This is a genomic window from Streptomyces fuscichromogenes (genome assembly GCF_014645815.1).
Taxonomy (GTDB): domain Bacteria; phylum Actinomycetota; class Actinomycetes; order Streptomycetales; family Streptomycetaceae; genus Streptomyces; species Streptomyces fuscichromogenes.
Genome location: NZ_BMML01000003.1, coordinates 115,344 through 173,014, shown reverse-complemented (window position 1 = coordinate 173,014; position 57,671 = coordinate 115,344). Strand labels below are relative to the sequence as shown.

The following is a 57,671-nucleotide window of genomic DNA, read 5'->3' as shown; positions in this document are numbered from 1 at the left end:
CTGGAGGTGGCGGCCTTCCAGGGAGTAGATCGACTCGTCGGCCTTGCCGAACCGGGCGGCGAAGTGCTCCCGGGTGCGCGACCGGCCGCCGTCGCAGATCGCGAGGACCTGCTGACCGGCGAGCGCCTCCTGCTCCTTCGCCGCGTCGAACCGCGCGGGTATGAGGCGTATCCGGTCCCGCTTCTCGTTCGCCAGCTCCAGCAGCCGGTCCTCGATGTAGGCGATGCGCATGTTGCGCGGGCTGTGGTCGCCGACCGAGTCCGGGCCGGAGGGCCACATCTCCGTGTAGTGCTCCGGGTCGAAGAGGCGCGCCTGTACCTCCTCGGGCCATGCGAGGTACTGGCGGCTCTGCACGGTCACCACCTGCTGGCGCCGTACGTTGCCCTCGTCCTGGCTCTTCCAGACGACGGTACGGCCCTGCTTGCGCCACCTGCCGTCGTAGACGGTGATCTTCACCTGGGGTCCGAGGAAGTGCTCCAGGAGCAGGGCCAGGGACAGGCCGACGGGGCCGCCGCCGGCCACGGTGACCTGGAGCACGGGCCCCTTCTCGCCCTCCTGCGGACCGTGCGTGACCGAGCGGGGCAGGGAGAGCGCCATCAGCGTCTCCATCGCGTCCGCGACCTCGAAGCGGAACTCCTGGTCGCCCAGGGTGATTTCGTCGCCCGGCTGGAGCAGCCGGTTCTCCACCTCGTCCCCGTTGACCAGGGTGCCGTTGCTGCTGGCCAGGTCGTGCAGTACGTAGCCCTCGTCCTGGTCGAAGACGATCTCCGCATGGAAGCGGGAGACACTGAGGCTGGAGATGACGACCGAGTTCTCCGAGTTACGTCCGAAGGTGACGCGGGTGTCCAGGATCGGGATGCGCTCTCCCGCCAACAGACCTTCGAGCCCGACGAGCACCGGTGCCACGGCACTTCCTTCCAGGAGTGGATGATCTCGACATCACTGCGGCACCACCGGACACTGCCACGCACGTCCACGCCGGGCGGCAGTCAACCGGCGGAACAGCGACACGCTTGACATATGACCGAACCGTGAAATCGATCAGGTGCGACGGCGCCACGGCTCTCCTGACGGCGTCCGGCTTTCCTCACCAATCGCCCCCATCCGGGAGCTTATACCTGCTCAGCCAGGCCTTTCCAGTGGGCGCCACGCGGTGATCCCGACCCGGCGTGGCGGGAGTTCGCCGCTTTCGGCCAGGGATCCACACCGTGACCGGCACGGCGCGCGGGCCGGGCGGCAGCCGCCCGGCCCGCGTCGTCCGCGTCGTCCGCGTCGTCCGCGTCGTCCGATCAGCGGGCGTGGCCGTCGGAGCGCTTGCGGTGCAGGCTGAAGGTCTCGAAGACCGACAGTTCACCGTTCGGCTTGTTCACGTTGTAGTACGTGACGTGCATCCGGGTGGTGTCACCGGCGTGCCGGCCCGGGTCGACGGTGAAGGCGGCGAAGCCGTAGGGGTGTTCGACGTCCCGGACGCCCACCCACACCGCCTTCTCCTGGACGTAGGTGGAGGTGCGCTTGCCGTTGGGGCCGGCGGTGGACGAGACGGCGGTGATCACCTTGCCCGTGCCGTCGTTGAAGAACTTCTGGTTGGTGGTGCCCGAGACACCGCCGCCGCCGAGGATCATGTGCACGGTGCCCAGGTCGGCGTCGATGTCGTCGGTGGCCTGGGAGACCGGGTTGGGCGTCAGCGTCTCGCTGCCGTTCACCACGCCGCGCACGGCCAGCGAGCGCTCGTAGTTGTGCTCGTGACCGCAGAGCACCAGGTCGACGCCGTACCGGTCGAACAGCGGGCCGTACTTCTCGCGCAGGCCCAGGTCCGCGCCGTTGGCGTCCGAGGAGCTGACCATGACCTGGTGCATGGCCACGACCACCCAGTCGACGTCCTTCGAGGCGCGGGCCGCCTTCAGTTCCTTCTCCAGGAAGGCGAGCTGGCGGCCGCCCGAGTAGCCGCTGATGTAGACGTCGCCGCCGTCCTGGAGGCAGTTGTCGTCGTTCTGCAGCACGATGACCCGCACCGAACCGGCCGTGAACGCGTACCACAGGCCGGCGAGTTCGGCGTCGGTCTCGGTGGAGGGCAGCGAGAAGTACGTCTGGTAGGCGCCGAGGCCGAGCGGTCCGTTGGCCTTCTCGATCTCGTGGTTGCCGGCCGCCGGCATCCAGGGCCGGAAGCGTGCCGAACGGGTGTTGTTGGTGAAGAAGTTGTTCCAGGTGCGCACCCGGTCGACGTCCAGGTTGGCGTAGCAGAGGTCGCCGTTGAGCAGGTGGAACAGCGGGGCGACCTGCTCGATGCCGGTGACGATGTCCTTCGTCGCGGGCGTGGAGTTGGCGTCCAGGCCGACGGTGCCGTCGGCCGCCCAGGTGACCTGCGGGGCGGACTGGTCGCCGAAGCTGGTGAAGGTGACCGGCCGGCGTCCCTGCGGTGCCGTGCGGAACGTACCGCTGTCGGGGGTCGCCCCCTCGTGCGTGGCGAGGTAGAGGTAGTCCGTGTCCGGGGTGAGCCCCTTCAGCGGGGCGTGGTGGACGTAGACGGTGCGGTTGGAGGTGCCGTCTACGTAGGTGACCGTCTGGGCCTTCTTGCTGGAGCCGAAGCCGTGCTCCAGGGTGCCGTAGCGCACGACGGGCCTGGTCACCGGGCGGTCCGTGATCCAGGACACCGTCATCTGGGTCCGCGGGTCCGCCCCGAAGGTCAGGTGCAGGCCCTGGACGGGGGGTGCGCCGGAGGAGTCGGCGGTGAGGTGGAAGGCCGGAGCGGCGAGCGGCGCGGCCTGTGCCGTACCCGCTCCCAGCAGCCCGGTGGCGGCGGCCCCTGCCCCCGCGGTCCCCAGCAGGCCCAGCGCGTGACGACGGCTGAGTCCCTCCGGACCCTCCGCCGGTCTGTCCTCTGCGGACTCTGTGTGTGTGGTCATGACGCCCTCCCGACGAGCAGCTGAGCAGACAACGACCGCACCCTGGCCCAGCCCAACTGCTGCCACGTGAACGCCACATGGCCACATGGTCATCACCCGCCGGGCATCAGCCCGACCAGACCGACACCTGCCCGTGTCTTTACCGGACGCCGCCCCGCCCTTGACCTCGGGGGGGGGCGGCGACACCCCGGCGGCCGTGCGCCGGTCGGCGCCGGGCCGGCTTGTAGCATGCTGGTCCGACCCTGGAGGACATCGATGCACGCCGGTGACCATGCCGACTCCCTTGACCGGGCGACAAAGGAGTTCATCGCGGCGCGGCCGCAGCTCTTCGGCATCGCCTACCGGGTGATCGGCAGCGCCGCGGAGGCCGAGGACATCGTCCAGGAGGCGTGGCTGCGGTGGCAGAGCACCGACCGGGCCGACATCCGTGAGCCCGCCGCCTTCCTGGCCACGGTGACCGCCCGGCTGGCGATCAACTTCACCCAGTCGGCCCGGATGCGCCGGGAGTCCTACGTCGGCCCCTGGCTGCCCGAGCCCGTCGACACGAGCACGGATCCGCAGCTGGGCGCGGAGCGCGCGGAGGCGCTCGACATGGCGGTTCTCTTCCTGCTGGAGAAGCTGAACCCGGTGGAGCGGGCCGCGTACGTGCTGCGGGAGGCGTTCGACTACACGTACCGGCGGATCGCGGACATCGTGGAGACCAGCGAGGCCAACGCCCGCCAGCTGGTGAGCCGGGCCCGCAAGCGGCTGACGGCGGAGCGCAGGGAGCCGGTCGACTCCGCCGAGCACCGGCGTTTCCTGGAGGTGTTCCTGGCCGCGGCGCAGAACGGCGATCTGCCGGTGCTGGAGGAGATCCTCACCGAGGACGTGGTCAGCTACGCCGACGGTGGCGGACTGCGCGGGGCGTCGAAGATCCCGGTGTCCGGGCGGCCGCACGTCTCCCGGTACCTCGTCGCCTTCGCCCCGCGCTTCTGGCCGCAGGCCCAGGTGCGCTGGGTCGAGGCCAACGGCAGGCCGGCCGTCCTGGTCTCGGCCTCGGGCACCCCGGTGGCCCTGCTGACCGCCGACGTGTCGGCGCGCGGCATCGAGCGCCTCATGTGGGTGATGAACCCCGCCAAGCTGGCTCCGTACGTGGCCTCGCTGGACGGGTGAGGCTCCCGTTTCCCACCGCTTCTCGGACCGCGTGTCACACCTGCGGAGGCTGCGCGGTCACTTCTGGTGAAAGCACCAGAGAGAACCCGAGAGGAATTCCGTCATGAAGGTGGTAGTGATCGGTGGCACCGGGCTCATCGGCTCGAAGCTGGTCCGCCGGCTCGGCGAACACGGTCACGAGGCGGTCGTCGCCTCGCCGAGCACCGGTGTCGACACCCTCACCGGCGAGGGTCTGGCCGAGGTCCTGGCGGGCGCCCCGGTCGTGGTCGACGTGTCCAACTCCCCGTCCTTCGACGACCAGGCCGTCATGGACTTCTTCCGCACCTCCACGGCCAACGTCCTGAAGGCGGAGGCCGAGGCCGGTGTGGGGCACCATGTGGCGCTGTCCGTGGTGGGCACCGACCGGCTCCAGGGGAGCGGGTACTTCCGGGCCAAGCAGGCCCAGGAGGAGCTGATCAAGGCGTCCGGCATCCCCTATTCCATCGTCCACGCGACGCAGTTCTTCGAGTTCGCGAAGGGGCTCGCCGACGGGGTCACCGAGGGTGACACCGTGCGCCTGCCCGCCGGCCGGATCCAGCCCATGGTCTCCGACGACGTGGCCGCGGCCGTGGGCCGCGTCGCGGTCGGCGCCCCGGTGAACGGTGTCGCGGAGGCGGCTGGCCCGGAGGCGTTCGAGCTGGAGGAGTTCATCCGGATGGGACTCGCCGCGCTGGGCGACCCCCGCAAGATCGTCACGGACCCGGAGGCGACGTACTGGGGTGCCGAGCTCCAGGAGGACACGCTCCTGCCCGGCTCGGACGCGCGCCTCGGCGAGGTCCGGTTCGCCGACTGGCTGGCCCGGCAGCAGTAGGGAGTGCGGGGTCCGGCGCGCGCCGGACCCCCTCTCCTCGCTCCGGCTCCCCGGCCTACGAAGCGCCGACCAGCACCACGGTGACGCAGATCGCCATCGCCGCGGTGATCAGGAGCATCGCGGTCAGCGTTCCGCGCAGCCAGTGTCCGAAGCGGGCCTGGTGCCGGCGCTCCACCGCGCTGACGCTGGCGGCGATGTGCTCGGTCACCATGTGGGCCACATAGGTCTGTTCCTGGAGGTACCAGCGCTCGATGTCCGACTTCTGCTCCCGCGTCAGCCCCGGTTCGCGGGCGACGAAGTCCGAGACGCGCCGTCGTGCCGCTCGTAGATGGGCCTGCTGGTACAGGAACTCCTGGATGTCGGTCAGGCCGCGGGCGGCCTCCTCGCTCGTGTCCATGGTGTGCTCCACAGGTGAGGCGGCGGCTGTCCGGCCAGTCGCTGTGGTGCTCGGGCGCGGTGTACGCGCAGCAGCGCCGGGAGGGAGAGCAGCGCGCACGAACGTATCGAGCCGGGACTGGTCGGGGCCGGCGGTCTCGCGAACGCCGTGGTGGGAGCTGGCGCAAACGGTGTGAAGGACCAGCGTGACAAGTTCCGCACCCAGCCGCAAGGGTGTCGGACCACGTCGGATCCCGCACCCTGCCGCCGCCCGGCTCACGCGACACACGACTGACAGGAAGCTGTCACACCTGGACCGGAATGCGGGTTCACGCGTCCCCGTTCTGACTGGCACGGCTGTTGCCGAGTCCCGCCCGACGGAAAGAGGACGCATGACGACCGAGGCCATCACGACGGATACCCGCGCCTTCACCGAGAGCTGGCAGGACTGGCACCGCGCCCAGGAGGCCCGGATCTCCGCCCCGCACGGGTTCCTGGCCATCACCGGTCTGCACTGGCTCGACGACCGGCCGCAGCGCTTCCCCGACGCCCCCGGCGCCTGGCACACGGGCCCCGACGGGGTCGTCGTCACCCTGGACGACGGGGAGGAGCTGGTCGTCGACGGCACCCCGGTACGGGGTGAACACCGCTTCGGTGTGCTTCCCGAGCGCGGCGGCGTCGACGCGGTCTGGGGCGACGCCGTCGTCGAGGTCGCCAAGCGCGGCGGCAACGACATCGTGCGCCCCCGGCACCCGGACGCCCCGCTGCGCACCGCCTTCACCGGAACACCCGCCTACGCCCCCGACCCGCGCTGGGCCGTGACCGGCCGCTACGTCCCCTTCGCCGAGCCCCGGCCGACCACCGTGGGCGCCGCGGTGGAGGGCCTTGAGCACGTGTACGACGCCCCGGGCCGGATCGAGTTCGAGCTGGAGGGACGGCAGCTGTCCCTGACCGCGTTCCCGGGACGCGGTCCCGGCGGGCTGACGGTGCTGTTCACCGACGCGACCTCCGGGGTCACCACGTACGCGGCCAACCGGGTGCTGTCCGTCGGGCCGCCCGCCGCGGACGGCACGGTGGTCGTGGACTTCAACCGCGCCGCGAACCTGCCGTGCGCGTACACGGACCTGGCCACCTGCCCGCTGCCGCCGGCCGGGAACCGGCTGCCGGTGGCGGTCGAGGCCGGTCAGAGGATCCCGCGCGAGCGCGGCGGATCCTGACCGGGCGGCCGTGCCGAGGGGCGGCGGGCCCCGCGTCCCGCCGCGCGGCACGCACGATATCCCCGGCACCGGCGCGGGACCAGGCCGTCCCGGTCGGAACAGCGGGCCGCCGGTGGCGAGGCCTGCAGCTCCTCGGGCGGCTTCCTTCGCGGTCAGCCGTCCGGGGGTGCGCCCCGCGGTGGCCGGTCAGCTGTCGTAGTCGACCGTCAACGACTCGGAGACCGGGTACGACTGACAGGTCAGGACGTAGCCGGCGTCGACCTCTGCGGGTTCGAGGGCGTAGTTGCGGCGCATGTCGGCCTCGCCGTGCGTGATGCGCGCCCGGCAGGTCCCGCAGACGCCTCCCTTGCAGGCGAAGGGCAGGTCGGGGCGGACGCGCGCGGCGGAGTCGAGGATGCTGCTCCCGCGGGGAAGGCGGGCGGTGGTGGAGCGGCCGTCCAGGGTGACGGTGACCTCGCTGGCCGGGCCGGTCGCCACCGCCTCCTCGTGCCGGAGGGGTTCGATCGGCTCGTCGGCGAAGAAGAGCTCCCGGTGGACCCGCCCGTCGGGGACGCCCAGTTCGGCGAGCACCTGCTGTGCGTCGAGGACCATGCCGTGCGGGCCGCACAGCCACCAGTGGTCGGCGCCCGCGATGTCGACCAGGCCCGCGACGAGCGCGCCGAGCCGGTCGGCGTCCAGGCGGCCGGAGAGGAGTTCGGCCTCGCGGGGTTCGCGGGAGAGGACATGGACGAGCTGGAAGCGGGTGGGGTACTCGTCCTTGAGGTCGGCCAGTTCGTCGGCGAACATCACGGTGTCGGTGCGCCGGTTGCCGTAGAACAGCGTCACCTGCGAGCGGTCGTCGGCCGCCAGGACCGACTCGGCGATGGACATCATGGGGGTGATGCCCGAGCCGGCCGCGACGAGCACATGGTGGCCGGGCACCGTGAGGTCGGGGGTGAAGGCTCCGGTCGGGGCCATGACCTCGACGGTGTCGCCCGCCCGCACCTCGTGGACCAGCCAGGAGGAGAAGAGCCCGCCGGGCACCTCGCGGACGCCGACGCGGGGCGGGGCGCCGGCCGGCGAGCAGATCGAGTAGGAGCGCCGCTCGTCGCGCCCGTCGATCTCACGGCGGAAGGTGAGCGACTGGCCGGGGCCGAAGGCGAACTCCTCCGCCAGGGCCGCGGGGATGTCGAAGGTGACCGCCACGGCGTCCTCGCACAGGGGCCGGACCGCGGCGACCCGCAGGGGATGGAAGGCTGGGCGGCGCCGGCGTGCTGTCGTCGCGGGAGCACCGGCGGTCGGTGCCGTCAGCTCTGCCATCAGATCTCCTTGACGTACTCGAACGGCTCCCGGCAGCTGAGGCAGCGCCACAGCGCCTTGCAGGAGGTGGCCGAGAACCGGGAGGTCTCCTCGGTGGCGGCCGATCCGCAGCGGGGACACGGGACCGTGCGCCGGGTCGACGACAGATCCAGCGGGACGGGGCCCGCGGGGCGCCGCGGTGCCCGGTGGGGCGGTGCGATGCCGTGTTCGGCGAGTTTGCGGCGCCCTTCGGGGGTGATCCAGTCACTGGTCCACGGCGGGTCGAGGACCGTGCGGATCTCCACGCGGCCGAAGCCGGCGTCCCGCAGCCGGGCGGCGACCCCGGCCCGCATCTCGGCCATGGCGGGGCAGCCCGAGTACGTGGGGGTGAGGCCGGCGACCACCGTGCCGTCCGGTTCGACGGTGACGTCCCGCAGCACACCGAGGTCGGCGAGGGTGAGCATGGGGAGCTCCGGGTCGGGCACCTGTTCGGCGATGTGCCGGGCCCGCCGGGCATCGGCCAGGACGGTCACCATGTCGCCTCCGGGTGGGCGCGGGCCACACTCTGCAACTCGGCCAGCAGCGGGGCGAGATGACCGGTGTGCTCGCCGTCGCGACCCTGACCGGGCTCGAAAGGAGCACTCGGCATGGGGAGTCCGGCCGCGTCGAGGACCAGCTGGAGGTCGGCCAGCACCGCGTCGCGCACGTCGTGGGCGGCGAACAGGTCCTCCCAGTAGGGGGCCTGTGCTTCCAGGGCCGCGAGCATCCGCGCACGGGACTCGTCCGTGCCGTCGCCGAGGCGTACCACCCACTCGGCGGCGTACTGCCGGTGGTAGGCGAGCTCCTTCACTCCCTTGGCGGCGATCGCCGCGAGCACCGGGTCGGGTGCCGAGGCCAGTTCGGTGAAGTGGGCGAGCCGCCAGCCGGCGAACACCAGGAGCCGCAGGACGGAGAAGGCGAAGTCGCCGCCCGGGAGTTCGGCGAGGCGTACGTTGCGGAAGTCGTCGGGGTCGCGGAAGTAGGCGTAGGCGTCCTCGCCGCGGCCGGTGCCGTCGGTCTGGCCGGCACGGGCGTACAGCAGGCGGGCCTGGCCGAGCAGGTCGAGGCCGATGTTGGCGAGCGCCACCTCCTCCTCCAGCTCGGGGGCGCGGGTGACCCATTCGGCGAGCCGCTGGGCCAGGACCAGGGCGTCGTCGCCGAGCGCCAGGCACTGGACGGCGAGTTCGGCGGCGTCGGCGCCCTCGGGCACGGCGGTGTCCACGCCGTACAGGGGGTCCTCGAAGCCGGTGCCGAAGGCCCAGCGGGCGTCGCTGTCGTCATGGCCCTCGGCCAGGGACAGGTAGACGTGGTCGTCGCTCATCACCGGCTCCTAGATGTGCGGGACATCGTCGGGGATGTCGTAGAAGGTCGGGTGCCGGTAGACCTTGTCGGCGCTGGGGGCGAAGAAGGGGTCCTTCTCGTCGCGGGTGGAGGCCGCGATGTGCTCGGAGCGCACGGCCCAGATGCTGACGCCCTCGTTGCGCCGGGTGTACAGGTCACGGGCGTGGGTGAGGGCCATCCGGTCGTCGGCGGCGTGCAGCGAGCCGACGTGGACGTGGTTGAGGCCGCGCTTGCCCCGGATGAAGATCTCGTACAGGGGCCAGTTCTCGGAGTCGCTCATGCCACTGCCTCCTCGCGGGCTCGGGCGGCCTGCTTGGCGGCGTGGGCACTGGCGGCCGCACGCACCCAGGCACCTTCCTCGTGCGCGGCCCGGCGCCGCGCCACCCGTTCGGTGTTGCACGGGCCGTCGCCGCTGATGACCGCCTTCAGCTCGGACCAGTCGGGGGTGCCGAAGTCGTGGTGGCCGCGCTCCTCGTTCCAGCGCAGTTCGGGGTCGGGCAGGGTCACGCCGAGCCTGGCCGCCTGCGGGACGGTCATGTCCACGAACCGCTGACGGAGTTCGTCGTTGCTGTGCCGCTTGATCTTCCAGGCCATCGACTGCGCGGAGTTGGGCGAGTCGCCGTCGGGCGGACCGAACATCATCAGGGAGGGCCACCACCAGCGGTCCACCGCGTCCTGGACCATCTCCCGCTGCTCGTCGGTGCCGCGCATCATCGTCATCAGCAGCTCGTAGCCCTGCCGCTGGTGGAAGGACTCCTCCTTGCAGATCCGCACCATCGCGCGGGCGTAGGGACCGTAGGAGCTGCGGCACAGCGGCACCTGGTTGCAGATCGCCGCGCCGTCCACGAACCAGCCGATCACTCCGACATCCGCGAAACTCAGGGTGGGGTAGTTGAAGATCGACGAGTACTTCTGGCGGCCCTCGATCAGCCGTTCGGTGAGATCCGCGCGGTCGGCGCCCAGGGTCTCGGCGGCCGAGTACAGGTACAGACCGTGACCGGCCTCGTCCTGGACCTTCGCCAACAGGATGGCCTTGCGGCGCAGCGACGGCGCGCGGGTGATCCACTCACCCTCCGGCTGCATGCCGATGATCTCGGAGTGCGCGTGCTGGGCCACCTGCCGGATCAGCGTCCTGCGGTATCCCTCCGGCATCCAGTCCCGCGGCTCGATCCGCTGGTCACGCCCGATCGTGGCCTCGAACTGGGACTCCAGATCCTGCTCGGCGCCGCTGCCGGCCGCTTCAGTCATCTCCACCAACTCCCAACCGACCATTCGTTCGGTTCATCATACGGCGCGCCCTCCCCGGTCTGGCAAGGGCCTACGCCGATCAGGGCCACGGGCGGCACGGCGGCCGCGGCGCGCAGTGGGCCCACGAGGCTCGCCTCCTTCTCCGGATCCTTCTCCGGATCCTTCTTCGCGTCCCGCTCCACGTTCGTCCACGCGTTCGCCGTCGGCACGTTCTTTGACGCGTTCATTGATGCGCTCCTCCTCCCCCTCGAAGAACACGGCCCCGGCCAGGCCATCGGCGACGGGGCGAGCCGCCGGCAGGCTCACACCCGCTCCACGAGCAGCGCGACGCCCTGGCCCACGCCGACGCAGAGCGTGGCCAGGCCGCGGCGGCCGTTCTCCCGTTCCAGGCGCCCCAGCAGGGTGAGCAGGATGCGGGCGCCGGAGCAGCCCAGCGGATGACCGAGGACGATGGCGCCACCGTCGGCGTCGACCTCGCCCTCGTCCTCGTCGAGCCCGAGGCGGCCGATCACCGCCGGCGCCTGAGCCGCCCCGGCACTCGCGACCACCAGGGCGGCCGCGCCGTCGGACGGCGGCGAGGAGGAGCGCGCCGTGACGATGCCGTCCGCGCGGAAGGCGGTCCGCGGGGCGCCGAGCTTCTCCGGGGTGATCGAGGGGCGCGGGCACCTCCGCGGCCTGCGGTCCACCTCTTGACATGCAGGTGCGTTGCTGGATTACTGGACCACGCCGCACGCTAACCGAATGTTCGGTCGGTTCACAAGGTGGTGGAAATGACGCTCCAGGTACCCGGGACGACACCTGGCCCCGTCGAGACGATGTTCGCCGCGGACGAGGCCGCCCGGCGGCTGGGTATCGAGCTGCTGGAGCACGGCGAGGGGATGGCCGTGCTGCGGATGACCGTGACCGCCTCGCAGGTCAACGGGCACCGGCTCGCCCACGGCGGCCATGTCTTCCTGCTCGCCGACACGGCGTTCGCCTGTGCCTGCAACAGCCGCGGGCCGGTGACGGTCGCCGCCGGCGCCGACATCGACTTCATCGCCCCCGCGTACGAGGGCGACGTGCTGGTCGCCACCGCGCGGGAACGCGTCCGGTTCGGCCGCAGCGGGGTCTACGACGTGAGTGTCGTGCGCGGCGACGAGGTGATCGCGGAGTTCCGCGGCCGCAGTCGCACCCTCCGCACGCAGCGCGAGGAGCCGCGATGAGCAGCGAAGTGATCGCGCCCGGACCCAGGGGCACCCGCCGGGGAGAGCCGCTTCCCGAGGCGCTGCTGGACGATGCCGAGCGGATGTCCCGCGCGGAGGTCGAGGCGCTCCAGCTCACCAGGCTGCGCACGACGCTGCGGCACGCGTACGACAACGTGGAGCTGTACCACGAGAAGTTCGACGCGGCCGGGGTGCGCCCGGAGGACTGTCACACCCTCGCGGACCTCGCCCGCTTCCCCTTCACGACCAAGGCGGACCTGCGGGACACCTACCCCTTCGGCATGTTCGCCGTGCCGATGTCCGAGGTGCGGCGGGTGCACGCCTCCAGCGGCACCACCGGCCGCCCCACCGTGGTCGGTTACACGGAGAACGACCTGTCGATGTGGGCGGACGTCGTCGCCCGCTCCATCCGGGCCGCCGGCGGCCGCCCGGGCCACAAGGTCCATGTCTCCTACGGCTACGGCCTGTTCACCGGCGGTCTGGGCGCCCACTACGGCGCCGAACGCGCCGGGTGCACCGTGATCCCCGCCTCCGGCGGCATGACCGCCCGCCAGGTCCAGATCATCCAGGACTTCAGGCCCGAGATCATCATGGTCACCCCGTCCTACATGCTCACCCTGCTCGACGAGTTCGAGCGCCAGGGCGTCGATCCCCGCGCCACCTCCCTCGAGGTCGGCATCTTCGGTGCGGAGCCGTGGACGGAGGAGATGCGCCGCGAGATCGAGGAGCGCCTGGACATCCACGCGGTCGACATATACGGGCTGTCCGAGGTGATCGGCCCCGGGGTCGCGCAGGAGTGCGTGGAGACCAAGGACGGGCTGCACGTGTGGGAGGACCACTTCTTCCCGGAGGTGGTGGATCCGCTGACCGACGAGGTGCCGGCCGAGGGCGGGAGCGGCGAGCTGGTCTTCACCTCGCTCACGAAGGAGGCGCTGCCGGTCATCCGCTACCGCACCCGCGACCTGACCCGGCTGCTGCCCGGCACCGCCCGGCCCGGCTTCCGCCGTATCGAGAAGATCACCGGCCGGTGCGACGACATGATCATCCTTCGGGGGGTCAATGTGTTCCCCAGCCAGGTGGAGGAGATCGTGCTGCGCACACCGGGGATGGCCCCGCACTTCCAGATCGAGCTCAGCCGGCGCGGACGGATGGACCACATGACGGTCCGGGTCGAGGCACGGCCCGACGCCGCCCCCGCCGACCGGGAGGCCGCCACCAGGACCATCGCCCAGGGTGTCAAGGACGGCGTCGGCGTCACCGTGGAGGTCTCCGTCGTAGAACCGGGGACGCTGGAACGCTCACTCGGCAAACTCCGCCGGGTCAAGGACCTGCGCAAGCCATAATCCGCTGGCGGGCGGAAGGCCGGGTGCCTACTGTCCTGCCCATGCCCGAGCCGCAGTTGCTCCGTCCGGACCACGCCGCAGCACTCCTCGCCTTCGAGCGGGAGAACCGCGCCTACTTCGCGGCGTCGGTCCCCGACCGCGGCGACGACTTCTTCGCCCGGTTCGACGAGATGCTCCGAGCACGGCTCGCCGAACAGGACGCCGGTATCTGCTACTTCCATGTGCTCATCGGCGCCGAGGGTGAGGTGCTGGGGCGGGTCAACCTGATGGACGTGGCGGACGGGGGCGCCGATCTGGGGTACCGGATCGCGGAGCGGGCCACGGGGCGCGGGCTGGCCACCTCGGGCGTGCGGAAGGTGTGCGAACTCGCGGCCACACGCTACGGACTGACCACCCTGCGGGCCGCGGCCCGGCACGAGAACACGGCGTCCCGAGCCGTGCTGGCCCGTACGGGGTTCACCGTCACCGGCGAGACCTTGCTCTCCGGCCGGCCAGGTCTGACGTATCTCCGCCGCCTGGAGGAGTCCACCGCGGCCGACCGCCCGCCTCGCTGACGCCGGACGATCGCCGCCGGGAGACATCGCGCGGCGCGGTCACGGACGGCCGACTGCGTTTCGGAACCGAACTCGGCACCTCCCGCCCTCGGCGCAGAGGTCCGCACACCCTTGCCGACGGTCGGTTCGCGGCCGCCCAGGCCCTACCGCGCCCCGGGCTCCCCTGCTCCGGCGGTCCGGATCAGGGACGGCACCGGAACAGCACGCCCGGCCGGGCCTCGCGCCGACCGCGGGCCGCCGGGCCGCGGTACCCGTGGCGCACCGCGGCCCTCCCGGAGCAGGTCAGCCGCTCACCGGCCGGCCGCGGCCCCACGCCCAGGCGAGGCGGTCGGCGCCGGACTGGTTGGTGGTGGCCAGCCAGGGCCGGGACGCGTCGCCGATCAGCTTCTGGATCGAGTACGTGTCGTCGGTGCGCAGGCCCGGCCAGTACACCGAGCCCATGCCGAGCTTGCGGAAGGTGTCCGTGTCGGCCTGGATGAAGTTGACGGAGTTGTCGTCGGGCGTCGGCACGTTGTAGTCGAGGCCCGTGGTCATCGGGGCGCCGAACTCGTCGGCGACGGTGCGGCCCGCACAGTCGCCGAGCCGCTCCTTCAGGTCGGCCACCCACTGGTCGTAGGTGGCGTAGCTCTTCCAGAAGCCGTAGTGGTGCAGGGAGAGGTAGGTGCCCTTCAGGCGCGGGTCGGCGCAGACGGTGGTGACGTGGTCGTTGTAGCCGGCGCCGCTCACGAAGACACGGTCGTGCGGGACGGCCGGGTAGGTCGCCAGCCACTTCGCCGCCAGGTCGGCCCATTCGGCGTCGGTGTAGCCGTGCGGCTCGTTCATCGGCTCGAAGTAGACGTGCGGGTCGTGCCGGTAGGCCTTCACCACGGTGTCCCACATGGGCCAGTAGGTGGCCTCGTCGTCGATGAAGCCGTCCTTGTTGGCGCCGGTGCCCTCCCAGTAGGAGACGATCACCTTGAAGCCCTGCGCCGAGGCCGCGTCGATGACCCCGCGGTACGACTTCCAGTAGGAGCCGTTCACCGTGTACGGGTTGATGGGCAGCCGTACGGTGTTGGCGCCGAGGTTGGCGCGGAAGGCCGCGATCACCCGGGTGGCCTTGGCGTAGGTCTGGGCGTAGCTGTCGGAGAGCGACAGGCCGGACAGGACCACCGGGTCGTCGGCGTAGTTGTCGCGCGGGTCGGCCCAGTTGACGCCCTTGAACTGGCTGGTGCCGTGGCCCGGTACGGCGGCGGAGGCCGCGGCGGGGCCGCCGGTGAGGGTCGTGGCGCCGACCGCGGCGATCGCGACCGCCGCGAGGGCGGCGCGGGTGCGGGGGGCGATACGGGTTCTGGCGGGGGTCTTGCGCATCAACGTGCCCTTTCGGAAGACGGCGGCTCGACGCACGGGCTCGGGGCCCGACCGCGTGTTCACGTAAACATCAACGCGGCATGTTCACGTGAACATCGCCCCTGCGGCCGTGCCGGCGGGATCTCCGTCCGGGCTGGTCACGCGGCGATGTTTACGTAAACTCGAAAGCGTCGGAATCGTGGCATCCGCACCTGCGGCCGTCAAGGTTTCCAGCTCCGTAACATCCGTTGTGCGCAGCAGACTTGAAGGGTGGGGCGATGGACCTGAACGGACCGGAGCAGCAGGTCGCGCCGGTCGCGGGCGGTGCGCGGCGGGGCGGGTCGGGGGTGCCCGGCGGGCGCCGCAAGCAGCGGGTCTCCATGGCGGATGTCGCCAAACTCGCCGGGGTCTCCTCGCAGACGGTCTCCCGGGTCTCCAACGGGCATACCGGGGTGATCGGTTCCACCCGGGAGCAGGTGCTGGCCGCGATGCGGGAGCTCGGCTACCGTCCCAACAGCGCCGCCCGTGCCCTGCGTTACGGCCGGTTCAACACCATCGGCGTGATCCTGTTCAGCCTGTCCTCCACGGGCAGCAGCCGGACCGTGGAGGCGATCGCCACGCATGCCGCGGCCGAGGGATACGCGATCACGCTCATCCCCATCGACGTGGCCACGCAGGACAACGTGCTGGGCGCCTTCACGCGGATGGGCGAGCTGGCGGTGGACGCCGTGATCGTCATCATGGAGATCCATCTGCTCGACACGGCCACCGTGCAACTGCCGCCCGGTGTCCATGTGGTGGTCGTGGACTCGGACGCCGGGGACCGCTACGGCGTGGTCGACACCGACCAGGCGGACGGCGCGCGCGGAGCGGTACGGCATCTGCTGGAGCTGGGCCACCGGACGGTGTGGCACGTGTCCGGTCCCGGGTCCTCGTACGCGGCCCAGCGCCGTGCGCAGGCCTGGCGGACGGTGCTGGAGGCGGCGGGACGCCCGGTCCCGGTGCCGTTGGACGGCGACTGGTCGGCCGAGTCCGGTTACACGGCCGGGCTGCGGCTCGCCGAGGAGCCGGACTGTACGGCCGTGTTCGCGGCCAACGACCAGATGGCTCTGGGGCTGCTGCGGGCCTTCCACGAACGGGGCCGGTCGGTCCCGGCGGACATCAGTGTGGTCGGCTTCGACGACACCCCGGACGCGGCCTTCTTCATCCCGCCCCTGACCACCGTCCACCAGGACTTCGCCGAGGTCGGCCGCCGCTGCGTGGAGGGCGTCCTGCGCCAGATCCGGACCGGTGACGACTCCCGGCCGGGCACCGACCTGGTCCCGGCCCGTCTGGTGGTCAGGGACAGCACCGCCCCGCCACGCACGACGTGACGGCGGTCAGCGCGTCGCGCAGGGCCGGGGCGGCCGCCGGGGGTTCGTCCCAGCGGGCGGCGACATGGCCGTCGGGACGGACGAGGAGTGCGCCGCCGTGCGGGCTCAGACCGTACCGGCCGGCGTGTTCGCGGGGCAGCGGCTCGACGCGCACCGGCCAGGGCGCGGTGCTGTGTCGCCGCCAGCGGCCGGGGTCCGGGGTGAGCACGGTGAACCATTCGCCGAACGCGTCGAGTGTGGAGCGGTCGGGGGTGAGCCAGTGGTGCGGCATGCGGTGGCCCGGCTCCGCGGTGGGCACGTACTCGGTGCCGCCGGCCCCGGGCGGACCGGCGCCGTCGCCGAGCACGGCGGCGGAGGCGTACGCCGTGCCGAGCACCAGGCCCAGCTGTGCGAAGTACCTCTCCGACCAGGGCAGTTCGACCGGTGCCGACGCGCCGCTGCACAGCTGTTCCTTCCGCAGCTCCTGCACCTGGACCAGGAGATGGGTGTTGGCGACCGCCTGGCGGAGGGTCTCGCGGGCCACCGGCTGCCGCTCCGTCTCGTACGTCCCCAGCAGGGCGGGGGCGGCCCAGCCCTGGAGCACACCGGCCAGCTTCCAGGCCAGGTTGTGCGCGTCCGCGACGCCGGCGTTCATACCGAGGCCGCCGATCGGCGGGACGGCGTGTGCGGCGTCGCCGGCCAGCAGCACCCGGCCCCGGCCGAAGCGCTCGGCGACGTACGCGGTCATCGACCAGTGCTGGACCCGCAGCACGTCGGCTCGCACGGCGGCACCGGGGCCGAGCGCGTGCGAGACCCGGCCGGACCAGTCGGCCGGCCCGGTGCCGTCGGGCGTGGCGCCGAACCAGGCCCAGCCGCCCTCCGGGTAGAGCGGGGTGAAGGTGCCGTACGCGGTGAAGTAGACCCCGGCGGGCTGGTCCGCGCACCAGCGGGCCAGGTCGGCGTCGAACACGACGGTGGTGTAGTCGCCGAGTGCTCCGGGGCCGGTGGTGGCGATGCCCAGCAGCTCGCGGACGGTGGAGTTCGCTCCGTCGGCGGCGACCACGTACCGGGCCCGGACCCGGGTCCGGGCGCCGCGCTCGGCGTCGACGAGCACGGCGCGGACGCCCTCCGCGTCCGCTTCCAGCGCGACGAGCTCGGTACCGAACCGCACCTCTCCCCCGGCCGCGGCGAGCAGCGTGGGCTCCAGCCGGTCCTGCGAGGTGACCACACCGACGACCGGGCTCTCGACGACCGGGGCACGCACCCCGACCATCGCGGCACTGGCGAAGTCGGGGTCGTAGAGGGTGTCGCGGAAGCGCACCCGGCCGTACTCGGGTGCGAACGCGTCCGCCGTGATCCCGGCGGCGATCCCGAGCTGCCGGAAGATCTCCATGGACCGCACGTTGACCAGGCGGGACCGGGGGAACGGGGACAGCTCCCGGTGCTTGTCGACCAGCAGGGCCGGGACACCCCAGCGGTCCAGCAACGCCCGCAGGGTGAGCCCGACCGGCCCCCCGCCGACGATCAGCACCGGCACCTCTGCGTCCGCTCCAGGCATGACTCCATCATCCGGCCCCGACGGCGGGCCGCGATCATCACGCGCGGGCCTGCACCCGAACGGGTCCCCCCGCACGGACGCGGCCCCGGCGCACGGGCCGGCCTGGCGTCCGCGCCCGCTCCGGCCCACAGGGCGAGGAACGGCGCGGCGGGTCGCACCCGACCGAGGCCGTCGGCCGCGTGGGCCGAGGAGGCGCGGGGCGGGGGGGGCGGGGGGCGCGGCCTCGTACCCTGTTCGGTGTGCCTCCCGTCCGCCTGCATCGTGTCGCCGTCCTCGTGCTGGAGGGGGCGAAGCCCCTGGACGTCGGTATTCCGGCGCAGGTGTTCACGACCCGGGCGAGCATGCCGTACGAGGTGCGGGTGTGCGGTGCGGCGCCCGGTCTGGTCACCGGCGGGGACGGGCTGTCGTACCACGTCGCCCATGGTCTCGACGCGCTGGAGTGGGCGGAGATCGTGTTCGTGCCCGGCTACCGGTTCCCGGACCGGGACGATCCGCCGCCCGCGGTCGTCGACGCGCTGCTCGGCGCGCACCGGCGGGGCGCGCGGCTGGCCGCGATCTCGACGGGGGCGTTCGCGCTCGCCGCGACCGGGCTGCTGGACGGTCGGCGCGCCACCACGCACTGGCACTACACCCGGGCCCTCGCCGAGCGCCATCCGCTGGTCAAGGTCGACGAGAACGTGCTGTTCGTCGACGAGGGCAGTGTGCTGACGTCGGCCGGCGCGGCCTCGGGCATCGACCTGTGTCTGCACATCCTGCGCGGCGACCTCGGGGTGGCCGCCTCCAACCACGCGGCCCGGCGGCTGGTGGCGGCCCCCTACCGCAGCGGCGGCCAGGCGCAGTACGTGCCGCGCAGTGTGCCCGAGCCGCTCGGTGAACGGTTCGCCGCGACCCGCGAGTGGGCGCTGCACCGGCTCGGCGAGCCGCTCGCCCTGGACGCGCTCGCCCGGCATGCGGGGGTGTCGGCGCGCACCTTCTCGCGGCGGTTCGTGGAGGACACCGGGTACACGCCGATGCAGTGGGTGATGCGCGCCCGGATCGACCTGGCCCGGGAGCTCCTGGAGCGGTCGGAGCGCAGCGTCGAGCAGATCGCCGGCGACGTCGGTCTCGGTACCGGGTCGAACCTGCGGCTGCACTTCCAGCGGATCCTCGGCACCACGCCGAGCGACTACCGGCGCACCTTCACCAAGGGCGAGTAGGCCCGGCGCCGGGGGCCGGCCCGGGGGCTGGCGGGATCCTTTCGAACCATGGCGGTCTCGCCGCTGTCACCGGGCGGCGGGGCCCGCGAACCTGGTGGCGTAGCGAAGGGACACCTACTTATGACTCGTATCGCCGTCAACGGATTCGGCCGCATCGGACGCAATGTGCTGCGGGCCCTGCTGGAGCGGGACAGCAGCCTGGAGATCGTCGCCGTCAACGACCTCACGGAGCCGACCGCTCTCGCGCGGCTGCTCGCCTTCGACTCGACGTCCGGCCGCCTCGGGCGCCCGGTGAGCGTCGACGGGGACGTGCTCGTCGTCGACGGGCGCCGCATCAAGGTGCTGGCCGAGCGCGATCCGGCGCAGCTGCCGTGGGCCGAACTCGGCGTGGACATCGTGCTGGAGTCGACCGGCCGCTTCACCTCGGCGAAGGCCGCCCGTGCCCACCTCGACGCGGGTGCCCGGAAGGTGCTGGTCAGCGCGCCCGCGGACGGCGCGGACGTGACGCTGGCGTACGGCGTGAACACCGACGCGTACGACGCGGAGCTGCACACGATCGTCTCCAACGCCTCGTGCACCACCAACGCGCTCGCGCCGCTGGCCGCCGTCCTGGACGAACTGGCCGGTATCGAGCACGGGTTCATGACCACGGTGCACGCCTACACGCAGGAGCAGAACCTCCAGGACGGCCCGCACCGCGACCCCCGGCGGGCCCGTGCCGCCGGTGTCAACATCGTGCCGACCACGACGGGTGCCGCCAAGGCGATCGGTCTGGTGCTGCCGAACCTCGACGGCAAGCTGTCGGGCGACTCGATCCGGGTGCCGGTGCCGGTGGGCTCGATCGTCGAGCTCAACACGACCGTGTCCCGTGACGTGACGCGCGACGAGGTGCTGGCCGCCTACCGGACCGCGGCGGAGGGTCCGCTGGCGGGCGTCCTCGAATACTCGGAGGACCCGCTGGTGTCGTCGGACATCACCGGCAACCCGGCCTCGTCGATCTTCGACTCGGCCCTCACCCGCGTCGACGGCCGGCACGTCAAGGTGGTCGCCTGGTACGACAACGAGTGGGGCTTCTCGAACCGGGTGATCGACACCCTGGAACTGCTCGCGCGCTGACGGGTGCCGACGGGGGGCGGAGCGGTCGGTCACCGGACGGTGGCCGACCGCTCCGTGCCGTGCGTCAGCTCGCGGCCGAGGCGGGGTGCGCCGTGGCTTCCGGCGCCGTCTGCGGGGAGCGTGCCGGGCGGATCCCGATCAGCGCCACGGCGATCACCGCGGCCACCAGCATCCCGATACCGCCGACGAGGGCGCAGGTGTGCAGGGCGTCGGTGAAGCTCGCGCCGTAGGCGGCCTGTGCCTGTCCGGTGCTGGCCGGGGTCTTCAGGTGCAGGAAGGCGCCCGCCTGGATGCCGACGTTGGACACCAGTCCGCTCACCTGGCCCTGGTCGGCCGGGCTCAGCCCGGACGAGGCGAGGTGTCCGGGCAGGGTGGCGAGGGTGCGGTGGGTGAGGATGACGCCGAAGACGGCGGGGCCGAGGGCGCTGCCGATCTGGCGGAGCGCGCTGTTGGCCGCGGCGGCGGTGCCCCCGAGCCGGTGCGGCACGGCGTCCATGGCGATGGTGGTGATCGGTGCCATGGCGAGCGCGATGCCGATCCCGAGGACGCCGATGACGAGGGCGGCCTCGCCGGTGCTGGTGCCGGCCTGGAAGGCGTTCATGAGGAGCGCCCCGATCCCTCCGATCACCAGGCCTGTGACCAGGAGCAGGCCGGGCGTGGCCCGGTTCATCAGCCGTCCGACCAGCGGGCCGAGCACCACGGTGAAGCCGTTGATGGCGATGAGCCGGATGCCGATGTCGAGCGTCGAGGCGTGGTGGACGAGTCCGAAGTACTCGCTCAGCGCGAAGACCAGGCCGACCTGGGCGAACAGGGTGACGGCCATGACGAGCGCGGCTCCGGAGAACGCCGACGACTTGAACAGACGCATGTCCAGCATCGGGCAGGCGGAGCGGAGTTCGACGACGACGAAGCCGGCCGCGCCGAGGGCGGCGGCCACGAAGGCGATCACGACCTGGGCGGACGACCAGCCGGAGCTGCCGCCCTCGATGACGCCGTAGACCAGTCCGGTGATGGCGACGACGGCCAGGAGCTGGCCCGGGATGTCCAGGTGGCGTTCGCGTTCCGCCCGGGAGTCGGTCAGGACGACGGCGCCGAGCACGGCCGTGAGCACGGCGAGGACGAGCGAGGGCAGGAAGATCCAGCGCCAGCTCGTGTGGGCCACGATCACGCCGTTGACCACCGGGCCGAGGCTCAGTCCGAGGCCGAGCGCGGCCGTCCACAGGGCTATCGCGCGGGCGCGTTTGCGGGGGTCCGGGATGACATGGCCGATCAGCGCGAGCGTGGACGGAAGCAGCGCGGCGGTGCCGATACCGGTGAGGGCCTGGCCCACACAGACCTGTACGACGCTGCCGGCGGTCAGGCAGACCAGGCAGCCGAGGCAGAACAGCGCGAGCCCGGCCAGATAGGTCTTCTTGCGGCCGTAGAGGTCACCTACCATGCCGCAGGTCAGCAGGAGTGCCGCGGTCGGCAGGATGAAGGCGTCGGTGATCCACTGGAGGCCCTCGGTGGAGGCGTCGAGTGCCTGCTGCATGACGGGGAGCGCGACGGAGACACCGACGACCGGCAGGTAGGAGACGAACACCCCGAGGCAGGCCAGCAGGATGGTGGCCGTGATGTGCCGGGTGCCGGTGTCGGGCGGCGCGGACGGGGACGAGGCAGGAGAGGACATGGCCACAGGGCACCTCGGAGCAGTGGAGTGACAGGGCGACGTACTCAGGCGGCGCTGGGGTGACCTGTCGACTCCCGATCGACGGGTGCACCGCGGCTCTGCCGCCTGGCCGGCAGCGGGAGCCACGTCATGGCGGCGCCGGCTGCCGTCCGCGCGGCGCCTGCGCGGGCGGGTTCGACCGGAATCTCCATTGACGTGGGTCACTGCTGTCGGGGCAAGCGCTTCGGACCGTATACCGACGTGCTGCCTGCGGAGATGCCCTTGGACCTGCAACCTAAGGTGAACGGCGCTGACGCCTGCCCCTTGCCCCCGTCCGAGGGGAGTGCGGTGCGGTTCAGGAAGGCAGGGTCCAGTTCTGGTTGGCGGCTCCCGAGCAGGACCAGATCTGGAGCCGGGTGCCGTTGGCCGAGCTCGGGCCGGTGGCGTCGAGGCACTTGCCCGACTGCGGATTGACCAGCGAGCCGTTCGTGCCGGTCCGCCAGACCTGTGACCCCGTGCCGTTGCAGTCGTACAGCTGCACCTTGGTGCCGTCGGCGGTGCCGGCCCCGGTGACGTCCACGCACTTGCCGCCGTAGCCGTGGATCGGGCCGGTGGCGCTCGTGGGCGGGGTGACCGGACCGGACCGGCCGGACGCCCACTTGATCTCCTGGAGCAGGAGCTGGTTCTGCCGGTCGCTCGCGAACGTCGACGACAGGGCGGTGTCGGTCGCGTAGTCCATCGCGTTGTGGCCGAAGTTGTTGTAGACCATCCTGTAGTCGCGGTTGGACCAGACGATCGGGTAGTAGCCGCTGTACCAGCTCTGGTCGGGGTCGGTGCCGACCGGGAAGGTGGACGCGGCCATCGAGGCGAGGATGTCGATGGCCGGGTTCTGCCGCAGGTCGTTCTGCCAGCTGTACCACTCGCTCACCGAGGACGTGAGGGTGGACGGGAGGTCGGCGGTCGCGGGGTGCGAGGGGTCGTCGATCTGCAGGGTCTCCTGGGTCGGCCCCCAGGAGTTGCTCCTGAAGGTGCCGGTGCCGAGGAAGGTGTCGTGGTACCAGGGCCAGTCGCTGGAGTCGTCGTTGTACGCGGAGACGTGGAAGCCGATGAAACCGCCGCCGCCCGCCATGTAGGTCCGGAAGGCGGACTGTTGCGACGCGGTGTGCGGATAGTCGTCGAGGAACATGACGACCTGGTAGCCGGCCAGGGTCGAGGCGTTGAGCCGGCTCCAGTCCGTGGTCGCGGTGTAGGTGAAGCCGCCCGCAGCGCCGGCCTGCGGAAACCAGCTGTTGGCCTCGTGGTCGAAGCTGATGTGGGCCGCGTCGTAGGTGCCGTCGTAGAAGGCGATCACGTTGACGGTGGTGGCGGCGTGGGCGTCGTGGCCGACGGGGCCGGCCTGGATGCCGAGCACGACCGCGGCCAGGGCGAACAGTCCTGACAGGGTGCGCGGCCAGGTGAGGTGCGGGTGGGGGGTGATCATGCGAGGGCCTTCCTCATACATGACCACCGGACACATATCCGGCTGAGCCGCATTGAAGGCCCGGCTACGCGTACATGTCAATGGTGTAGACCAAGTGCGCCCGGACCGCCCCCGACCCGCGCCCGCCCGGCCGGCCCCGGGCCGCGCGCTCAGCCGTCGTACGGCACCACCCTGACGACCTTGCCCTTCGCGTCCGTCTGGAGGTACCCGCTCTGGCTGTACTTGTTGCTGAGGTAGACGGACATCCCGGCGGGATCGCCGAAGGCGTTGCCCGGCAGGTCCACGACCAGGTATCGGCTGTCCGGGTCGGGCACCTTGAGCTGTCTGCGGGCCTGGGCCAGCAGCGCGGGGACCTTGTCCCAGTCGAAGCCGTCGAGGCGGACGGGCGTCTCGTCGCCGGTCAGGCTGCTGGAGATGATGTCCTTCTGCACGCCCTGTCCCACGCGGTAGGTGTACATGTCGTACGCGGTGTCGCTGCCCTTCACCATCAGGTAGGCGATGACGTACTCGGGGTACACCGTGAGCTTGCCGAAGCGGTCCCGGCCGGTCTGCTTCTCGAAGGCCGCGACGGCGGTGCGGATGCCCTGCGGGGTCAGCAGGTCGGTGGCGGCGGCCGTCGGCGCGGCGGTGGGTGAGGCGGTGCTCCCGGCCGAGGGCGATGTCGTGGCGGGCGCGGTGGTGGAGCCCTTGGACCCGGAGGTGTGGCTGTCGGTGTCCGGCAGGTTCGTCCACACGAGCGCGCCGGCGACGGCCACCGCGGCCGTGGGCAGCAGCAGGAGGGTCCGGCGGCGCCGCGGTGCGGGCCGCAGGGACGTGGGCGTGGTGTCCTGCGGTACGACGCCGGGCGGTACGACGGGCTGCGGCGAGGCGTCCCGCGGTGGCGCGGACGGGGGTTGCAGGGGGAAGGAGGTCACGGACTCGGTCTGCCGGGCGGCCCGGACCAGCAGCCGGTCCAGTTCGGCGGCGTCGGGGCGGGCCGCCGGGTCGCGCACCAGGACGCGGGCCAGGACGTCGGTCAGCGGCCCGGCCCGGAGCGGCGGCGGGACGTCCTCGGCGAGGACCGCGGCGAGCGTGGCGAGGGTCGTGCCCCGGCGCAGCGGATGGTGGCCTTCGACGGCGACGTACAGCATCATCGCGAGCGACCACAGGTCGGCGGCCGGCCCGCCGTCCTTGCCGGAGACACGCTCCGGCGCCATGTAGTCGGGTGTGCCGATGACCGAGCCGGTGGCGGTGAGAGCGGTGGCCTCGCGGACGGCCGCGATGCCGAAGTCGGTGAGCACGGGGCGGCCGTCGGGGCGCAGCAGGACGTTGGCGGGTTTCACGTCGCGGTGTTCGATGCCGGCCGCGTGGGCGGCACCGAGCGCCGCCAGCACCTCGCGGCCGATCCGCGCGGCCTCGACCGGGTTCATCGGGCCGGCGGCGAGGCGGTCGGCCAGCGAGCCGCCGGTCACGAGTTCCATGACGATCCACGGGTAGGTCCCCGGGCCGCCGTCGACTATGTGATGGATCGTCACCACGTTCGGATGGTCGACCCGGGCCAGGGCACGGGCCTCCCGCAACACCCGCTCCCGCAGCAGCCGCGCGGCCTCCGGGTCCCACTCGGCGAGCCCGGGGTCGGACGGCCGGACCTCCTTCACGGCCACACTGCGCCGCAGCACCAGGTCGGTGGCCCGCCACACCATGCCCATGCCACCGCCACCGAGCCGTGCCTCCAGCTCGAACCGCCCGTCGACAACCCGTCTCGCGGGGTCGTCCCTGCCCTCGTCGTTCATGCGCGGGAGCTTAGTTGGCCCCGCCGACAGCCCCCCGTCCCGCTCAGTAGCTGGACCCCAGAGTCCGCGTCGTGTACGCGCACTCCGTGTAGATGTAGCCGTAGCGCAGTTTGGCGGTGTCGGAGCCCGGGGTGGCGGTGCTGTCGCTCTTCGGCTTGTGCACGAAGTACGTGGTGCCGGGCGGCAGGCTGATGGTGCGCTGCGGGTACTTCTTGCCGCTGTCGCTGCACGGCTCCCAGCCGCTGATCAGCGGGCTGGCGAACGAGTACGCCTTGCAGCTGCCGCACGCCTTCAGGGTGAAGCTGCCGGTGACCGGGCCCGTGTACAGGACGGTGATGTCGTCGGGGCTGTCGTTCTTGACGGTCACGGTGATGCCGCCGCCGGAGTCGGTGGTGGGCAGCTTCTTGCCGGCGGCCGGGAGGGTCTGGGCGACCTCGGCGCCGATGGCTATCTTCCGGGCCCGAGCGAGGTTCCTGTCGTGCGGGTTGTCGGTCGCGAACTGCTGCATGGTCTGCTGCGCCTGCTCGAAGTCACCGTCCTTGTACTGCTTGACGCCGCACTGGTACTCCCCCGAGTCACCGCTGCGGTCGGCCCGCCCGGCGACCGCGGTCAGGGCGTCGCTCTGGGCGCCCGAACCGTTCGACAGCTGGATGATCTCGGTGTTCAGCGTGTGCAGCCGCGTGACGGCGGTACAGGGGTCCTTGCCGGCGACGGCCTTGGCGGCCTTCGCCTCGGCCGCGGTCACGGCGGGTACCACCTTGGCGGCCTGGCCGGAGTCGGGGAAGGTGCTCAGCAGGTCGCCGAACTGGCCGGCCCAGCCGGTCGTGCCGCCGGCGAGGCCGTCCGCCCCGCACTCGTACAGCGAGGTGGCGAGCCGGTCGTCGGGCCAGTGGGCGAGCGTGCCGAGCTGGTCCTTCGGTATGGAGTCGGGCACCGTCCGCAGGTATTCGAGCGGTGCGACGGCCGAGCAGTAGTCGCGGTGGCTGTAGGCCGCCGCGACCGTCGTGTAGTAGGTCTGCAGACTGTCGGGTACCTGGGCGGCGGCGCGCGAGCCGGAGTGGTGGACGGCGAGGTCGCGGTAGACGGCCAGCGCCTCCCGGTAGTCGGACTTCGCGGTGGTGAAGTCCTGGCGGCCGGCCGCGGCCACCTGTTCGTCGGCGCGGTCGAGACGGCCGAGGAGGGCGCGTTCGACGGCTTCGTTCCGCGCGCTGTCGTACCAGAGCGCGCCGCCCACCGGGACGGCGAGCAGGACGACGCCCAGCACCAGCGCGACGGGGCGCTGCCCCGGCCACACCAGGCGGGTGCGCAGGCCGGCGAACCAGCCGTGGACGGCGGCCAGCAGGAGGAACACGGCGTACAGGACGAGCGCGGCTCCGGACACACCGTCGGCGTCCGCGGGCAGGGCCACGAACAGCAGGACGGCGGTGGCCGCCAGACACGCGGCCGTCGGGATCCATCTTCGCAGGAGCAGATAGCCGAGTCCGAGGCCGCTCAGGTTGAGCAGGGCGACGGCGGTGGCGCGCAGGGCGTCCGGCGGGGCGGGCGGCGGACTCGCCGGCATGGGCGGCACGAAGGAGCCCGGACCCGGGAAGGCCGGACCGGGGAAGGCCTGGTACGGATAGGCCTGGTGCGGAACACCCTGATTCGGGAAGCCCTGGCTCGGGAAGCCGTGGTCCGGCGGTCCCTGGCTCGGCGGTCCTTGGCTCGGCGGTTCCTGGTTCGGCGGTTCCTGGTTCGGGCCGTACGAGTCTCCGGACATGGCCGCTCCCCCAATTGCTGCCGAATCCTTATGAATTGACAGCGTACGACCAAACGTGCGAATTCGACAGGGCGCCAGGGCGGCCGGGCCGCCGCCGGTCACCCCCCGGGGATCTCCTGCTCGGCCCAGATGATCTTGCCTGCTCCGGTGTAGCGGGCGCCCCAGCGGTGGGCGAGCTGGGCCACCAGGAAGAGACCGCGGCCGCCCTCGTCGGTGCTGCGGGCGTGCCGCAGCCGGGGTGCGGTGCTGCTGGCGTCGGCGACCTCGCAGGTCAGCCGGGAGTCGCGCAACAGCCTTAGGCTGATGGGCGGTTCGGCGTAGCGGATGGCGTTGGTGACCAGTTCGCTGACGATGAGTTCGGTGGTCGCGGCCAGTTCGCCGTAACCCCACTCGGCCACCTGACGGACCGCCTTGGCCCGGACCTCGGCGACGGCGGCCGGGTCGACGGGCACGTCCCAGGAGACGACCTGGTCGGCGCCCAGGGCCTGGGTGCGGGCCAACAGCAGGGCGATGTCGTCGGGTTGGGGTACCGGGACCAGTTGCTGCACGGCCGCCGTGCACAGCGTGTCGAGGTCGGTACCGGGACTGGCCAGTGCGGCGCGGAGGCGGGCCATGCCCAGCTCGACGTCCTGGTCGGTGCCCTCGATGAGGCCGTCGGTGTACAGGCCGAACAGACTGCCCTCGGCGAGTTCGATCTCGGTGGCCTCGAAGGCCATGCCGCCGAGCCCCAGCGGCGGCCCGGCGGGGATCTCCGGAAAGTAGGCGTGCCCGTCGGGTGTCACGACCACCGGCGGCGGGTGTCCGGCCCGGGCCATCGTGCACCGCCGGCCCACCGGGTCGTAGACGGCGTACAGGCAGGTCGCCCCGACGAACGTGTCCGTGCTGCCCGCCACGGCCGCAGCCGCGTTCCCCTCGTCCCCCAGCCGCAGCACGAGGTCGTCCAGGTGGGCGAGGAGTTCGTCGGGGGGCATCTCCATGTCGGCGAGGGTCTGCACGGCGGTGCGCAGCCGGCCCATGCTCGCCGCCGCGGCGAGGCCGTGGCCGACCACGTCGCCGACGACCAGGCCGACCCGGGCACCGGACAGCGGGATCACGTCGAACCAGTCACCGCCCACACCGCCCGTCGCGTCCGCCGGCAGGTAGGAGGAGGCCACGTCCAGGGCCGTGCCGCCGGTCAGGACCTGGGGCAGCAGGCTCCGCTGGAGGGTGACCGCCGCCGTGTGCTCCCGGGTGTAGCGGCGGGCGTTGTCGACGCAGAGGGCGGCACGTGCGACCAGTTCCTGGGCGAGCAGGACGTCGTCGGACTGGAAGGAGGCCGGGTTGCGGGAGCGGGCGAACGTGGTGAGGCCCAGGGTGGTGTCACGCGCGCGCATCGGGACCGAGATGAGGGAGTGCAGCCCGAACTCCCGGATGCGTGCCGCCCGTTCGGGCTGGTGGGTGATCCACAGGTGGTCCTCCGGGTCGAGCTCGGGGATGAGGACGGCATCACCGCTGATGAGCAGGTCGACGCCGTGCGGCGGGGGCAGGAAGTCCACCGTGTCGCCGACCTGCGCCACGGCCTCGGGGCTGCCCTCGCGGACGGTCCGCAGCGCGGCGCGGCGCATCACCGGGCGGGCGGGGGCCGGGCCCGCGTCGGTCAGCCAGGCGCCGTGCCCCTCGGCGCTGAGGACGGGCTCCAGGAGGTCGACGATGACGAAGTCGGCGAAGCGCGGGACGGCGAAGTCGGCGAGCTCCTGGGCGGTGCGCAGCACGTCGAGGGTGGTCCCGACGCGCGTGCCGGCCTCGTTGACCATCGACAGCAGCTGCCGGGCGGTCCAGCGCTCGGTGACGTCGGAGACCAGGTAGCAGACGCCGGTCACGCTGTCGTCCGGGGCGACGAGGGGGAAGAACGACGTCGAGTAGGCGCGCTGGCGGTGCGGATCGGACCAGCTCCAGCCGAGGTACTCGTAGTCGGTGACCGGCTCCCGGGTCGCGAGCACCTTGCGCATCAGGGCTTCGATGGTGCTGCCCTGCAACCCGGGCAGCAGTTCGCTCAGCCGGCGCCCCAGGCGCTGCTCGCGCGGTACGCCGCCGAACTGCTCCAGGGTGTCGTTCAGCCAGACGTACCGCAGCTCCAGGTCCATCACGGCCATGCCGATCGGTGAGCGGGTGAGGAACCCGTCGAGGACGGACTGGCCCATCGCCCACTGCGGGCGCTGCTCCCGCGCCGAGAGCAGGAAGCACTCCGCGCCGTCGATGCGGAAGGACGCGGAGACCCGTAGGTCGACGACGACGCTGCGGCCGTCGTGGTGCCGTACCGGGACGAGCCCGCTCCATCCCATGCCGGAGCGGCAGCGCTCGGCGACACCGGCTGCTCGGGCCGGATCGACCCGCATGGCGAGCAGCCGCGCCGCCGGGCGGCCCAGCACCGCGGCGGCCGGTCGGCCCAGCAGGGCCTCGGCGCCACGGGTCCAGCCGATCACGTCGCCCTCGGCCGACAGCACCGCCGCGGCGTCGCTGGAGGCGTCCAGGAACTCGTGCGGCCCCACGGTGGTCGGCACGTCGAGATCTTCCAGGTCTTCTCGCGGAGAATCCATTGGCTACATCCTGTACGTACCCCCATGTTCCTGCTTGTCCACGCGTCGCGCACGGCCCGCCCGGTGCCGGGCCGGGTGAGGTCGTGCGCGGTCCGGGGTACCCGGTCTGGAGTTGGGGCGAGCCGCGGGCGGGGGCAGCATGGAAGGGCCGTGGCAGCGGCATCGGTCCGGCGGCCGGTGGAGGTGGTTGAGGGATGGCGATGGATTCCCTGCGGTCCGGTGACGCCGAAGGTTCCGGCAGACCGCGTCCGACCAGTCTGCTGGACGTGCTGAGCGTGGCGGCGGTGGCGCTGGACTCACAGGGCCGGATCGTGTTCTGGACCCCCCAGGCCGAGGATCTCTTCGGCTACACGTCCGAGGAGGCCCTCTGCAAGAACGCGGCGCGCCTGCTCATTGACCCGGAGCATCTGAAGGCGGCGGTGAACGTCTTCACGGAGGTGCTGGAGACCGGGCACAGCTGGGCCGGTGCCTTCCCGGTACGGCACAAGGACGGCAGCAGCCGGCTGATGGAGTTCCGCACCATGCGGCTGCTGGACGACCTCGGCGACGTCTACGCCCTGGGCATCGTCGCGGACCACAACCTGCTGCAGCGGGTGGAGACCGACCTGGCGCTGTGCGAGCGGCTGATCAACCAGTCCCCGATCGGTCTGGCCCTGCTCGATCCCGACCTGTGCTACCTCCTGGTCAACCCGGCGCTGGAGCGGATCGACGGCGTCCCCGCCGAGGAGCACATCGGCCGGCATCTGCGGGAGACGCTGCCGCTGCCCGACATCGACACCGTGGAGTCGGCGCTGCGCCAGGTGCTGACCACGGGCACGCCGCTGCTCGACCAGTACCACGTGGGCCGCCCGCCGGCCGATCCCGAGCACGAGCGCGCCTGGTCGCTGTCGTTCTACCGGCTGGAGGATCCCGGTGGCCGGGTCCTGGGCGCGGCGCTCTCGGTCGTCGACGTCACGGAACGGCACCGCGCGGCCGCCGAGGCCGACCGGGCCCGGCGCCGTCTGGCCCTCATCGCGGACGCCTCGGCCCGGGTGGGCACCTCGCTGGAGGTGGAGCGCACGGCGCACGAGCTGGCCGAGGTCGCCACCCCGGTGCTCGCGGACGTGGTCGCGGTGGACGTGCTGGACTCGGCGCTCGCCCTGCGCCGCTCGCGCCGCCCCGACAACGGCCCGGAGCTGTTCCGGGCCCTCGCCCTCAAGGCGGCCGGTCCCACGGTCGCGCTGCGGGCCGCCGACCCGCCCGGTGACCTCGCGGCCTATGACGGCGACCGGCTGGTCACGCTGTGCGTGCACACCGCCCGCCCGGTGCTGGTCCCGCGGGTCGGCAGGCACGATCTGCCGCGTATCGCCCGCAGCCCGGAGGCCGGCGCCCTGCTGGAGCAGGCGGGCGTGCACTCGTATCTCGTGGTGCCGCTGATCGCGCACGGCGAGGTACTGGGCGCCCTCGACCTCAAACGGACCAGCAATCCGCTCCCCTTCGACGAGGACGACGTCGTCCTCGCCAGCGAGCTGGCGGGCCGGGCGGCCGTGGCCATCGACAACGCCCGCTGGTTCCAGAGCGTCCGCAACACCGCCCTCACCCTCCAGCGCAGCCTCCTGCCCGACCATCCGCCCTCGCACACCGGCCTCGAACTGGCCTCCCGCTACGAACCGGCCCAGGCGACCAGCGAGGTGGGCGGCGACTGGTACGACGTGATCCCGCTGTCGCAGGACAGGACCGCCCTGGTCGTCGGCGACGTGATGGGCAACGGCATCGACGCGGCCGCCACCATGGGCCGGCTGCGCACCGCCACCTGTGCCTACGCGGACCTGGAGCTGCCCCCGGCCTCGGTGCTGCGGCACCTGGACCGGATCACCTGCGATCTGGAGCACTACATCGTCACCTGCCTGTACGCGGTGTACGACCCGCACACCAGGCGCTGCGAGATGGCCAACGCGGGGCACATGCCGCCGGCTCTGGTGCACTCCGACCGGCCGCCGGCCCTGCTGGAGCTGCCGCCGGCCGCCCCGCTCGGCGTCGGCGGCGTCCCCTTCGAGACCACGACCGTCACCCTCGACGCGGGCGACCTGCTGGTGCTGTACACCGACGGCCTGGTCGAGACCCGCCGCCACCCCATCGACGACCGCCTCGACGTCCTCCTCGGCTTCCTGGACGAACCCCACCGCCCACTGGAAGAGACCTGCGACCTCCTCCTCCACGGCCTCCGCCACCCCGACGACCACGACGACGTGGCCCTCCTGGTGGCGCGGGCACTCTGACAGCGCCCCGCAGATCAGCACCCCGTCAGGGGCGCGGGGAACTGCGCGACCAGCCACGACGGCGCCGCGGACACACGACGCCCCCTGGTCAGGTACCGCAGCACTCCGCCCGACAGAAGCACGAAGCCCTGACCGGCACATCCGCGAAAGCGCCCGCGAGCTTCAGCTGCTGCGCCACGATCCCCGCCTCGCCCTCCCGGCCGAGCCGCCGCAGGCACTCGTGGAGGCCGTGCAGCGCCCACACGTTTCCCGGATGCTGCAACGGCCGGGGCAGGGTGTCGTCCAGGCCGAGGTCGGCCCGGTACACCGCCTCGGCCTCGGCGATCCGGCCGCGTTCGAGGAGCAGGGCGCCGTAGGCGTGCCGGGTGGGCTGCATCCAGCCCCAGGGTTCGTCGTAGGGGAGGTTGTCGTCCAGCTCGACCGACCGCCGCAGCTCGCTGAAGGCCGTGTCGAAGTCGCCTCTGCGGTAGGCGAGTTCGCCGTCGAGCATGGCGGAGGCGATCGCCAGGATGTCGGCGCAGGTGTTGTTGAACAGCATGCGGCTCGCCGGGACCGCGGCGACCGCGTCCCGGAATCGGGCCCGCTCGGTCTCGGCCTCGGGGATCCGGCCGGTGGCCGCGTGCGCGACACCGCGCGCGTAGTGCAGCATCGCGGTGGTCACGCAGTACAGCAGGGGGTCGGCGGGCAGCGGCAGGCGCAGGATGTCGTCCCAGCGGCCGAAGCGGACCAGCACGTGCACCCGCATGGCCAGGAAGCCCTCCAGCCAGTCGGCCATCGGCGGGCTCTGCACGCGCAGCAGTTCCTCCGGGACGGCGGCTTCGAGCCGTCCGGCCGTGGCGAGGGCGTCCTGGAAGCGGCCCAGGAACATCGCGCCGTAGATCCCGAAGTGCAGGTTGTGGCAGCGGTAGAGGGTGTAGAAGTTCATGGCGCCGGCGCGGTCGTGGTACTTCTCGTCGGCGGCGACGGCCGCGGCGTTGTCGCAGACGACGCGCCGGTAGTCGCCACAGAGCGCTTCCAGGTGCGAGGGCATGTGCTGGAGGTGCCCGGCGTCGGGCACGAGGCCACGCAGCAGGTCGGCGACCGGCAGGGCGGTCTCGGGGGTGGGCGACATCTCCATCAGGTGGATGTAGAGGTGCAGCAGCCCGGGGTGCCGGGTGCCCGCCTCGGCGGCGAGGGCCCGTTCCAGGACGGCCGCGGCCTGCTCCGTGCGGGCGCCGTCGGCGGGCAGGCCGGTGCGGATGTCCCAGAGCTGCCAGGGGGTGAGGTTCATCAGGGCGTCGGCGTACAGGGTCGCGACGTCGAGGTCGTCGGGGGCCAGGTCGTAGGCGGCGCGCATGCTGTCGGCGTAGGCCGTGTTCCACACCGAGCAGGCCGCCGCGTCCGGGGCGGCGGCCTGGGGGTAGCGGGTCCGCAGCGCCTCGATCAGGGCGCGTTCGACGGGGGTGGCGTGCGCGGCCTTCGCATGGGCGCGTTCCACGGCGGCGTGGGTGCGCTCGGCCGTACGGGCGAGTTCCTGTTCGTCGAAGAAGTCCCAGGGCTTGTTGTAGTTGGGCCCGAGGGCGTAGGCGACGCCCCAGTCGGCCATGGCGCAGGCCGGGTCGGCCGCGCCGGCCGCCTCGAAACAGCGGACGGCCTCCTCGTGGTTGAAGGCGTAGGTCCAGTTCAGTCCCCGGTCGAACCAGGTCTGCGCTTCGGGGGACGACGTCGTGACGCGCCGGCTGTGACCGCCCAGGTCGTAGTAGTCCACGGTGCCGAACCTATCGACGGGAGGACTCCGGGAGTTCGCTGTTCATCCGAAGTCATGAGAAGGGCGCGGCGGTTGACGGACCGCCGCGCCACGGGTGCCGCCGCTTTCTCAGGGAGCGACCGCGCGGCCGGTCTGTGCGGAGATCCGCCCGGAGCAGAGCCCCTTGGCCGCGAGGGTCTGTGCGATGCGCGGGATCGCGGCCAGGGTGTTGGCCGGCCACTCATGCATGAGGATGATCTGACCGCTGCCGAGCCGTCCGACGGCCTGCACGATCGCGTCGGTGCTCGCGCCGTTCCAGTCCTGCGAGTCGACGTCCCAGATGATCTCGGTCAGCCCGTACTTGGCCTCGACCGTGCGCACGGTCGCGTTGGTCTCGCCGTAGGGCGGCCGGAACAGGACCGGTGTCCCGCCGCCGGCCGCGGCGACGGCCGACTGGGTGCGGGAGATCTCGGAGTCGATCTGCGCCTGGGTCTCCTGGGTCAGATGCGGGTGGGTGTAGCTGTGGTTGCCGACCCACATGCCGGCGCTCACCTCGGCCCGGACCTGGGCGGGGTAGGCGGCCGCGTACTGGCCCTCGTTGAACAGGGTGGCCCGCAGCCCGTTCGCCCTGAGCGCGTTGAGCAGGGCCGGGGTGTGGGCGGTGGAGGGTCCGTCGTCGAAGGTGAGGCCGACGTAGCCGGCGCAGCCGGCCGAGTGGGCCGGGGCGGCGCCGACGGCGAGGGTGCCCGCGGCGGCCAGTGCGACGGCGGCGAGGGCGGCCGTCAGCGGACGGGACGCGTGCTCGGCTGCGGCACCCATCACGCCACCGTGATGGTGGAGCTGCCGCTGCTCTGGTAGCCCTCGGTCGCGAGGATCTGGTAGTAGCTGAAGCTGCCGAGGGACATGCCGGCCCTGGCCCAGGCGTCGAAGTGGTTGCCGGTGGTGATGGTGCCGCCGGTCCGCTTCGCCTGGCGGACGCTCCAGTACTGGTTGAAGGTCCTGGTGCCCTCGACGGACGGGGCGTTGTACCGCGTCGTCAGGTAGATGTCATAGGTGCCGCCGTCGCTGGTGACGCTGCCCTTGTACGTGCCGGTGGGCCGGTAGGTGCCCCAGTTGTCGACGATGTAGTACTCGACGAGCGGGTTCGAGGTCCAGCCGTAGAGGGACAGGTAGCCGTTGCCGGACGGGCTGAAGCTGCCGGAGTAGGTCACGTTGCGGCGGGCGCCGGTGCTCCAGCCCTTGCCGCAGACGAAGTTGCCGGTGTTGCTCCAGCTGGTGCCGTAGGTGCCGGCGGAGCCGAGGGTCATGGAGACCGTGCCCTGGGCGTCGGTCCAGAACGAGTAGTAGTAGCCGTTGTTGGTGCCGGTCTGGTTCGTGGTGACGACCGTGGCGGCCCGGGCGGTGCCGGGCAGCGCCAGCCCGGCGGCGGCGCCCAGCAGCAGGGCGCCGGCACTCCTGCGGCTCAGGACATGGTCGAGCGGGTTCATGGGATGCCTCCTCGTAGGGCCTGTGCGGGTGTGGCCTGGTGGGGAGTGTTGGTCTGCGCATGTCACCTGTCAACGGTTTCGGTAATTATTTCGAAACCTTCGATGCGCCACTTCGGCCATTTCCCCAGCTGAAGTAATCGGAAGAATCCTCGAAGATCAAATCAACCGGAGATGAACCTCCAGAAGATCCAAGAATCCTCCCTCCTAACTCCGAATGTTTCGATGCTTGGCGCGAATGATTCTGTGGAGTCAGAACATGCCGCTGAGTGGAGCAATCACCGGCGTGCCGGGCGGTGGCCCTGGAGGCTGGGCCCCTTGTCCAGATGCGTATGCCAGGAGTCCCGGGTGAGGCACGACGGTCGCAACCCACCAACGCCCGCGCCGCCACCCGCGTGGATGCGCTGGCTGCCGGTCATGTACGTCGTCGGCGTGCTGCTGATCGAACCGGTCACCCCCGTCCAGTGGCCGGTGAGTTTCGTGCTGATCGCCCTGCCGCTGGTGACCGCCTTCGCACACCCGCCCGTCATCGTCGCGGTCGCCACCGTCTTCGCCGTGGGCCTCGAACTCCTACTGGCCGGAACCCCGTGCTGTGCGGGGCGCTCCGTCGGCTACATCTGGGAGCGGCACTATGTGGCCGCCTACGTGTGTACCGCCCTGGTGGGCGCCCTGGGCACCATCCTCGCGGCGCACCGGACCCGCCGGGAACGCACCCTGGCCGACGTCCGGTTCGTGGCCGAGATCGCACAGCGCGTCCTGCTCAGACCGGTCCCGCACCGGATCGGGAACCTGCTGCTGGAGAGCTTCTACCTGTCCGCCGCCGCGGAGGCGCGGATCGGCGGCGACCTCTTCGAGGCGGTGCCGACCGCCCACGGGGTACGGCTCCTCATCGGGGACGTCCGCGGCAAGGGGCTGCTCGCGGTGGAGACCGCGGCGGCGATGCTGGGCGCGTTCCGCGAGGCCGCGCACGACGAACCCGACCTGCGCGCCCTGGTGGAGCGGGTGGACATCAGCATGGCGCGGCGGGCCGACTGGCTGGGCGGGACCGAGATCGGCGAGCGGTTCGTGACGGCCGTCTTCGCCGAGGTCCCCGAGGACCGGCGGATCATCCGCATCCTCAACTGCGGCCACCCGCCGCCGCTGCTGATCCGCCCCGGCGAGGTGCGGGAGCTGGACCGGGGACAGCCGGGGCCGCCGCTGAACCTCGGCATGCTCGTCGGGGATCCCTACCGCGTCGACACCTACGCCTTCGGCCCCGGCGACCAGCTGCTGCTGTACACGGACGGCGTCACGGAGACCCGGGATCCGGCCGGCTCCTTCTACCCGCTGCTCCAGCGGCTGCGTTCCTGGGGCCCCATGCCGCCCCCGGAGCTGCTGGAACGGCTCCACCAGGACCTGCTGGAGTACAGCCACGACCAGCTCCAGGACGACACGGCCGCCCTCACCGCCTTCCTGCTGCCCGAGGGAGCGGCCGACGCGGCCGAGGCGGCCGAGGACGGCAGGGACCACCCGGTCGCCGGGGAGTCCGGCGAGCCGCCGCCGGTCAGAGGAAGCTGACGCCCTGGGCCAGGGTGAGTTCGCCGGAGTAGTTGACGGTGTTGGTGGCGGAGCGCATGTACGACTTCCAGGCGTCGGAGCCGGACTCGCGACCGCCGCCGGTGTCCTTCTCGCCGCCGAAGGCGCCGCCGATCTCGGCTCCGGAGGTGCCGATGTTGACGTTGGCGATGCCGCAGTCGGAGCCGGCGGCGGACAGGAAGACCTCGGCCTCCCGCTGGTCGCGGGTGAAGATGCTGGACGACAGGCCCTGCGGGACGTCGTTGTGGAGTGCGATCGCCTCGTCGAGGGTGTCGTAGCCGAGGACGTAGAGGATCGGTGCGAAGGTCTCCTCCCTTACGACGTCGGTCTGTTCGTCGACGCGGACCAGGGCCGGCTCGGTGTAGGCCGCCGCGGGTGCCGCCTCGGCCAGCCGCCGGTTGCCTCCGGCCAGGAGCTCGCCGCCGTCGGCCCGGACCCGGGTGAGGGCGTGCTGCATGCGGTCGAGGGCGCCGGTGGTGACGAGCGGGCCGACCAGGGTCGTGGCGTCGAACGGATCGCCCACCGGGAGCTTTCCGTAGACGGTGGTCAGGCGCTCGGCGAGGCTGTCGGCGATGTCGCGGTGGACGATCAGCCGGCGCAGTGTGGTGCAGCGCTGGCCGGCCGTGCCGGCCGCCGCGAAGACGATGCCCTGGACGGCGAGGTCGAGGTCGGCGGAGGGGGCGACGATCGCGGCGTTGTTGCCGCCGAGCTCCAGCAGGCTGCGGCCGAGGCGGGCGGCGACGCGCGGGCCGACCTCGCGGCCCATGCGGGTGGAGCCGGTGGCGCTGACGAGGGCCACCCGGGGGTCGTCGACCAGGCGCTCGCCGACCGCGCGGTCACCGAGCAGCAGGCGGTGCACGTCGCGCGGGGCGCCGGTCTCCTCGGCGGCGCGGGCCAGCAGGCGGTGGCAGGCCAGGGCGGTCAGCGGGGTGAGTTCCGAGGGTTTCCAGACCACGGTGTCGCCGCAGACCAGGGCGACGGCGGTGTTCCAGGACCAGACGGCCACGGGGAAGTTGAAGGCGGAGACGACGCCGACCACGCCGAGCGGGTGCCAGGTCTCGGCCAGACGGTGACCGGGACGTTCGGAGGCGATCGTACGGCCGTACAGCTGGCGGGACAGGCCGACCGCGAAGTCGCAGATGTCGATCATCTCCTGGACCTCGCCGAGCGCCTCGGAGCGGATCTTGCCCGCCTCGACGGTGACCAGGTCGGCCAGGTCGCTCCGGTGCTCGCGCAGCAGCTCCCCGAGCCTGCGCACCAGGTCACCGCGGCGCGGGGCCGGGGTGGTGCGCCAGGTCAGGAAGGCGGCACGGGCGGCGGTGAGGGCTTCCTCGACGTCGGTCTCGCCGGCCGCCCGCAGGCCGAAGAGGGGCTCGCCGGTGATGGGGGTCCGGGCCGGGAAGTCCTCGCCCTCGGCCACCTCCGCGCCGATGTTCCGCAGGCAGGCGCGGGCGCGGGCGCGCAGCTCGTCCGTGGTGGGCAGCGCGGTGCTGGTCATCCTGGTCCTCCAGAGGGGTGCGGGGTCAGCGGACGGGGGCGGTGCGGCCGAGGGCTCGGGCGACCCGGGCGAGGGACTGGTCCTGCTGCCGCTCGTAGAGGGCGAAGGGGTCGAGGACCTCGCGGCCGACGGCGCCGGAGAGCCAGTCGGCGTCGTGGGCGGTGCCCTGCTGCTCGTAGTCGCGGGTGCCCTCGGCGCCGAGGTTGGACTGGAAGATGCCGGCGGCGGAGCGGGGCAGGAAGTCCTCGTAGACGACGGGTTCGGCACGCACCCAGCCCTGTCGGACCAGTTCGGCGAGAGCGGTGGGCGGTTCCAGGCCGTCGCGCGGCCGGTCGTCGGCGAGCCGGTAGGTGAAGTACGCCAGCCCCCGCGCCGCCAGTTCCTCCTCGCTGCCGGGCAGGTACCGCTCCCAGACCGCTCGCGCGAGGTCGGCGCGGGCCGCCGCGGGCTGCTCGGCGGCCTGCTCGTCGACGCGGCCGAGGAGTTCGTCGTAGAGGGCACGTCCCGCGCGGGTGAGGGCGATGCCGCGGGCCTCGACCTCGCCGAAGCGCACCCGCAGGGCGCCGCTGACCACACCGCCGTCCTCGGTGCGCATCGCGCGGGGTTCGGCCAGGGCACGGAAGGAGGTCTGGCGCAGCAGGACGTCGGGGCCCTTCCAGGCCGGCGGGCCCTGGATGGTGTCGATCATCTCGATGCCGCGGTCGGTCATCCGGCGGTACAGCTCGTCGATGTCCAGGACGCGGGGCGTGAGGTGGTTGATGTGGGTGCTGCGGACACCGCCGATGTCGGCGGCGACGGCGGAGACCTTCTCCAGGGTCCGGTACCAGGCCCGGTCCACGGGTTCGGCCGACAGCTCGAAGGCCTGTACGGCCAGTTCGAGGAAGCGCTCGGCGTCCTCGGCCGGCAGTCCGCGGTCGGCCGTGGCGCGGTCGGCGAGCGTGAGCAGCTCCGGGGGAAAGAGCTCACGGGCGGCGAGGAACCTCTCCAGGCGGGCGCGCAGGTCCGCGTCGAAGAAGCGGGGGTCGGCCGGGGTGAGCAGGGAGGTGAACACCCTGAAGGGGTTGCGGGCGAGTTCCTCGGCGTCGACCGGCCGGAAGGCGGTGGAGACCACCGGGACCGCGCTGGCCGCGGCCTCCCGCAGGTCGTAGAAGCCGACCGGGTGCATGCCGAGGGCGCCGAAGACACGGGCGACCTGGTGCAGTTCGCGCGGGGTGCCGACGCGGATGGCGCCGTGCCGCTCGGCGGTCACCCTGCCGATGGAGCCGAGGCGTTCGGCGTCGGCCCCGCGGGCGCGCAGGACGTCCTCGTTGACCTCGCGGGAGACGTCCACCAGGGTCGTGTAGGCGGGCACCTCCCGTCCGTACATCTCCGACAGCCGTACCGCGAAGGCGGCCCGCAGCTGCCACTGACCGATCGTTGACATGGTTCGGCCTCTCGGGGACGGGCGACGGTGCCGCGATCAGGTCTCCGATGGTGGCCGACCGGACCGCCGCCGTACAGATGACGGGGCCGCCCGCGGGTGCCGGGAAAAACGCAGATACGTGCGGTGCGGAAAACCCACTGGACCGAACCTCACAGCCGATCCCTAACATATGGCCTCAAGACAACCATGCGACCGGCCCGTTGGATGCGTGCCGGTCGGGGTCGCCGATGCCAGGGTCCGCTCCCCGGGCTGCGGTGATCTTCCTACCCAGGAGGACCTTCCGCATGTTCCGACGAATTGGCAGTGCCGTCGTCCGACATCCAGTCTGGACGATCGTGGCATGGCTGATCGCGGCGGTGGCGATCGTCGCCACCGCCCCGAGCCTGCCCTCGAACAGCGACGAGAGCAGCTTCCTGCCCAAGAGCTACGAGTCCATCCAGGCGGCCGATCTCCAGGCGAAGGCGTTCCCCAGCGCCTTCACCCCGTCCGCGATCGCGCTCTACCAGCGCACCGACGGCGGCAGACTCACCGCCGAGGACAAGAAGGACGTCGCCCGGATCACCACCGAGCTGGGCGGCAAGCACATCGACCAGGTCCAGAAGGTGGTCCCCGGCCAGCCGTCGAAGGACGGCAGGTACGACCTGACCCTGGTGCAGATGGACAGCAAGAACGCCGGCCAGCCCGTACAGGCGGACGCGGCCAAGGTGTTGCGCGCCGACGTCAGGCAACTGGCCAAGGGCACGAACCTGGAGGTCAGGCTGGGCGGTTCGGCCGCACAGGCCCTCGACCAGCAGGACTCCTCCAAGCGCGGTGAGGCGCTGATCGGCATCGGCACGTTCGTGATCATCCTGGTCACCCTGCTGATCATCTTCCGGGCGCCGATCCTCGCGTTCCTGCCGCTGATCGTGATCGGCGTGGTGTCCGCGATCGCCAACGGGCTCATCGCCTACGCCACCAAGCTGTTCGGCCTGCAGGCCAACAGTTCCGTGTCGTCGATCCTGATCGTCGTGCTGTTCGGCGTGGGCACGGACTACTTCCTGTTCCTGATGTTCCGGTACCGCGAACGCCTGCGCGGGGGTGACGAACCCAAGGAGGCCATGGTCAACGCGGTCGCGCGGGTCGGCGAGGCGATCGCCTCCGCGGCCGGCGCGGTCATCATCGCCTTCCTCGCGCTGGTGCTGTCCACGCTCGGCTTCCTGAAGCAGATGGGCCCGGCGCTGGCCATCGCGGTCTCCGTCACCCTGGTGGCGGGCCTGACCCTGATCCCGGCCGTCGTGTCGCTGATCGGTCCGAAGGTGTTCTGGCCCTCGAAGTCCTGGCAGCAGGAGCCCTCCAACGCCCGTTTCGCGGCGCTCGGCCGTGGTGTGCAGCGCCGCCCGGGGCTGACCGCCGCGGTCTCCGGTCTCGTGCTGGTGGTGCTGTCGCTGGGGACCCTGGGCTTCCACGCCACGTTCGACCTGGCGTCGGGCTCGATGCCCAAGACCAAGGAGTCCATGGTCGTCCAGGACCGGATGCAGAGCGCGTACTCGGCCGGTGCCGCCGCGCCCACCGACGTCTACCTCTCCAGCACCGACGGCAAGCCGCTGGACACGTCCGCCTTCGACGCGTACGCGAGCAGGCTCGGGGCCGTGGACGGGGTGGCGAGCGCCCGGATGGCCCAGGTGAACAAGGCCGGTACCACGGCGGACTTCACCGTCACCCTCAAGTACGAGGCCTCGACGGACAAGGCGATCGAGGCGGTGGGCCGGGTGCGTGACGTCGCGCACGCCGACGCTCCCGGCGGGACCGAGGCGCTCGTCGGCGGTATGTCCTCGATCTACAAGGACATCGACTCCGCGGTCAACCACGACTACCGGACGGTGTTCCCGGTCGCCGCACTGCTGATCATGGTGATCCTGGGACTGCTGCTGCGCAGCGTGGTCGCTCCCTGGTACCTGATGGCCTCGGTGGGACTCGGCTTCGGCGCCACGCTCGGCACCACGGTCTGGATCTTCCAGGAGGCGCAGAACAAGCCGGGGCTGATGTTCATGCTGCCGGTGATCATGTATCTGTTCGTGGTCGCGATCGGCACGGACTACAACATCCTCATGATCGCCCGGCTCCGTGAGGAGGCCCGGGAGGGCCGGGACCCGCGCGAGGCGGCCGGCAGGGCGCTGCGGCACGCGGGTCCCACCGTGGCAGCGGCGGGCTTCATCCTCGCGGCGACCTTCGCCACCATGATGCTGGCGGGCAACTCGCTGCTCACGGAGATGGGTTTCGCGGTCTCCTTCGGCATCGCGGTCGCCGCCTTCGTGATGGCGATGTTCTTCACCCCGAGCCTCACGGCGCTGATCGGCCACGCCGCCTGGTGGCCGGGCCACGCCGACCGCGCGGAGGCGACGGCGGACGCTGCGGCGGACCCGGTCCTCGGGCACGGGGACGCCACACCGTCGGCCGGGGAGGACCGGAACGCGCCCGCGGGGCGTCACCACTAGCCGGCGGCCGGACACCGGTCCGGTCCACACGGCGTGATTCCGGTCGCGTACGGGTGGGGTCCGGGGGAAGCCGTAGAGCTGACCCCGGTTCCCGTCCCCTGTCGAGGTGATTCATGGCGTTCTTCGCGCTCTCCCGCACGCAGCCGTTGCGGTTGCTGTCGGCCACCGAACTGGCCGCGGAGTACGACCGGCTCCGGGCCGAGACCGCCCAGCTGCGCCGGGCGGTCACCTCGCACGCCGTCATCGACCAGGCCATCGGCGCGGTCGTCGTCTGCGGCCGGATGTCCCCGGAGAACGCCTGGGAGGTGCTGCGTGAGGTGTCCCAGCGCACCAACACCAAGCTGCGCACCGTCGCCGAGCACGTCCTGACCTACGCGCAGGGCGAGGCCGTCCCGGACTTCGACACGGCCACGCTGCGCCGGGCGATCGACCGGTCCCGGCCCCGCGGGGTTCCCGCCCGGCAGCCGTAGCCGTATCCGTAGCCGTAACCGTACGGCCAGGGCCGAGCGCGGCGGGCCGGTCATGGCCGGCGGCCCGCCGCGTCGGTCGTCGCCGGTGCTACGCCGCGAGCGCGTGCCCGGGGTGCAGGACGACCTTGGTGTAGCCCTCGATCCGCTGGTCGAACTTCTCGTAGGCGCCCGGCGCCTCCTCCAGCGGCAGTTCATGGGAGACCACGAAGCTGGGCTTGGCCCGCCCCGCGATGATCAGGTCACGCAACTGCCGGTTGTACTGCTTGACGTTGCACTGACCGGTGCCCATCCGCTGCCCCTTCTCGAACATCCTGCCGATGGACACCAGCAGCTGGCCGTGCTTGGCATGCTCGTCGGGGCCACCCGGGTCGGACGGGACGTACAGACCCGGTACGCCGAGCATGCCGGTCGGCCGGACCGTCTCGACCAGGGTGTTCAGGACGACGGCGGGTTCCTCGTGGCTCGCGTCGTGCGCCTGGGCCTGGTAGCCGACGGCGTCGACACCCTTGTCCGTGCCCTCGCCCCCGGTCTGTTCCTTGATCTGTTCGGCCGGGTCGCCCTTGGTGAAGTCGATCGGTATCGCCCCGATCTGCTCCGCCTTGGCAAGCCGCTCGGGCACGCGGTCGACCGAGAACACCTTGGCCGCACCGCGCAGCAGCGCGGAGTACGCGGCCATCAGCCCGACCGGACCGGCCCCGAAGACGGCGACGCTCTCGCCCGGGATCACCTGGGCGAGCTCACAGCCGTGGTAACCGGTCGGGAAGATGTCCGCGAGCAGCACGAAGTCGGTCTCGAACTCGTTGCCCGGCGGCAGCTTCAGGCAGTTGAAGTCGGCGAACGGCACCCGCAGCAGCTCTGCCTGCCCGCCCTTGTAGGGGCCCATGGCCACATAGCCGTAGGCGCCGCCGGCGAAGCCCGGATTCACCGTGAGGCAGAAGCCGGTCCGGCCCGCCAGGCAGTTCTTGCAGAAGCCGCAGGCGACGTTGAAGGGCATGACCACCCGGTCGCCCTCGGACAGCGAGGTCACGCCGGAGCCGATCTCCTCGACGATGCCGAGGTTCTCGTGTCCGAAGACGATGCCCGACTCGGCGGCCGTACGTCCCTCGTACATGTGCAGGTCGGATCCGCAGATGGCGCTCGACGTGACCCGTACCAGCACGTCGTTCGGGTGCTGGATACGGGGATCGTCGACGTCCCGGACCGTGACGCTGAAGGGCTTCTCGTAGACGACGGCTTTCACCTGGCTCACCTCCGCGTCGAACGCCGGGCGACGACGGACCGCGCGGGCCGGGCCTGGCCAGGAGGAACAGCCGGGACGGAGCACCCGGTCCGTGCCGCTGCCCTGGGCGCTCTTGTTTCACCATCGGATACCTCCAGACAACGCCGATCGCCCAGGCGCTGCAACCCCGGCCCCGACCGCGCCCTCCTAAGGGGAAAGTGCCCGGCCCAGCGAGCCGCGGACGGCTGCGGTGCGGTCCGCCGTAGGCTCGCCGACGGGGACGGGCAACAGGGATGTTGGACCGAGGGGGAGCCTGGTGGGAGTCACGGGGGTGGCGGCCGTACGGCCCGTTGCGGAGTTGCTCGTCGAGAACTCGGTGCGCCACGGCGGGAAGGCCGCCTTCGCCGATGACCGGCGGACGGTGAGCTGGGCCGAGCTGGAGCGCAGGACCGGCCGGTTGGCGGCCGGGCTGAGGACAGGAGCGGGGATCGGCCGTGCGGCCCGGGTGGCGTTCTGCCTGGGTGACGGCGTGGAACTGGTCGAAGGGCTGCTCGCCACGGTGCGGGCGGGTGCGGTGGGGGTGCCGCTGAGCTCCCGCGCCACGGACGCCGAGCTCGCCGGCCTGCTGGCCGACTGCGCTCCGGACGTGCTGGTCACCGACCGGCACCACCTGCCACGGATCACGCGGCTGACGGCCGGACGTCCCGTCCCGCTGCTGGTCACCGGCGAGGGACCGCTGCCCGACGGGGTCACCTCCTGGGAGACACAGGCCACGACACCGTCGTCCGCTCCCCCGGACGACCTGGGCCTGGACGAGCCCGCCTGGCTCCTCTACACCTCGGGGACGTCCGGTACCAGCAGGGCCGCGATCTCCAGCCAGCGGTCCGCGCTCTGGTCCTCGGCCGCCTGCTATCTGCCCCGGCTCGGGCTGTCGGCGGCGGACCGCGTCCTGTGGCCGCTGCCCCTGTCGCACACCTACGCCCACTCGCTCTGCGTCCTCGGCACCACCATGGCCGGGGCGAGCGCCCGGATCGGCACGGCCCGGGAACCGGCCGCGCTGGCCCGGCTGGTCGGCGAGTACGCGCCGACCGTGCTGGCCGGGGGCCCGCTCACCTACCGGCAGTTGCTGGACGCCGGCCTGGGTGCCGTGCCCTCGCTGCGGCTGTGCGTCACGGCCGGCGCGCCCAGCGACCCCGAGCTGCGGGAGGAGGCCGAGGCACGGTTCGGCGCCCCGCTGCTGGACGGCTACGGCAGCACCGAGACCTGCGGCAAGATCGCGGTGGAGTCCCCCGGCGGGCCGCGGGTGCGCGGCAGCAGCGGGACGCCGTTGCCCGGTATGGAGGTGGAGGTTCGGACCGCCGCGGCGGAACGGGACGGCGCGGACGGCAGGTCCCGCGGTGACGGCGACGACACCGGGGACGGCAGGTACCGCGGCGCCGACACCGGGGACGGCAGGTCCCAGGGCAATGGTGGCGGCGGCGGTGACGGCGAGATCTGGGTCCGCGGTCCCGGCGTCATGCTCGGCTATCACAACCGGCCCGAGGAGACCGCCGACGCCCTGCGCGACGGCTGGTACCGCACGGGTGACCTGGGGCGCCTCGACGAGCACGGTTTTCTGACCGTCACCGGCCGGGCGGGCGACCGTATCGTGCGCGGCGGCGAGAACGTCGACCCGGCCGAGGTGGAGCGGGTGCTGTGCGGCCTGCCGGGGGTGCGGGACGCGGCCGTGGTCGGGCGGGCCCATCCGCTGCTCGGCGAGGTTCCGGTGGCGTTCGTGGTGCCGGACCGCGCGGACCTCGATCCGGCGTCGCTGCTGCGGGCCTGCGCCGTGGTGCTCTCCGCGCCCAAGGTGCCGGAGGAGGTGCTGCTGACCCCGGCGGTACCGCGCACCTCCGGCGGCAAACCGCGCCGGGCCCTGCTGCGCCGGGCGCTCACCGACCGCCCGGCCGATCCGCGACTCGCCGAACTGGCCGCCCGGACGCCTGGTGAGCGGCGCGCCGCGCTGACCGACCTGGTGTGCACGGAGACGGCGGCGATCCGGGGGACGGCCGCCGACCCGGGCACGGCGTTCGCCGATCTCGGGCTGACGTCGATGGACGCCATGACCCTGTGGCACCGGCTCGGCACCCGCACCGGGCTGCGGCTGCCGGCGACGCTGGTGTGGGACCACCCGAGCCCGGCCGCGGTCGCGTCCCACCTGGACGCCCTGCTGCACGGGACCGTCGGGCCGGTACCTGCCGAGGCCGAGGCCGGGGCCGGGGCCGGGGCCGCGCCCGCCGGGACGGTGCCCCCTGCCCGGCGCGGTCCCGAGAGCGAGGCGGTGGCGGTCGTGGCGGTCGGCTGCCGCTTTCCGGGCGGCGTGAACTCGCCCGAGGACCTCTGGCGCCTGGTGGCCGAAGGCCGTGACGCCACCGGTGAGTTCCCCACCGACCGGGGCTGGGACCTCGCCTCCCTGCACCATCCCGACCCCGACCGGCCCGGGACGACGTACACCCGTCGCGGCGGGTTCCTCGACGGGGCCGCGGACTTCGACCCGCTGTTCTTCGGCATGTCGCCCCGCGAGGCGCTGGCCACCGATCCTCAGCAACGGCTGCTCCTGGAGGTCGCCTGGGAGACCCTCGAACGGGCCGGGATCCCGGCACCGGAGCTGCGCGGCACCGACACGGGCGTGTTCGTGGGTCTGATGCACGCCGGCGGGTACGGCGGCGGGCGGTCGGCGCACGAGCTGGAGGCCCAGCTCGGCATCGGCTCGTCGCCGAGCGTGGCGTCCGGCCGGATCTCCTACGTCCTCGGCCTGCGCGGTCCGGCGCTGACCCTGGACACGGCGTGCTCGTCCTCGCTGGTGGCGCTGGACCTGGCGGCCCGGTCGCTGCGGGCCGGGGAGTGCTCGCTGGCGCTGGCGGGCGGGGTGACGGTGCTGTCCAATCCACGGCCGTTCGTCGTGTTCAGCCGGCTGCGGGGGCTGTCGCCGGACGGGCGCTGCCGGTCGTTCGCCGCGGGCGCGGACGGTACCGCCTGGGCCGAGGGGGTCGGTCTGGTGCTGCTGGAGCGGCTGTCGGACGCCCGCCGCAACGGCCATCCGGTGCTGGCGGTGCTGCGCGGTTCCGCCGTCAACTCGGACGGCGCGTCGAACGGCCTGACCGCTCCCAACGGCGAGGCACAGCGAGAGCTGATCCGGCTGGCGCTGGCCGACGCCGGGCTGTCGGGGGCCGACGTCGACGCGGTCGAGGGACACGGCACGGGCACGGCGCTCGGCGACCCGATCGAGGCGGGCGCCCTGCTCGCGACCTACGGGCAGCGCCGTGACCCGGCGGCCGAACCGGTGTGGCTGGGCTCGGTGAAGTCGAACCTGGGGCACACCCAGGCCGCGTCGGGGGTGGCGGGGCTGATCAAGATGATCGAGGCGATGCACCACGACGAACTGCCCGCCTCGCTGTACGCGGAGCGGCCGTCACCGCACGTCGACTGGTCCGCCGGTGCGGTACGCCTCCTCGACCGAGCCCGCCCATGGCCACGCCGCGACCGTCCGCGCCGAGCCGCGATCTCGTCGTTCGGCATCGGCGGCACGAACGCCCACGTGATCATCGAGGAACCACCGGCAGCCGACCCGGCGGTTATTCCGGCAGCCGATCCGACGGTTGATCGGGCGGTTGATCCGGCGATCAGTCCCACAGTCAGTCCGGTGGTCGATGTGGCGACCGATCCGGCAGCCGGTCCCGCGATCAGCCCCGCGATCGATCCGGCGACCGGCCCGGCAGGCGGGTCCACGGTCGGTGAAGCGGTCGGCAAAGCGGTCGGTCCAGCGGTCGGTCCAGCGGTCGGTCCAGTGGTCGGTCCAGTGGTCGGTCCAGTGGTCGGTGGTGGGGCCGATGCGGAGGGCGTCGAAGCGGGCGGCGGGGGCGTCGAAGCGGGTATCGAGGGCGTCGGCGCAGGTGCGGAGGGGTTGGCGGTGGGCAGGCTGCCGGTGCTGCCCTGGCTGGTCGGCGGGGGTGACGAGGCCGGGGTGCGGGCTCATGCCGCGAGGCTGGCGGTCGAGCTAACCGACGTGCGGGAGGACGCTGACGCCCTCGACGTCGCGTTCTCGCTGGCCACGACGCGGGCCCCGCTGTCGCACCGGGCGGCCGTGCTGGCACCGGACGCCGAAGGCCTGCTCAGGGGGGTGCGCGAGCTGGCCGCCGGTGCGGACGGTCCGGCGCTGCTGCGGGGCACCGCGCGCCCACGGCCGAAGGTGGCCCTGCTCTTCCCCGGCCAGGGAGCCCAGCGCCCCGGAATGGGCAGCGACCTGCGGGCCGCCTTCCCCGCCTTCGACGCGGCGTTCACGGAACTGTGCGCGGAGTTCACCCCCTGGCTCGACCGCCCCCTGCTGGACGTGATCGACGACCCGGGCCTGCTGGACCGTACCGACTACGCGCAACCCGCGCTCTTCGCCTACGCGGTGGCCCTGCACTCCCTCCTCGCCGGCTTCGGCGTGCACCCGGACCGTCTGGTCGGACACTCGGTCGGCGAGCTGGCCGCCGCCCATGTCGCCGGGGTGTTCTCACGTGCCGACGCGGTACGGCTGGTCGCCGCACGCGGTCGGCTGATGGCGGCGCTGCCCGCGGGCGGCGCGATGATCGCGGTCCGGGCGCCGCTGGCCGAGGTGACGCCGCTGCTCGACCGGGTTCCCGGGCGGGCCGTCGCGGTCGCGGCGGTCAACGGACCGGAGTCGGTCGTGCTGTCCGGGCCCGAGGACGCGGTGACGGCGTTGGCCGCCGCCGTCGGACGGCCGCAGCGCCGGCTGCGGGTGAGCCATGCCTTCCACTCGCCGCTCCTGGACCCGGTGCTGGCCGAGTACCGCGCGGTCGCCGAGTCGGTTACCTACCGGCGGCCGACCGTGCCGGTCGTGTCCACGCTGACCGGGCGCGCGGAGACCGGCGCGCTCGCCACCGCCGGGCACTGGGTGCGGCAGGCCCGTGAGACGGTCCGGTTCGCCGACGCGGTGAGCGTGCTCGCCGCGGACGGCGTCACGGCCTTCGTGGAGGCCGGCCCGTCCCCCGCACTCGGCGTGGCGGCGGAGGAGTGTGTCGGGCCGGACGCGGATGCGGTGTTCGTCTCCTGCGGCGACGCCCGGACGTCGGTCGAGGCGCTGGCCGCGCTGCACGTGCACGGGGTCGGAGTGGAGTGGCGGTCGGTGTACGCGGGCTCCGGTGCCCGACGGCGTCCGCTGCCGACCCACCCCTTCCGGCGGCAGCGCTACTGGCTGGACGCCGTCCGGCCGCAGAGCGGGTCCGGCCATCCGCTGCTGGGCGAGCCGGTGCCCGATGCCGACGGGCCCGGGATCCGGCACACCGCCGTACTCTCCCTCGACGGCCGTCCCTGGCTGGCCGACCATGTGATCGGCGGCCGGGTGGTGGTGCCCGCGACCGTCTTCGCCGAGTCCGCGGCCCGCGCCGACGGCTCCGCCGGGCCGGTCCGGCTGGCCGAACTCGCTCTGCACGCCCCGCTCGTCCTCGCTCCCGGGCAGGGGGCACAGCTGCAGGTGGTGGCCGGGACGCCGGACGGGACGGGCGGGCGGCCGGTCACCGTCTGGGGCCGTCGGGCCGGCACATCCGAGCCGTGGACCCGGCACGCCACCGCGACGACCGCCCCGGCCGGGGCGCCGCCCCGGGAAGCGCCCGGTGCCTGGCCGCCGGTGGGCGCGGAGCGGATCGCCGTCGACTACGACCGCCTCGCCGACCAGGGCCATCACTACGGGCCCGCCTTCCGCGCGGTCACCGCGCTGTGGCGGCGGGACGACGAGACCTTCGCCGAACTGGCGCTGCCGCCCGGGGAAGCGGCGGCCGCGCGGTCGTACACCCTGCACCCGGCCCTGTTCGACGCGGCCCTGCATGCCGCGCTGCTGGCCGAGGAGCCGGGCGAGCCGAAGGCGCCGGTCACCTGCTCCGGGGTGACGGTGTACGCGACCGGTGCCGCCGCCGCGCGCGCGGTCGTACGGCGGCTGGGCCCGGACGAGTTCGGCGTCACCCTCACCGACGGGGCCGGGCAGCCGGTGGCGGCGGTGGAGTCCGTGGTCACCCGGACCCTCCCGGCGACCCCGCCGCCGACCGAGACGTACCGGCTCGCCTGGCGTCCCGTGGCCGCGGCCGACACCGCCGGCCCGGAGGGCGGCACGGACCCCGAGCACGAGGTGCTCGATGTGGCCGGGACGGCCGCCGCCCTGCCCCCGGACACTCCCATGCCCGACCGGGTGCGGGCGCTGCTCGCTACGGTGCTGGCGCGGGTGCGGGAGTGGACCGCCGACGTACGGCCGGGACGGCTGCTGGTCCTCACCGGGAACGCCACCGGAGACTCCCCCGACCCGGCCGAGGCCGCCGTCGCCGGGTTCGTCCGTAGCGCCGGGGCCGAACATCCGGGCCGGCTCGTGCTGGTCGACCGGCAGGGTGGCGTGGCCACGCCGGCGGCCGTGGCGGCTGCGCTGCGCTCCGGCGAACCGGAACTCGCCCTGTGTGCCGGTGTGGCCAGGGTGCCCCGGCTCGCCCCCGCCGATCCGCCGGCCGCCGAGCCCCCCGGCCTGGATCCCGAGGGGACCGTCCTCGTGACCGGGGGCACCGGTGCGCTCGGGGCGAGCCTGGCCCGGTACCTGGTCGCCGAACGCGGGGTCAGGCACCTGCTGTTGGCCGGCCGCGGTGGAAAGGTCCCGGACTGGGCGGACGAACTGACCGCCGACGTACGCGTGGTGGCGTGCGACGTGCGCGACCGCGCCGCCGTCGACGCGCTGGTCGCGTCCTGTCGGCCGCCGCTCACCGCCGTCTTCCACCTGGCCGGTGTGGTGGACGACGGCGTGACGGACGCCATGACGCCCGAGCGGATCGCGGCCGTGCTCGCGCCCAAGGCGGACGGTGCCTGGCATCTGCACGAGGCGACGCGGGACCTCGGTCTGACGGCCTTCGTGCTGTACTCCTCGGCCGCGGGCGTGCTGGGCAGGCCGGGGCAGTCGAACTACGCCGCCGCGAACGGGTTCCTGGACGCGCTCGCCCGGTATCGGGTGGCCCGCGGCCTGCCCGCGCAGTCGTTGGCGTGGGGGCCGTGGACCACGGCGGACGCGGCGGGCATGGCGGGCCGGGTCGCGCCGGACCGGCTGCGCGAGGGGGGTGCGCTGCCCGTCGGCGAGCGGGAGGGCATCGCTCTCCTCGATGCGGCGCTGCGCCGTCCCGAACCGGTCCTGGTGCCGGTACCGCTGGACCTGCGGGCCGTGGCGGGGCCGGGCGCGCCGGCCGTCCTCGCCGATCTGCTGCCGCGCGGCCGGGCCGCCGTCGACGCGTCGCCCCCGGTCGACGTCACCCAGACGCCGGGCGCCTGGCGCGACCGGCTCGCCGCCGTCGCGCCATCCGAACACCTCGCGCTGCTGAGCGAGTTGATCCATGCCGAGATCGCTGCGGTGCTGGGCTTCACGGAGCCGTCCGCCCTGCCCGCGGACCGCTCCTTCACCGAGATCGGCTTCGACTCCCTGTCCGCGGTCCAGGTCCGCAACCGCCTCAGCGCGTTCACCCGGGTCCGCCTGTCACCGACGGTCGTCCTGGAGTACCCGACGCTGCCCGAACTGGCGGCACACATCCACGGGGTGCTGCTCGACGAGGGCGCGGCGCCGGGAACGGAGCCTGCCGACGGCCTTCGGCAACCCCTGCCCGAGCTCGCACACACCTCCGACCCCGCCCCCGTCCCCGTCCCCGCCCAACTCGCCTCCTCCCCCTACCGGTTCAGCTCCCTCTACCACCGTGTCCTGCGCGAGGAAGGCCCGCAGGCGGCGATGACGTTGCGCTTCGTCGCGTCGTACGCCCTGCCGGTCTTCGCCGCCGAGGAGCGGGCCCGGCACACCGTTCCGCCGCTCCAACTCGCCCACGGCGACGGCGTCCCGCTGGTCTACCTGCCCGACTACATGGCACCGCACCTGCGCCTGCCCACCGGCCTGGCCGGGCAGTTCGACGGCGAGCGGGATCTGCATGTGCTGGAGCATCCCGGTTTCGGCATCCGGCGGGCCGTTCCGGACAGCGTGGCCACGCTGGTGCGGGCGCACGCCGACACCGTGCGCTCGCTGCCCGTCGAGCAGCCGCCGGTCCTCGTCGGCTACTGCGCGGGCGGCGCCATCGCCCATGCCGTGGCACGCCAGTTGGCGGCGGAGGGAGAGCCGCCTGCCGGGGTGGTGCTGCTCGACTCCCATGCCGGTGTGCTGCGCCGGGGGGACGCGCGCGGGCAGGCGCTGATGTCCGCGGGTGCCGGGCTCGACACCGAGGTGGTCGACCGGCTGGACGACTCCCTGCTGATCGTCGGCGGCGGGTACGTCCGTGTGATGGAGAGCTGGCGGCCCGAACCGTCGCCGGTACCGGCCCTGTTGCTGCGCGGCCGGCCCACCGCGGAGATGCTGCGCGGCGCGCCAGGCGACGACTGGCGGCCGCACTGGCCGCTGCCGCACGACGGCGCGGACCTGCCCGGCGACCACTACTCCCTGCTCCACCGGGAGGCCGCCGGCACGGCCGCGGCGATCCGTGCCTGGCTGCCCAGGTGACCACCACCCCCGGCTCGTTCGGAAGAGGAGTTCCTGCATGAGTGCGCGGCACGAGGAGTACGACCTGATCGTCGTCGGCGGTGGCCCGGCCGGTTCCACCGCCGCGACGGCCGTGGCCCGGCGCGGGCACCGTGTGCTCCTGCTGGAGCGGGACACCTTCCCCCGCTACCAGATCGGCGAGTCGCTGCTGCCCGCCACGGTCCACGGCCTGTGCCGCCTGCTCGGTGTCGCCGACGAGGTCGCGCGGGCCGGTTTCACCCTCAAGCGCGGCGGGACCCTGCGCTGGGGCCGGGACCCGGAGCCCTGGCAGTTCTCCTTCGCGACGACGCCCCGGCTGCCGGATCCCACCGCGACCGCCTTCCAGGTGGAGCGTTCCCGGTTCGACGAGATCCTGCTGCGCAACGCGGCACGGGCGGGCGCCGACGTCCGCGAGGGCTGCCCGGTGCGCCGGGTGCTGGGCGAGGGCGGGCGGGTGTCCGGTGTCGAGTACACCGGCCGGGACGGCACCCCGCGCACCGCGCACGCCCGGTTCGTCGTCGACGCGTCCGGCAACACCAGCCGGATCCACGGCCGGGTGGGCGGGGCGCGGGTGTACTCGGACTTCTTCCGCAACCTCGCCGTGTTCGGCTACTTCGCGGGCGGCCGCAGGCTGCCCGCGCCGAACGACGGCAACATCTTCTGCGCCGCGTTCGACGCCGGCTGGCTCTGGTACATCCCGCTGCGCTCCGACCTGACCAGTGTCGGTGCCGTGATCACGCCGGAGCACTACGCGGCCGTCCAGGGCGACGCGCGGGCCGTCTGGCAGGACATGATCAAGGCCTGCCCCGAGGTCGACCGGCTGCTCGCGGACGTACCGGTCGCGACCGAGCCACCGTACGACCGGGTGCGGGTGCGCAAGGACTACTCCTACTGGAAGACGTCCCTGTGGATCCCGGGCATGGCGCTGGTCGGCGACGCCGCGTGCTTTGTGGACCCGGTGCTCTCCTCGGGTGTCCACCTGGCCACCTACGGCGCTCTGTTGGCGGCCCGAGCGGTGAACGCGGCCCTGGAGGACAGGGTGCCGGAGGAGCGCGGCTTCGCCGAGTTCGAGGCGCGCTACCGCCGGGAGTACGGGGTGTTCTACGAGTTCCTCGTCGCCTTCTACGACATGGAGCGGGACGAGGACTCGTACTTCTGGTCGGCGAAGAAGATCACCCGGGTCGATGTCGACGAGGCCGCCGCCTTCGCCGAGTTGGCCGGGGGTGTCGCGTCGGGAGACACCGGGACACCCGGCGCCGGCGGGCTCGGCGTGCGGTGGAGCACCGCGGCGGCCGAACTGGAGGGCGCGGTGGGCCGGTTGGAAGGTGCCGGCGACCGCACGAATCCGCTGCTGACCACCCGGGTGGTCACCGAGACCTTCCGCACCGGCAACGACCTCAAGGAGCAGGCGCTGTACGGCGCCCCGCTGGACGGCCCCGCCGTGCCGCCGTCCGCCTCCGGCCGGCTCGGGGTCACCGGGGACGGGCTGTGCTGGCTCCCGGCCTGACGCCTGCGGACGCCCCCGGCGCCGACGACCGGCGGTGGGCAGGCGCCGCTCGACGCGCGAAGGGCCGCGCCTGCGGCACCCGGCCGGGCAGCCCGCTGTCATACCGGCCGCCCAGCCGGCGGTCGAAGAAGGATGCGAGGCAGGCCCGTTCGGCCGGGATCGCGCGGGCCGGGGCGATGGTGCCGATGTTCTTCACGACCGTCCTGCGGGGCAGGCCGAGCCGGCGGGCGAGCTGCGGGATCATCGCCTCCTCGTCGGTGAACGTGGCGTGTTCGGCACCGCGCAGGGTCAGGCCCTCGCGCGGGCCGCGGCTGTGCCGCCACAGGGCGTTCCAGGACGGGACCGTGCTCAGATCGTTGCCGTCCTTGCCGATCAGCAGGAAGGGCCGGTCGAGGCCGTCGGCGGCGACGGTGGAGAGGTGCCCGGGGTCGCCGTCGTCCTGGACGTAGGCGATCACGCCGTCCAGGTCGGCTCCCGCGGCGATCCGCCGGTCGTCGTGCATCGCCTGGAGGGCGGTGAAGCCGCCGGCGGAGTGACCGAACATGCCGATGCGGTCCCAGTCCGGCGTGCCGCGCAGTTCCCGGGGCAGCGCGCGCGGCAGCGCGTCGAGCAGGAAGCGGGTGTCGGCCACCCGTACGGCCATCGTCTTCTTCAGGAGGGCCCGGATGCGCTTCTCGTCCGGGTAGGCCTTGTCGTACTCCGCGGGCAGCACGGTGCGTTCGACGCGGCCGCCGGGGAACTGGACGGCGGTGGCGTCGTAGGTGTGGTCGAGCATCACCACGACGTAGCCGCGGGAGGCGAGGTCGTCACAGAGGGTGGTGCCGAGGGAGCGCGGGTCGCCGGCACCGGGTGAGTAGCAGACGACCGGGTACGGGCCCCGGTCCCGGTCGACCGGGGCGCCTTGGTGCGCGTGGGTGCGGGTGGCCGCCCAGTCGACCTGGTCGGCGGGCACGTCGGCGAGGTTGTTGACGACGGCGAAGCCGGCGGCCTCCCCGGGCAGCATCTGCGGTGCCCGGGGGTGGCCCTCGGTGTCCCGCGCCGGGTAGCGGACGCTGACCATCAGCTCCCGGTACGACTGTGCGGTGGTCCAGGGGTCGGCGCGCGCGGTGTCGACGAGGCGCAGGGAGACCGTGCCCACCGGGTACGGCCCGCTGGGCGCCGGCAGGGTCAGCCGGACCCGTCCTGCCGTGCGCGGTGCGGCCGACGCGGTGTGCGCGGAGCCGGCGGACAGGGCGGTGGCGGCGACGGCCGACAGCAGGGCGGTACGGCGGGTGAGCAAGGCGGGGCCTCCATGACGGCGCGTGTCCAGCGGCTCCGCTCAGCTTTGCGGAGGGGTCCGGCCGTCACCATCCGGCATGCCGGTCGGCACACCCGGGGGTTAACCCCAGGCGTGCAGGCTTGTCGCCGATGCCCGTGTGCGTCGGCCGCGGGGTGCTTCCGTCACCTGGGCGACGCCCCGCTTCCACCGCTGGAGCACCGCATTTCCGGGAGATTTCCGGAGGCTGTGAGTGCCCAGAACGATGGTCACGACTTGGGCCCGAACGCTTGTGTGCTTGTGCGCCGCAGTGGACCATGGCCGAATCGCGCCCCTCCTCCGAGCACGCTGGAGCTCCCGGTGACCGCTGCCCCCATCGCACCCGAGCCGGTCGACGCCCCGGCCGACGCCCAGGCGGAACGGCAGAAGCTGCGCAAGCACTTCGGCCGCTTCGACATCCTGTTCTTCCTGCTGTGCACCATCGTCGGGGTGGACACGATCGGTGCCGTGGCCTCGTCCGGTGCCGAGGCGTTCACCTGGCTGATCGTGCTGGCCGTGGTGTTCTTCGTGCCCTCCGCGCTGCTGATCGCCGAACTCGGGGCCGCCTTCCCCGACGAGGGCGGGCCCTACATCTGGACCAGCCGCGCCTTCGGGCGGCTGGCCGGCGCCGTCAACAACTTCCTGTACTGGATCACCAACCCGGTGTGGCTGGGCGGCACCCTCGCCGTCTCCGCCGTCACGGCGTACACCACCTTCTTCAACGACGGGAAGGAACTGAGCACCCCCGCCTTCTACGTCTTCACCATCGTCTTCGTGTGGGTGGGCGTGCTCGCCGCGATCCTCTCCTTCGACGTCGGCAAGTGGATCCCGACCATCGGCGCCTGGAGCCGGTTCGTGCTGCTCGGCCTGTTCACCGTCACGGTCGTGGTGTACGGGATCCAGCACGGCCTGCACGGCTTCGGCATCGGCGACTTCTCGCCGACCTACGCGGGATTCGTCGGCCTGGTACCGGTCCTGATGTTCAACTACGTCGGTTTCGAGCTGCCCAACACGGCCGGCGACGAGATGACGAACGCGCAGAAGGACGTCCCCTACGGCATCTTCCGCAGCGCCGTCCTCTCCGTCCTCCTCTACGCGCTGCCGATCCTCGGCATCCTGCTCGTCCTGCCGGTCAAGGCCATCACCGGCCTCGGCGGCTTCGTCGACGCGATCCGGCAGGTCTTCACGGTGTACGGCGGCCATGTCGCCGCCGACGGCACGCCCACGCTCAGCGGGTTCGGCACCGTGCTCGGCGACCTGGCCGGGATCATGTTCATCCTCACGGTGCTGTCCTCCGGCGTCACCTGGATCATGGGCTCGGACCGCGCCCTGGCCGTCTCCGGCTACGACGGCGCAGCGCCCCGCTTCCTCGGCGTGATCTCCAGCCGGTTCGGCACCCCGGTGCGGGTGAACATCCTCAGCGGTCTGGTCTCCACCGGGGTCCTGATCCTCGCCCACCAGCTGACCAACGGCAGCGCGGCGAAGCTCTTCGGCGCGGTCCTCGGCCTCGCGGTGTCGACGACCCTCGTCAGCTACCTGGGCATCTTCCCGGCGCTCCCGTTCCTGCGCCGCAAGTACCCGGACACGCCCCGCCCGTACCGGGCCCCGTTCCCGTGGGTGATCAGCAGCGTCCTCACCCTCCTCATCCTCTTCGCCAGCGTGCAGCTGGTGGCGCCGGGCGCCGGCGACCACTGGTTCGGCGCCGACTACGCGCCGGACGGCTGGACCCACGCCGAACGCGGGAAGTACCTGCTGACGGAGCTGGTCCCGCTCGTCGGGTTCATGCTCCTCGGTGTCCTGTTCTGGGCACTGGGCCGGCCGACCCGGGCGGCGGCCCGCCTGAAGTAGGGCCGGCGGCCGGTGGTCACAGCGGTCCCGTCCAGCTCGCGTCGGACCGGGTCAGGACGGACGCGTCCAGGGTGCAGCCCGCGAGCAGCAGGGTGACGGGCATCAGCGGCAGGGCCGTGGCGGACGGCGAAGGCCCCGGCGAGGGCTCCGGCGAACATCGCCAGTACCGGCAGGGCACGGCGGCCCGTCCTGCCGCCGTGGCCACCGGCGGCCCTGCGGTCGGCGGCGGTGCGGGACGTGGCCCCGGTGGGCCCGGCGGCTGCCCGTTCGGGCAAAGGCCTCGCTGGGACACCGTCCTCGCTTGCCGCGGCGCGGTTCCGGCGCGTAAGAAAGCCGCGTAGGAATGCCAGGAAGGCGAGGACCGAAACGCCCGGCCCGGTACCCACTTCTCGCGGAGCGGAGACATGGCGGTCACCACGAAGGAAACGAGCAGCGGTGGCTCTCCGAAGGCCGGGGCGGCCTGGGCGCCGCTGGCGCTGCCGGTCTTCCGGGCCCTGTGGATCGCGCAGTTCGTGTCCAACACCGGCAGCTGGATGCAGACGGTCGGCGCCCAGTGGCTGCTGCTCGGTCATGGAGCCGCCCTGGTCACGCTCGTGCAGACCGCGTCCAGCCTGCCCGTCGTCCTGCTGGCGCTGCCGTCCGGGGTGCTCGCCGACCGGTTCGACCGGCGCGGGCTGCTCGTCGTGGCCCAGGTCGCCATGTGCGCGGTGGCGACGGTCCTCGCCGTGCTGGCCTTCGCCGGCACCCTCGCCCCCGGTGCGCTGCTGGCCCTGACGTTCCTGCTGGGCTGCGGCAGCGCCCTGATGAGCCCGGCCTGGCAGGCGATCCAGCCCGAACTCGTGGGCCGCGCCCAGCTCGGCCAGGCCTCCGCGCTGGGCGCGGTCAACATGAACCTGGCCCGCGCGATCGGACCCGCGATGGGGGGTGTGCTCGTCGCGGCGGCGGGCGCGGGGTGGACGTTCGCCTTCAACGCGGTGTCCTACCTCGGCATCGTGGCCGTGCTGCTGCTGTGGAGGCGCCCGGCCGGCGCATTCGTGCCGCCCGCCGGGC

Annotated in this window: 40 protein-coding genes and 2 pseudogenes (2 of these 42 cut by a window edge); 17 read left to right on the top strand and 25 right to left on the bottom strand. The window is 72.7% G+C overall.

Translation table 11 applies throughout. The annotated features are described in order from the left end of the window. On the bottom strand, positions 1-906 hold the 5' end (the start) of the coding sequence (locus IEZ11_RS07840) for an FHA domain-containing protein (RefSeq protein ID WP_229712867.1). The gene continues 1,002 nt to the left of window position 1, outside the view; the window shows 906 of its 1,908 coding nt (coding positions 1-906); it begins with the start codon at positions 904-906; its stop codon lies beyond the left edge, outside the window. Between the two features lie 383 nt (positions 907-1,289). Continuing rightward, on the bottom strand, positions 1,290-2,903 hold the full coding sequence (locus IEZ11_RS07835; RefSeq protein WP_189261883.1) for a purple acid phosphatase family protein: 1,614 nt from the start codon (positions 2,901-2,903) through the stop codon (positions 1,290-1,292). Positions 2,904-3,158: 255 nt separating this feature from the next. Here IEZ11_RS07835 and IEZ11_RS07830 point away from each other — a divergent pair, with 255 nt between their 5' ends. Both IEZ11_RS07830 and IEZ11_RS07825 read left to right on the top strand, forming a co-directional pair. After that, entirely contained in the window at positions 3,159-4,055 is an 897-nt protein-coding gene (locus IEZ11_RS07830) for an RNA polymerase sigma-70 factor (protein ID WP_189261882.1), read from the top strand. Between the two features lie 103 nt (positions 4,056-4,158). Beyond that, complete coding sequence (locus IEZ11_RS07825; protein WP_189261881.1) at positions 4,159-4,905, top strand: SDR family oxidoreductase; 747 nt, start codon at positions 4,159-4,161, stop codon at positions 4,903-4,905. A 55-nt stretch (positions 4,906-4,960) separates the two neighbouring features. On the opposite strand, the gene IEZ11_RS07820 is transcribed toward IEZ11_RS07825, so the two are convergent. Beyond that, positions 4,961-5,302, bottom strand: coding sequence for a hypothetical protein (locus tag IEZ11_RS07820; RefSeq protein ID WP_189261880.1), 342 nt, complete (start codon positions 5,300-5,302; stop codon positions 4,961-4,963). Positions 5,303-5,672: 370 nt separating this feature from the next. Between IEZ11_RS07820 and IEZ11_RS07815 the strand changes: the two genes are divergently transcribed. Beyond that, a complete protein-coding gene (locus IEZ11_RS07815) occupies positions 5,673-6,497 on the top strand; it encodes a DUF1684 domain-containing protein (protein ID WP_189261879.1) in 825 nt (274 codons plus the stop codon). 186 nt (positions 6,498-6,683) lie between these two features. Here IEZ11_RS07815 and paaE read toward each other — a convergent pair whose 3' ends face one another. The 7 genes and pseudogenes from paaE to IEZ11_RS07780 form a co-directional block, all read right to left on the bottom strand. Continuing rightward, entirely contained in the window at positions 6,684-7,796 is a 1,113-nt protein-coding gene (paaE, locus tag IEZ11_RS07810; protein ID WP_189261878.1) for a 1,2-phenylacetyl-CoA epoxidase subunit PaaE, read from the bottom strand. Beyond that, positions 7,796-8,311 carry a 1,2-phenylacetyl-CoA epoxidase subunit PaaD gene (gene paaD, locus IEZ11_RS07805; protein WP_189261877.1) on the bottom strand — a complete coding sequence of 172 codons (516 nt, stop codon included), beginning with the start codon at positions 8,309-8,311 and terminating at the stop codon, positions 7,796-7,798. Before paaD ends, paaE begins: the two co-directional genes overlap by 1 nt. Next, complete coding sequence (gene paaC, locus IEZ11_RS07800; protein ID WP_189261876.1) at positions 8,305-9,135, bottom strand: 1,2-phenylacetyl-CoA epoxidase subunit PaaC; 831 nt, start codon at positions 9,133-9,135, stop codon at positions 8,305-8,307. The genes paaD and paaC overlap by 7 nt, the downstream gene beginning before the upstream one ends. A gap of 9 nt (positions 9,136-9,144) precedes the next feature. Next, a complete protein-coding gene (gene paaB, locus IEZ11_RS07795; protein WP_189261875.1) occupies positions 9,145-9,435 on the bottom strand; it encodes a 1,2-phenylacetyl-CoA epoxidase subunit PaaB in 291 nt (96 codons plus the stop codon). Further along, a complete protein-coding gene (paaA, locus tag IEZ11_RS07790) occupies positions 9,432-10,403 on the bottom strand; it encodes a 1,2-phenylacetyl-CoA epoxidase subunit PaaA (protein WP_189261874.1) in 972 nt (323 codons plus the stop codon). The genes paaB and paaA overlap by 4 nt, the downstream gene beginning before the upstream one ends. Then, the gene (locus IEZ11_RS07785; protein ID WP_189261873.1) at positions 10,400-10,630 is read right to left on the bottom strand and encodes a hypothetical protein; all 231 of its coding nucleotides are present in this window, start codon (positions 10,628-10,630) and stop codon (positions 10,400-10,402) included. Before IEZ11_RS07785 ends, paaA begins: the two co-directional genes overlap by 4 nt. A gap of 75 nt (positions 10,631-10,705) precedes the next feature. Then, positions 10,706-11,065, bottom strand: a pseudogene (locus IEZ11_RS07780) (thiolase family protein); the annotation flags it as partial. A gap of 108 nt (positions 11,066-11,173) precedes the next feature. Between IEZ11_RS07780 and paaI the strand changes: the two are divergent. Genes paaI through IEZ11_RS07765 form a run of 3 tightly spaced genes read left to right on the top strand, consistent with a single transcriptional unit; the run spans position 11,174 to position 13,502 of the window. Beyond that, the gene (paaI, locus tag IEZ11_RS07775; RefSeq protein WP_189261872.1) at positions 11,174-11,605 is read left to right on the top strand and encodes a hydroxyphenylacetyl-CoA thioesterase PaaI; all 432 of its coding nucleotides are present in this window, start codon (positions 11,174-11,176) and stop codon (positions 11,603-11,605) included. Further along, complete coding sequence (gene paaK, locus IEZ11_RS07770) at positions 11,602-12,948, top strand: phenylacetate--CoA ligase PaaK (protein ID WP_189261871.1); 1,347 nt, start codon at positions 11,602-11,604, stop codon at positions 12,946-12,948. The genes paaI and paaK overlap by 4 nt, the downstream gene beginning before the upstream one ends. A 41-nt stretch (positions 12,949-12,989) precedes the next feature. Beyond that, positions 12,990-13,502 carry a GNAT family N-acetyltransferase gene (locus IEZ11_RS07765; RefSeq protein ID WP_189261870.1) on the top strand — a complete coding sequence of 171 codons (513 nt, stop codon included), beginning with the start codon at positions 12,990-12,992 and terminating at the stop codon, positions 13,500-13,502. 282 nt (positions 13,503-13,784) lie between these two features. Here IEZ11_RS07765 and IEZ11_RS07760 read toward each other — a convergent pair whose 3' ends face one another. After that, positions 13,785-14,849 (bottom strand): glycoside hydrolase family 5 protein, encoded by a 1,065-nt coding sequence (locus tag IEZ11_RS07760; protein WP_189261869.1) that lies wholly within the window; start codon positions 14,847-14,849, stop codon positions 13,785-13,787. A 359-nt stretch (positions 14,850-15,208) separates the two neighbouring features. Between IEZ11_RS07760 and IEZ11_RS07755 the strand changes: the two genes are divergently transcribed. Further along, positions 15,209-16,201, top strand: coding sequence for a LacI family DNA-binding transcriptional regulator (locus tag IEZ11_RS07755; protein WP_189262212.1), 993 nt, complete (start codon positions 15,209-15,211; stop codon positions 16,199-16,201). Here the strand turns inward: IEZ11_RS07755 and IEZ11_RS07750 are convergent. Continuing rightward, the gene (locus IEZ11_RS07750; protein ID WP_189261868.1) at positions 16,167-17,738 is read right to left on the bottom strand and encodes an FAD-dependent monooxygenase; all 1,572 of its coding nucleotides are present in this window, start codon (positions 17,736-17,738) and stop codon (positions 16,167-16,169) included. The two genes, IEZ11_RS07755 and IEZ11_RS07750, sit on opposite strands and share 35 nt — an antisense overlap. Positions 17,739-17,977: 239 nt before the next feature. Between IEZ11_RS07750 and IEZ11_RS07745 the strand changes: the two genes are divergently transcribed. Beyond that, entirely contained in the window at positions 17,978-18,934 is a 957-nt protein-coding gene (locus IEZ11_RS07745; protein WP_189261867.1) for a GlxA family transcriptional regulator, read from the top strand. Positions 18,935-19,054: 120 nt separating this feature from the next. Beyond that, the gene (gene gap, locus IEZ11_RS07740; RefSeq protein WP_189261866.1) at positions 19,055-20,050 is read left to right on the top strand and encodes a type I glyceraldehyde-3-phosphate dehydrogenase; all 996 of its coding nucleotides are present in this window, start codon (positions 19,055-19,057) and stop codon (positions 20,048-20,050) included. Positions 20,051-20,114: 64 nt separating this feature from the next. Here gap and IEZ11_RS07735 read toward each other — a convergent pair whose 3' ends face one another. The 5 genes from IEZ11_RS07735 to IEZ11_RS07715 form a co-directional block, all read right to left on the bottom strand. Continuing rightward, positions 20,115-21,719, bottom strand: a complete 1,605-nt coding sequence (locus tag IEZ11_RS07735) for an MFS transporter (protein WP_189261865.1) — start codon at positions 21,717-21,719, stop codon at positions 20,115-20,117. 334 nt (positions 21,720-22,053) lie between these two features. After that, entirely contained in the window at positions 22,054-23,178 is a 1,125-nt protein-coding gene (locus IEZ11_RS07730) for a ThuA domain-containing protein (RefSeq protein ID WP_189261864.1), read from the bottom strand. Positions 23,179-23,327: 149 nt separating this feature from the next. Beyond that, on the bottom strand, positions 23,328-24,950 hold the full coding sequence (locus IEZ11_RS07725; RefSeq protein WP_189261863.1) for a serine/threonine-protein kinase: 1,623 nt from the start codon (positions 24,948-24,950) through the stop codon (positions 23,328-23,330). A 43-nt stretch (positions 24,951-24,993) separates the two neighbouring features. After that, positions 24,994-26,511 carry a hypothetical protein gene (locus IEZ11_RS07720; protein WP_189262211.1) on the bottom strand — a complete coding sequence of 506 codons (1,518 nt, stop codon included), beginning with the start codon at positions 26,509-26,511 and terminating at the stop codon, positions 24,994-24,996. Between the two features lie 296 nt (positions 26,512-26,807). Beyond that, positions 26,808-29,285, bottom strand: coding sequence for a SpoIIE family protein phosphatase (locus IEZ11_RS07715; protein WP_189261862.1), 2,478 nt, complete (start codon positions 29,283-29,285; stop codon positions 26,808-26,810). Positions 29,286-29,479: 194 nt separating this feature from the next. Between IEZ11_RS07715 and IEZ11_RS07710 the strand changes: the two genes are divergently transcribed. Continuing rightward, positions 29,480-31,543: a SpoIIE family protein phosphatase gene (locus IEZ11_RS07710; protein WP_189261861.1), complete on the top strand. Its 2,064-nt coding sequence runs from the start codon at positions 29,480-29,482 to the stop codon at positions 31,541-31,543. 88 nt (positions 31,544-31,631) lie between these two features. Here IEZ11_RS07710 and IEZ11_RS07705 read toward each other — a convergent pair whose 3' ends face one another. The 3 genes and pseudogenes from IEZ11_RS07705 to xynA all read right to left on the bottom strand — a co-directional run bounded on the left by IEZ11_RS07705 (position 31,632) and on the right by xynA (position 34,756). Further along, a complete protein-coding gene (locus IEZ11_RS07705; protein ID WP_189261860.1) occupies positions 31,632-33,290 on the bottom strand; it encodes a tetratricopeptide repeat protein in 1,659 nt (552 codons plus the stop codon). Between the two features lie 111 nt (positions 33,291-33,401). Continuing rightward, positions 33,402-34,088 (bottom strand): annotated as a pseudogene (locus IEZ11_RS07700) (polysaccharide deacetylase family protein); the annotation flags it as partial. Further along, complete coding sequence (gene xynA / locus IEZ11_RS07695) at positions 34,088-34,756, bottom strand: endo-1,4-beta-xylanase XynA (protein ID WP_189261858.1); 669 nt, start codon at positions 34,754-34,756, stop codon at positions 34,088-34,090. The pseudogene IEZ11_RS07700 and the gene xynA, both read right to left, overlap by 1 nt. A gap of 396 nt (positions 34,757-35,152) precedes the next feature. Here xynA and IEZ11_RS07690 point away from each other — a divergent pair, with 396 nt between their 5' ends. Next, positions 35,153-36,310, top strand: a complete 1,158-nt coding sequence (locus IEZ11_RS07690; RefSeq protein ID WP_189262210.1) for a PP2C family protein-serine/threonine phosphatase — start codon at positions 35,153-35,155, stop codon at positions 36,308-36,310. Here IEZ11_RS07690 and amaB read toward each other — a convergent pair. After that, positions 36,297-37,826 carry an L-piperidine-6-carboxylate dehydrogenase gene (amaB, locus tag IEZ11_RS07685; RefSeq protein WP_189261857.1) on the bottom strand — a complete coding sequence of 510 codons (1,530 nt, stop codon included), beginning with the start codon at positions 37,824-37,826 and terminating at the stop codon, positions 36,297-36,299. The two genes, IEZ11_RS07690 and amaB, sit on opposite strands and share 14 nt — an antisense overlap. Before the next feature lie 25 nt (positions 37,827-37,851). Continuing rightward, positions 37,852-39,249, bottom strand: a complete 1,398-nt coding sequence (gene hglS / locus IEZ11_RS07680; protein WP_189261856.1) for a 2-oxoadipate dioxygenase/decarboxylase — start codon at positions 39,247-39,249, stop codon at positions 37,852-37,854. A 284-nt stretch (positions 39,250-39,533) separates the two neighbouring features. Here hglS and IEZ11_RS07675 point away from each other — a divergent pair, with 284 nt between their 5' ends. Continuing rightward, the gene (locus tag IEZ11_RS07675; protein WP_189261855.1) at positions 39,534-41,723 is read left to right on the top strand and encodes an MMPL family transporter; all 2,190 of its coding nucleotides are present in this window, start codon (positions 39,534-39,536) and stop codon (positions 41,721-41,723) included. A gap of 113 nt (positions 41,724-41,836) precedes the next feature. Beyond that, on the top strand, positions 41,837-42,193 hold the full coding sequence (locus tag IEZ11_RS07670) for an ANTAR domain-containing protein (protein ID WP_189261854.1): 357 nt from the start codon (positions 41,837-41,839) through the stop codon (positions 42,191-42,193). 88 nt (positions 42,194-42,281) lie between these two features. On the opposite strand, the gene IEZ11_RS07665 is transcribed toward IEZ11_RS07670, so the two are convergent. Continuing rightward, positions 42,282-43,433 carry a glutathione-independent formaldehyde dehydrogenase gene (locus IEZ11_RS07665; RefSeq protein WP_189261853.1) on the bottom strand — a complete coding sequence of 384 codons (1,152 nt, stop codon included), beginning with the start codon at positions 43,431-43,433 and terminating at the stop codon, positions 42,282-42,284. 295 nt (positions 43,434-43,728) lie between these two features. On the opposite strand from IEZ11_RS07665, the gene IEZ11_RS07660 reads away from it, so the two are divergent. Together IEZ11_RS07660 and IEZ11_RS07655 are read left to right on the top strand one after the other, a co-directional pair. Continuing rightward, positions 43,729-51,954: a type I polyketide synthase gene (locus IEZ11_RS07660; RefSeq protein WP_189261852.1), complete on the top strand. Its 8,226-nt coding sequence runs from the start codon at positions 43,729-43,731 to the stop codon at positions 51,952-51,954. A gap of 37 nt (positions 51,955-51,991) precedes the next feature. Continuing rightward, a complete protein-coding gene (locus IEZ11_RS07655) occupies positions 51,992-53,479 on the top strand; it encodes a tryptophan 7-halogenase (RefSeq protein ID WP_189261851.1) in 1,488 nt (495 codons plus the stop codon). Here IEZ11_RS07655 and IEZ11_RS07650 read toward each other — a convergent pair. Further along, positions 53,445-54,758, bottom strand: coding sequence for an alpha/beta hydrolase family protein (locus IEZ11_RS07650; protein ID WP_189261850.1), 1,314 nt, complete (start codon positions 54,756-54,758; stop codon positions 53,445-53,447). The two genes, IEZ11_RS07655 and IEZ11_RS07650, sit on opposite strands and share 35 nt — an antisense overlap. Positions 54,759-55,094: 336 nt before the next feature. Between IEZ11_RS07650 and IEZ11_RS07645 the strand changes: the two genes are divergently transcribed. Further along, on the top strand, positions 55,095-56,621 hold the full coding sequence (locus IEZ11_RS07645) for an APC family permease (protein ID WP_189261849.1): 1,527 nt from the start codon (positions 55,095-55,097) through the stop codon (positions 56,619-56,621). Positions 56,622-56,637: 16 nt separating this feature from the next. On the opposite strand, the gene IEZ11_RS07640 is transcribed toward IEZ11_RS07645, so the two are convergent. After that, positions 56,638-56,826 (bottom strand): hypothetical protein, encoded by a 189-nt coding sequence (locus tag IEZ11_RS07640; protein ID WP_189261848.1) that lies wholly within the window; start codon positions 56,824-56,826, stop codon positions 56,638-56,640. A 199-nt stretch (positions 56,827-57,025) separates the two neighbouring features. On the opposite strand from IEZ11_RS07640, the gene IEZ11_RS07635 reads away from it, so the two are divergent. Next, positions 57,026-57,671 carry the 5' portion of an MFS transporter gene (locus tag IEZ11_RS07635; RefSeq protein WP_189261847.1) on the top strand. It continues 1,064 nt past the right edge of the window, so the window shows 646 of its 1,710 coding nt (coding positions 1-646); its start codon is at positions 57,026-57,028; the stop codon falls past the right edge of the window.

Bases quoted from the DNA above. Each gene is read 5' to 3' on its own strand.
- IEZ11_RS07835 (WP_189261883.1), bottom strand. From the start codon at position 2,903: ATGACCACACACACAGAGTCCGCAGAGGACAGACCGGCGGAGGGTCCG.
- IEZ11_RS07830 (WP_189261882.1), top strand. From the start codon at position 3,159: ATGCACGCCGGTGACCATGCCGACTCCCTTGACCGGGCGACAAAGGAG.
- IEZ11_RS07825 (WP_189261881.1), top strand. From the start codon at position 4,159: ATGAAGGTGGTAGTGATCGGTGGCACCGGGCTCATCGGCTCGAAGCTG.
- IEZ11_RS07820 (WP_189261880.1), bottom strand. From the start codon at position 5,302: ATGGACACGAGCGAGGAGGCCGCCCGCGGCCTGACCGACATCCAGGAG.
- IEZ11_RS07815 (WP_189261879.1), top strand. From the start codon at position 5,673: ATGACGACCGAGGCCATCACGACGGATACCCGCGCCTTCACCGAGAGC.
- paaE (WP_189261878.1), bottom strand. From the start codon at position 7,796: ATGGCAGAGCTGACGGCACCGACCGCCGGTGCTCCCGCGACGACAGCA.
- paaD (WP_189261877.1), bottom strand. From the start codon at position 8,311: ATGGTGACCGTCCTGGCCGATGCCCGGCGGGCCCGGCACATCGCCGAA.
- paaC (WP_189261876.1), bottom strand. From the start codon at position 9,135: ATGAGCGACGACCACGTCTACCTGTCCCTGGCCGAGGGCCATGACGAC.
- paaB (WP_189261875.1), bottom strand. From the start codon at position 9,435: ATGAGCGACTCCGAGAACTGGCCCCTGTACGAGATCTTCATCCGGGGC.
- paaA (WP_189261874.1), bottom strand. From the start codon at position 10,403: ATGACTGAAGCGGCCGGCAGCGGCGCCGAGCAGGATCTGGAGTCCCAG.
- IEZ11_RS07785 (WP_189261873.1), bottom strand. From the start codon at position 10,630: ATGAACGCGTCAAAGAACGTGCCGACGGCGAACGCGTGGACGAACGTG.
- paaI (WP_189261872.1), top strand. From the start codon at position 11,174: ATGACGCTCCAGGTACCCGGGACGACACCTGGCCCCGTCGAGACGATG.
- paaK (WP_189261871.1), top strand. From the start codon at position 11,602: ATGAGCAGCGAAGTGATCGCGCCCGGACCCAGGGGCACCCGCCGGGGA.
- IEZ11_RS07765 (WP_189261870.1), top strand. From the start codon at position 12,990: ATGCCCGAGCCGCAGTTGCTCCGTCCGGACCACGCCGCAGCACTCCTC.
- IEZ11_RS07760 (WP_189261869.1), bottom strand. From the start codon at position 14,849: ATGCGCAAGACCCCCGCCAGAACCCGTATCGCCCCCCGCACCCGCGCC.
- IEZ11_RS07755 (WP_189262212.1), top strand. From the start codon at position 15,209: ATGGCGGATGTCGCCAAACTCGCCGGGGTCTCCTCGCAGACGGTCTCC.
- IEZ11_RS07750 (WP_189261868.1), bottom strand. From the start codon at position 17,738: ATGCCTGGAGCGGACGCAGAGGTGCCGGTGCTGATCGTCGGCGGGGGG.
- gap (WP_189261866.1), top strand. From the start codon at position 19,055: ATGACTCGTATCGCCGTCAACGGATTCGGCCGCATCGGACGCAATGTG.
- IEZ11_RS07735 (WP_189261865.1), bottom strand. From the start codon at position 21,719: ATGTCCTCTCCTGCCTCGTCCCCGTCCGCGCCGCCCGACACCGGCACC.
- IEZ11_RS07730 (WP_189261864.1), bottom strand. From the start codon at position 23,178: ATGATCACCCCCCACCCGCACCTCACCTGGCCGCGCACCCTGTCAGGA.
- IEZ11_RS07725 (WP_189261863.1), bottom strand. From the start codon at position 24,950: ATGAACGACGAGGGCAGGGACGACCCCGCGAGACGGGTTGTCGACGGG.
- IEZ11_RS07720 (WP_189262211.1), bottom strand. From the start codon at position 26,511: ATGCCGGCGAGTCCGCCGCCCGCCCCGCCGGACGCCCTGCGCGCCACC.
- IEZ11_RS07715 (WP_189261862.1), bottom strand. From the start codon at position 29,285: ATGGATTCTCCGCGAGAAGACCTGGAAGATCTCGACGTGCCGACCACC.
- IEZ11_RS07710 (WP_189261861.1), top strand. From the start codon at position 29,480: ATGGCGATGGATTCCCTGCGGTCCGGTGACGCCGAAGGTTCCGGCAGA.
- xynA (WP_189261858.1), bottom strand. From the start codon at position 34,756: ATGAACCCGCTCGACCATGTCCTGAGCCGCAGGAGTGCCGGCGCCCTG.
- IEZ11_RS07690 (WP_189262210.1), top strand. From the start codon at position 35,153: ATGCGCTGGCTGCCGGTCATGTACGTCGTCGGCGTGCTGCTGATCGAA.
- amaB (WP_189261857.1), bottom strand. From the start codon at position 37,826: ATGACCAGCACCGCGCTGCCCACCACGGACGAGCTGCGCGCCCGCGCC.
- hglS (WP_189261856.1), bottom strand. From the start codon at position 39,249: ATGTCAACGATCGGTCAGTGGCAGCTGCGGGCCGCCTTCGCGGTACGG.
- IEZ11_RS07675 (WP_189261855.1), top strand. From the start codon at position 39,534: ATGTTCCGACGAATTGGCAGTGCCGTCGTCCGACATCCAGTCTGGACG.
- IEZ11_RS07670 (WP_189261854.1), top strand. From the start codon at position 41,837: ATGGCGTTCTTCGCGCTCTCCCGCACGCAGCCGTTGCGGTTGCTGTCG.
- IEZ11_RS07655 (WP_189261851.1), top strand. From the start codon at position 51,992: ATGAGTGCGCGGCACGAGGAGTACGACCTGATCGTCGTCGGCGGTGGC.